Origin of the sequence: Alloacidobacterium dinghuense, assembly GCF_014274465.1 — a bacterium.
Lineage (GTDB): Bacteria > Acidobacteriota > Terriglobia > Terriglobales > Acidobacteriaceae > Alloacidobacterium > Alloacidobacterium dinghuense.
In genome coordinates this window covers 6,107,320-6,164,990 of record NZ_CP060394.1, presented here as the reverse complement: position 1 = coordinate 6,164,990, position 57,671 = coordinate 6,107,320, and the positions used below count along the sequence as shown (strand labels likewise).

Here is a 57,671-nt window from a genome sequence, read left to right as displayed (position 1 = left end):
TCGTTCGATATCGGCTGCACTTGGCTTTCGCCATGAAATAAACACTGAACGTGGATCGATCGTTTCGCCGTTCTTCGTGCTCCTCCAACCAAATGTGTCATGCGAGAGATTGCTGGCCTGCTTGGCTGTCATGGGCCGAAGTCTGTCTATCCAGGCATCCACTATGGCTACCTCTTCACCCGTAAAGCAACTTAGATCGGGATCGCGCAATGAAACGGGCCTATCTTGGGTATACGCATAAAGCGACCTCGGCTCAATTACGAGGATTCCCGCTTGCTGCATCCTCCTCTGAATAGGGACGATTGAGCGAGCAGCTGGGCCTTCGCCCAAATGCTGATAGTCTGCCCCGGTGATCGTATGCCCTAAACGCCCATAAGCCGTGAAATCGGAGAAGAAAATCACCTTATTTAGTTTTACTTGCCCAAAATATTTGTCATTTGACAATTTCTTACTGATGTAAATGACCAATTCGGTCATTTTTTTCTCTTTTCTCATATCAACCTCCTTAGCGACGTGGTGAGGGTCGCTACTGCTCGGGGGATGGAGGTCTTCCTCCTTGGCAAACCTATGGAAACCATTCCATAAGGATTTGACGAAACATTACCAGTAAGATGCAGCATTTTGTACAAAATTCTATGCAAGCGCAGCATCTAGGGGTATCAAGAGTTCCCCTTATGGTACTTATATTCGCCTATTATTCGCCTTGTTTCAAGAGTTTCCTCGCACGATATAATTCGCGGCACTAGCAAAATAACACGCCAAATTCAGGCAAGAATTAGAGCCTTCGTTTCAATAAGTTACGAAGGGATCAATATATTTGACGCATCAGATTAGGCTAAACTATTGCGTTTCAAGCAAATACCACTTACCGAATGAACGTGCTGTCAAAAGTATAAGTCGCTCAGATTCTATAACTTACTGTTCACTCAGTTCGATTTTGATGCGTCAGCTATATTGGGACCGTTACGAATTATTTTGCTGATCACCCCCTTGACAAAGGAAAAGCAAGCAGACAGTCCCGGGCTGAAGCCCTTTCTTTGTGGATCCTAACGCGGGGCTGAAGCCACGCTCTTCTACCGTCGTCCTGCTTTCGCAGGACCAAGGTCTACTCCGACCTCTGTCAAAGATATCTAGCTCATTATTTTGCCGTTCCAGGGCTGGACAAGGGTTTGCAGGCGGGCACGAACCAGGACGGGATGGGGGCTTTCTGAGCCAAATCGGCGGCGTTTTCTTTCATTTAAGAACGTATAATGAAGGCTGGTATTTGCAAGATGCGATTGAAGAATTTCCTTTGCGCCGGTGTTGTCGCCGGCCTGACACTTTTTGCCGGTTCCTCGATGCACGCCGCGAGCGGTGACGGTTCCGTCAATCCGGAACAATACCGCCTCCGTCTCTACCATCTGCACACCGGCGAGCGGATCGACGTGGTCTATCGGATCGGCAATCAATACCTGCCGGATGCAGTCGCGGAGCTCGATCGCTTTCTGCGCGACCATCGCACAGGCGACGAAAAAGACTACGACGTAAAGGAATTCGACCTTCTGCACGACCTGATGGCGCGGCTCGGTCATCCGAACGGTGAGATCGATATCGTCTGCGGCTACCGCACGCCTTGGAGCAACAACTATCTGCGCGAGCACGGCCACGGCGTCGCCCTGCACAGCCAGCACATGGAAGCCAAGGCCATTGACATCCGCATACCCGGTGTTCCCACCGCGCAGGTGCGCGACGCAGCCCTCTCGATGCAGCGCGGCGGCGTTGGGTATTATGCCTCGTCAGATTTTGTGCATGTCGATGTAGGGCGTGTGCGGCGCTGGTAAAAGGCCAATCCCAGAGTTAAAGCCCGTTGCAACCGCGATAATCACCGCATAAGGACTCGTGCTTCTACCCTAGCGTTTCCTGAACATGCGTTCGTCGTAGAAGAACGGTTCCTGCGATGTGATTGACACCTGCTTGAAATCTGGGTGGGACGGATTGAGCAGGACGTTCCAATCTCCTCGAATTGGGACAGAAGGAACTTTCAGGCCCACGGACCGTCGACTCTTCAGCCATGCGGTACCAATTTTCTGGCACTCGCGATTGTCGATTTCGAACCAGTTTCTTGGCAACAGACTGAGATCCAGTTGTTCCACCTCTGCGTCCGGCACATGGGCTTCGAGCATCGTCAGATCATTTGGGGCCTGATTCGGCTCCAGGTTCACGAAATACTCCATTGCCGCCAGCGCGCGAGAAGTCGCCGTGTAAACGATGAGATTGCCTTTCTCGTTCCACCTGCGGGAGGCATACATTCCGCCTATGCCGGAAAATGCACTTGAGAGATATTTCTGGCTGCAGAGTCTCCAGACCTGCATTAGCTGTACATACCGTACGCGATGGCGTAGAGCACCTCTTCGACAGATCTGTAACCGGGATCGGTTGCAATCTCATCGATCGGCTGCCTGCCTCCCAGGGCGCGATTTGGGGTGCGCAGCCATGAGGCTGCCTTCTCATTTGCTCCGAGGACTTCCGTCGCCAGGGCAATGATTCTTGCCATGCGGGCGGCGCGGTCCGACTCGTCGACGGTGAGGCGGGCGTGCCGGGACAATCTCCGCGTCAGCGTCCGCGGCGGAATCCCCAGATGCTTCGCCACGTCGAGCCGGTGCAACGTCAGCCTCTCAGCCAACACGGAGATGATGGTCGCTGGCAAACCAGCACGGATGGATGTGGCCAAGTCGTCAGAATTCCTGACTGCGTGCTTGAAGGTCTTGTTGCCGCCGAGGACTTCGGCAATTTCAGCTACGGACATGATGGCCACCTGGCTTTATTATTGCGCCATTTGGCCTCGGAGGCAATATAAATTATGCTCTCCCACCCTTTCCCAATTGCGCGAAAGGATGGGGCGCGCCATTTTCGTGCCCCTGTCTAGAAAAGCAGATCCTTCCCTTCACTGCGTTCAGGGTCAGGATGACAGCGCCTCGTCCATTGAGGGTGAGGCGCTTTTCATCCTTTAGCCGGGGTAGGGTTGGCCCTTCGCCAATACGGCTTCAAGCGTCTTGTCGTAGCCGTAGATGTCGTTGAAGAAGTGTACGGTACCGTCCTCTTCGACGACTGCCGTCACATACAGAATAAGCACTGGGACGGGCGTCGTCAGGTTGACCTGCTGATTGTCCGGGCCTGATTGCATGGCTTGTTGCACTTTTTCGAGCGTCCACGGCGGCTGGTTGCGCAGGACGTAGGCTGCGAGTTCCGCCGGTTTTTCGACACGCACGCATCCGTGGCTGAAATCGCGGCGCGACTGCGAGAAGAGTTGTTGGGCGGGCGTGCTGTGCAGATAAACGTTGTACTCATTCGGGAACATGAGCTTGATCAGCCCGAGCGAGTTCGTTGGCCCTGGTTTCTGGCGAACCGTCAGCTTCCCGGCGCGAAGCTGGGCGAGGACTTCGTCGCTGACGGGGCCATCGGTGATGACCTTACCGTTGAAATCGGTGACCTCGAAATTCTTCTTGCTGATGTAGCTGCGATCGCGGGTGATGCCAGGAATGATTTCCCCGCGCACGATACCTGTCGGGACATTCCAGTAGGGGCGGAAGACGATGTATTTCATCGTGTTGGCAAAGACTGGCGTCTGAGTACGGAGCGCTTTGCCCACAACCACGTTGCTGGCGAAGGCTACCTTCTGATTCGGACCGTAGGCGCGCACGATGAATTCGGGAATGTTCGCCACAATCGGAGGCTGCGGAAACTGCGGCGGCAGCCAGCGCCAGCGCTCCAGCGCATCCTGCAACTGGCTGACGCGGAAGGCGAGCGGCGTGTTGAGCTGGCGAATCGTGTCCTTATCGATCTTGCCGGTCACGGCGAGGCCATGGCGCGACTGGAAGGTCTTGACGCCGTCGACCATGGATCCGGAATAGGTGGGCGAATTGGCGTCGACCGGCGTATCGGCGCGAAGGTCGCCGAAGAGATGGAGACGCTGCACGAGTTGACTGACGCCGGGGTAAGCATCGCCCGGGGATATTGTCTTTGTGACATCAGGCACGGCAGGACCATCGCCCTGATCGGCCAGCTGCATGTAGTGATGCAAAGCATCTTCGGTGTGCCGGTAACCGTCGTAGGGAGGCTCGACTCCGTCGAGTACGCTCTGCACGTTTGCCGCGTTTATCACTTTGGTTGTTACAAATTGCGGAAGATCATACTTCTTCTGCTCAATATCGATGCCGAAATTGAAGTGCTTCGGATTTACGCGGCCGATGTGCAGGTCGGAGATGTAGCGCATTACGCCTACAGTAAGTGCGGCGTCGAAGCGCGCCAGCGTGTCGGGTGTGGGCGAGCCGTTGAGTGATTGCAGGCGATCGGTCCAGCGCGACGCGTCGTAATCATCCGGGTTCAACCCTTTTTGCTTGCTGGCCTGGAGCGCCTGGATGACGGCGAGGGCCTGCGGCGTCGGCTTGCCGCTATTGAGCCAGACGGGAGCGAAGTTTGACGCCTCGTAGATGTGCACAAAATGCAGGCGATAGTCGGTGAAATTGGGCCAGTGCAGGTCGGCGAGGTTGCCGCTGTCGGCGATCTGATGCAGGCGCGAAGAGACTGCCGGCAGATCGATGTTGCTATTGCTATTGCTGCTTTGGGGTTGCGGCGGGGCTGCTGTTTGGGAGTTGCATCCACTCGACGCAAGCCAGAGAGTGAGGACAAGGAAGCTCAGAAGGTTTCGACGTGCTGAAATGAGCATGGACTATTAGACCATCACTGAAAGAAAATCCGGATTTGTTGTACCAGCAAAGGGCATTCGTGACGACAACTGGTCAAAGAAAAAGCACGGCGGTATGATCTTCCGTTGTATAGAACTGGCGCGCCGCTGCGGCTCTTCCGTAGCGGCGCTTTTTTGCTGGAAATAAAAAGGGCATCCATTGCTGGATGCCCTTCGAGTTGTTGCCATCCGGCAGCTTACGGCAGGAAGTAACGGAACGAGGTGTAGAGCTCGTTTTCGTTGCCCTTCGGAGTGCCATTTGCACCGGACCAGCCATAGCGTCCGATGTAGCTGTACTGAATGCCCTGACGGAAGCGACCCTTCGGTCCACGGTAGAAGTCATACCAGTAGCCGAGAGTGTACTCCTGCTCGTTCTTGGTGGGGCTGCCGCAATTGGCAGGAGCTGACGGCTGATAGCCGACCTGCGGGGCAGTTCCGGGAGCGACCTCGATGCCGCAGCCTTTGTCCTGCGTGCCATAAAGGCCATAGCCAATGTAGCCGTTCTGATCCTGGAAGTAATTCCGGAAGCTGCCGTCGATGCCGCCGTTAAAGTAGACATCCAGGCGAGGCGAGGCGTGGAAGACCACCGTGCTGAGGGCAGAGTAGCCGTGCAGCAGAGCGAGTTGGCCCGAAGGACGGATGGTCGCGTCAGGCAGCTGACTGGCGCCGTAGCGGTTGGTGCCATCGCCGTACAGTCCGCTGAGACCAACATGGAAATACTTGGTCGCCGGGACATATGCGCTGCCGCCGATACCGCCGCCGACGGTCGCGTCATTGTAGGCGCCTGTTCCGGTGGGAACTGTCGTCGAGGTAGAGTTCGGATAAACGCGATCACGGAAGAACCGGGCAATGCCAAAGAGTTCATAGTGGCCGAACTTCGGATTCTCGTAGACGACTTTGGCGATCATATCGGGGGCCAGGTTGTAGGAGTAGGTTGTAACCGGAGACGAAGAAGACGCACCCGGCTGTCCCGCACCATTGTAGAGACCGCCATTGGTGCCGGTGGCTCCGATCAGGTAGTTGTTGGGGCAGGTCAGCGGCGTTGTACCATCAGATTTGGTTCCGGTCCCCGCGCAGCTTGGGGTGAGGGTCTGCGGATTTTCGACCGAGATACCAGCCCAGAGTCCGTCATGGAAATTCTTGACGATGCGAGCGCCGTACTGACGTTCCCATACGAAGCCGGCGTTATACGCTGCGTCGATGGTTTGCGGCAGGACTTCGGTCGTGTTGACAATTCCAACCCTGTCCTCAGTCGCGAGACTCCACTGCTGACCGGCAGTGAAGACCCAGCCACTCCTGGATTCTGCCTCAGCCCAGAGCTGGCGCTGACGCAACACATAGCTGTTGCTTTCGTTGTTGTTCGAGGTCACGCCGGTGCCGAGCCAGTCAGCTTCCCAGTAGCCACGCAGCGTCCAGTCGTCCAGCTTGCCTTCAGCCTGAAGGGCGATACGGGACTGGCGGCCAGTTCCGTAGAACTCGGAAATGTTGGCATTGTCAGCGCCTGCATACGGAATCGAACTGAACGGCGTGTTGATATCGGAGGCCAGAGCACGGTTGCGGTAAACGGTCGCAGCTTCAATAAAGCTGCCCGTTGGCGAAAGCGTAATTCCCTTGAAGTGAATCGCGTCGGGGTTCTCGATCTGCTTCTTGACCTGAGCCTGCTGGTCCTGCACCGTGGTCACGATGGACTGGGTGTTGGTCTTCAGATCGGTAACCGATCCCTGCAGACTGGCAACGGCCTGGGTGTTTTCACCGATTGCTGCCTGCTGGGCCTGAGCGGCCTGTTGCGCCTGGGCAGCTGCGGCCTGTGCTTGGGAGGCGGCATCTTGTGCCTGCCGTAGTTGCGAATCGCGGTCAGAAAGCTGCTGCTTCAACACCTGGATCTGCGAATTCTGTGAATTCATCTGGTCGCGAAGCGCTTCAATCTGCGATTCCACCGAAGGCTTGGCGGGAGCGGCCTTCTTTTTGGCCGCGTGCACCGTCGGGGTGGTGGCGGTTTGTGCGTATCCGGCGACCACGGCCGATGCCAGCACGAAACTCGCCAGCGCTTTCAAATTCGTTTTCATTTGACCTCTCTTTAACAACGGGTTCTTCTATCTCTTTGTATTTGCAAGACTTAATGCGAGGATTGTGCATACGAACCACCCCATGGCCGAGGACACACGTAGTGCAATGCCTGTAAGTGGCAAACTGCAATGTCTTCAGCGATGGGGCGTAGCCAGTCCTGCTCTAGATTCCCAGTGAATTGTTACAATTGGGCGAATTTCCCATGAATAAGCCGCAAAAACAAGGACTTAGCGAGACTAAAAGTGGCCAACAAATGTGCCATCTGCGGAGAGCCGTAAACAACATAGGCAGAGGAGCTTGCATCTGAACAAGATACTCACCTCGGACGGTTCGCATGATGGCGGATGCCTTGCGCGGATGGGGTGGTGTATCTGACCCATGAGCCAAAGCCAAAACGCAAGCCCGCAGAATGCATGGGGCGACCGCATTCGTGCGCTGAAAAACGTGCCGCCGGTCCTGAAGATTCTTTGGGAATCCGGGCCGCAAGTAGTGGCGTGGGGGCTGATTCTGCGCGTTTTTGTCGCCATGATGCCATGGGCGATTGCCAAGGTAGCGGCCTGGATCATCAACGGCGTCGAGCATGTTTTGCGGCATCAAGGTCTGCCGGATCACTTCTGGTGGATTGTCGCGCTGGAAGTCGGACTGGCTGTTCTGACAGGAATCCTGACGCGGACTATCGACTACTTCGATTCCCTGCTGGCTGACCGCTACAGCCACCACGTGAGCATCGAGGTCATGCGGCAGGCAGCGCAGCTTGATCTGACGACATACGAAGACCCGGTTTACTACGACAGGCTGGAACGCGCACGGGTCCAGGCAACGGACCGGCTGGTTCTGATTCAGCAGATGGGACGGCTCTTCCAGCAGATCATCACGACCCTGGTTTTCACCATAACGCTGCTCTACTACTCGCCCTGGCTGATGGTGCTGCTTGCCCTCGGCATCATCCCCTCATTTCTGGGCGAGACGCATTTTGCTTTTCTGGGATATGCGAAGAACTTTCATCAGACCCCGGCGAAACGGTTAATGGATTATCTGCGGCAGGTGGGTGGGAGCAAAGAAGCTGCGAAGGAACTGAAACTCTTTAATCTGAATGAGTATCTGACGAGCCGCTTTGCCGGTCTTTCGGAGCAGATCTACAAAGAGAACATAGCGCTCTCGCGCAAGAAGCTGATTGGCGGCGGACTGCTCGGCATTCTGGGGACCCTCGGCTATTATGGCTCCTATGCGTATGTGATCTGGCGCGCGGTGCATGGGTATTACAACATCGGAACGTTTTACTTCATCACCAATGCGATTGTGCAGGCCAGTTCGAACCTGCAGCAGGTCTTCTCGACCGCGTCCGGCATAGCGGATCAGGCTCTGTTCCTGACGGATCTGATTGCTTTCTTTGAGATGAAGCCGATGGTGCAGTCAAAGCCGCATGCGCTTCCGGCGCCGCGGCCCGTGCGGCTGGGATTTGAGTTCCACAATGTTTCCTTTGCCTATCCGGGCACGGAACGGAAGGTGCTAAAGAACTTCAATTTCACGCTGCGTCCGGGTGAGCGCATTGCCCTGATTGGCGAGAACGGGCAAGGCAAGACAACGGTCGTCAAGCTCATTACACGGCTTTATGATCCGACCGAAGGTGAGATTCTTCTCGATGGCATCGACCTGCGCGAATATTCGCTCGAAGATCTTCACCAGGAGATTGGCGTCATCTTTCAGGACTTTATGCGCTATGAGATGACGGCACGGGAAAATATTGCGATCGGCCGCGTCGAGCTTCCGCATACCGAGGCAGAGATTGAAAGCGCTGCGGAGAAGAGCCTTGCTGCGGGCGTCGTCGCCAAGCTGCAACACGGCTATGATCAAACGCTGGGGCGGCGCTTTGAAGGCGGAGTCGATCTCTCAGGCGGCGAGTGGCAGAAGATCGCACTGGCGCGCGCTTACCTGCGCGATGCGCAGCTGCTGATTCTGGACGAGCCCACAGCGGCGCTGGATGCGAAGAGCGAGCTTGAAGTTTTTGAGCGTTTTGCGGAACTGACGGAGGGCAAGATGGCGCTGTTGATTTCGCATCGTTTTTCAACTGTACGCATGGCAGACCGCATTGTAGTGCTCGAAGGCGGCAGGCTGGTGGAAGAAGGCAATCACCAGCAGCTTATTGCGCTGGATGGACGGTATGCGGAGATGTTCGAGATGCAAGCAGCCAGTTATCGGTAAAGTAAGGCAGGTTCATGACAGATCAAACCCCCATCGACGTTCAGCAAACGGCAAAAGAGCCGCAGATTCCTGCCGAGCGGCTGCGCGCAATCGCGCAGGCCGCTTCTTCAGGCTGGCAGGTAACGCATCTGCCGAAGGGGCCGAGCGGCTTTGAGCAGCGAGTGCAGGCCACGCGTGACGCGCTCGACATGCTTGCCACTGAGTTGGAAGGTGTCGATGCGAAGCAATTTGCGGACGCCGAGCCATTGCTGGAGATTCGTGAGAATCCGCGGCTGTTGCGTGCGGTTGTGCTGGAGGCGTATTCGATTCGCCGCAAGGTGGAACGCCTGCCGCGCATCGTGTTGCCGAATAGGGGCGAGGAGACGCGCGCGGCCGCGCTTGCAGCGGCCTACTTCGATGCTGCGAATTCGATCTGGTCGCCAGAAGCCTTTCATGCATTCCTTCATGCTGCGCAGGAATCGGACCCGCTGGAACTGCAGGAGCTGTGGGTGGTGCCCACGATGCTTAAATTCCAGTTGCTGGAGTGGATTCTGGCGCAGGCAAATGCGCGCTTGCATGCGCCGGGATCGACGGGCGCCGAGCCCGCCGAGTTGCTACGCACACGCATCAAGACGGTGCGCGATGTGGGATATGCTGCCTGGGCTTCGCTGATTGAAGAGCTGGTGGCGTTTGAGGCTACGTTGCAGAAGGATCCATCGGGCACCTATCCGCGCATGGATTTTGAGAGCCGCGAGCAGTATCGCAAGCGCGTTGCGGAGATTGCGCGCCACGCGGAGGGCTCGGAGTCACAAGTTGCAACAGCCGCTTTGGAGATGGCCCGACAGGCCGCTGGCGAGCAATTCGCCGACGAGCGGATGCGAGCACGCCGCATGCACATTGGCTATTACCTGGTGGATAAGGGGGCAGAGGACCTTAGCAGGCGTGTCGGGTATAGGCCTCGCCTGATCGATCGCCTGCGCATCACGATCCAACGCAACGCGGATGATTTCTACATCGGTTCGATTGAAATCCTCACCGTTTTGCTGATCGCGGTGATTCTTCTGCCGCTGATCCCCAACTACGCGATCTTCGGCGGTCTTACCATCGCGTTCCTTCTCATGCTGCTGCCGGTCACGCAATTTGCCTCAGACCTGGTGAGCAATATCGTCACCTCGCTCTTCAAGGCACGCGCGCTGCCCAAGCTCGATTTCAGCGACCACATTCCCGCTGGATACACGACCCTGGTGGTTGTGCCAACGCTGCTCATCAATGAGAAGCAGACGCAAGAGTTGGTGCAGGAGCTGGAGGTACGCTTTCTCGCCAACCCCGATCCGAATCTTCACTTTGCTTTGCTCACGGATCTGCCGGATTCGATCACGCGTCCGCGCGAGAACGATACGGACCCGGTTGTTGATCTTGCGGTTCAACTGGTCAACGATCTGAATCGGCGTTATGCGTCTCCGAAAAACGGGACGTTCTTCCTGCTGCATCGCCATCGTCTTTTTAATGCCCGCCAGGGCGTTTGGATGGGATGGGAGCGAAAGCGAGGAAAGCTGCTTGATTTGAATAAGCTGCTTGTCGGAGATTTCGATGCCTTCCCCGTCAAGGTCGGCAATCTTGATGTACTGAAGGACGTCTGCTACATCATTACTCTGGATTCAGATACGCAACTGCCCCGCGGCTCCGCCAATTCGATGATCGGCGCGATGGCTCATCCGCTGAATCGAGCGATTATCGATCCCGAAAAACGCATCGTTACCGAGGGCTATGGCATTTTGCAGCCGCGCGTCGGTGTAAGCGTGCATTCCGCAGCGCAATCGAGACTGGCTGCAATCTATTCCGGGCAAACCGGTTTCGATATCTACACGCGAGCGATTTCTGATACCTACCAGGACCTTTACGGCGAGGGCATTTTTACGGGTAAGGGAATTTATGAAGTGGCGACGCTGCATGCCGTGCTCGACCGTCGTTTTCCCCATAATTCCCTGCTGAGCCATGACCTGATTGAAGGAGCGTACGCGCGCGCCGGGCTGGCCACGGACATCGAGGTGATCGACGATTATCCATCACATTACTCGGCTTACACGCGCCGCAAACATCGCTGGGTGCGCGGTGACTGGCAGATTGTGCAGTGGCTCCTTGCGCGCGTTCCGGATGAGTCCGGCCGCTATGTGCGCAACCCCATCTCGATGATTTCGCGCTGGAAGATCTTCGATAACCTGCGCCGTTCGTTGGTAGAACCGCTGACGATGATCCTTCTCGTCGCCGGATGGTTGGGCCTTCCGGGCGGCGCACTTTACTGGACGATGGCTACGCTGGTGCTGATGTTTTTGCCGACGTTTGTGCAATTGGTTTTCAGCACAGGTCGCGCGCTTGCCAGCGAACAACAAGGCGCGATGCGGGAAGCCTTTGCCGGCTTTCTGCAATCTGCTTTTATCACCTTCCTGAACCTGACGTTTCTTCCCCACCAGACGATGCTGGCGATTGATGCGATTACTCGCTCGCTGGTGCGGCGATTTATCACCGGGCAGCGACTGCTGGAGTGGGAGACGGCGGCGGAGGCGGAAGACTCTACGCGGCGCATCACCCCGGTCGATCGCTACCTCGCCATCATTCCACTGTCGGCGATCATCCTCGCGGTCATTATCCTTGCGCTCGATCCCAAATCGCTTGCCGTGGCGGCGCCGGTGTTGCTACTCTGGGGATTTTCGGGGAGCATTACTCTCTGGCTTAACCATGCGCCACGCGAGCAGCGGCAGCATCTTTCGGCAGATGAAGACGCATTTCTACGACAGCATGCGGCTCGCATCTGGCGTTACTTTTATCAGTTCGGCGGCGAGTCTCACAATTACCTCATTCCCGATAATGTTGAGGAAGACGGATTATTCGAGGCGGCGCGCGTGTCTCCCACAAATCTGGGGCTTCTGTTGAACGCGCGGCAGGCCGCGTGCGAGTTCGGTTTCCTTACCGTTCCGGAATTTACCGAACTTACACATGCGAGCTTTGCCACGATCGCGCGCATGGACAAATTGCGCGGGCATCTCTTCAATTGGTACAACACGCAGACGCTCGAGCCAATGAGGCCGGGTTCGGTGTCATCGGTGGACAGCGGCAACCTGGCGGCTTCACTGTATACGCTGCGAATGGGCGCGCTGTTCTTGTTGCGCGATTCGCTTTTATCAGAGAGGCATTTCGCCGGGCTTACGACGTATTGGCAACTGTTGAAGTTACATATTCCGGAACTTGCCAAACGGGGTGCGGTCGCTCTACCTGATAAGAAGGCTGATTTCGACACGTGGATTGAATGGCTGCTGGAGCATGAAGACACTCTGCTGAGTGAAATTGAGGAGACGGAGGGCGAAGGCGCCTGGTGGGCTGATGAAGTCCGCAAGCGCGTGTCAGCTCTGACAACGATTGTGCGGGAGTTTATGCCGTGGCTGCTGCCGGAATTCAAGCCGCTCCGTGCGGTTCCGCAGATTGGCCTGCGCGAGGAGACGATGTTCCCGCCGCTTGATACGGCGGCGGAGTTTGCGAGTCAGCTCGATTCCCGGCTCTCGCGTGCCTGGGCTACCGGCGAGGATGATGCGAATGTCTTCCTGAGCGAACAGCTTCGCTCAATGCTGCCGCGCGCGAAGCAGCAACTTGCGGGTTTGGCAAAAAGCCTGCGTGTGCTTTCCGACGAGGTGTATCGCTTCGTCGACGAGATGGACTTTACGTTCCTGCTGCAAAAGGGACGCATGCTGCTCTCAATTGGCTACGATCTTGAACCGATGAAGCTGCACCCCGCCTGTTACGATCTTCTGGCTTCAGAAGCGCGTATTGCCGCGTTCGTAGCGGTTGCCAAGGGGGATGTTCCGCAACAGGTATGGTTCAAGATGGGGCGCACGCACACGATGGCCTTCGGGCGCAATCTGCTGATCTCGTGGACCGGCACGATGTTCGAGTATCTGATGCCGGCCGTGTGGATGCGGAGCTATCCCGACACGCTGGTTTCGCGCACACTGGCTGCGGCTGTTCAGGTGCAACGCGCTTATGCGCGCGAACACCGTATTCCGTGGGGCATTTCCGAGTGCGGATATGCGGCGAGGACCGACGATGGGCACTATCATTACCAGGCGTTCGGCATTCCGCAGATCGCGATGAAATGGGACGCGACGGCGGGGCCGGTGGTCTCGCCGTACTCGACGTTTCTCGCACTGAGTGTTGATTCCAAGGAAGCTCTGCGCAATCTGCGGCGGATGTCAGGGCATGGATGGGTTGGCGCGTTTGGATTCTATGAGGCGATCGACTACATGCAGTCGACACGCGAGCCGCAACCGGTGCGCGAGTGGATGGCGCATCATCAGGGCATGTCGTTGCTGGCGATTCTGAATCTGCTGGACGAAGACAAGACGAAGGAATGGTTCCACGCGAATGCCGAGTTGCAGGCTACGGAGTTGCTTCTCCACGAAAAGCCGGTGAGCGAAGCGGCGTTGCGTGCTGAATACAAGCAGTTCGCGCCGCGGCGAATGAAGGTCCCACAGCTGAAGAAAGCCAGCTAGTTGGGCAGCTAAGCCGTTTGACGCTGAAAGCCCATCTGCTGCAGCTGTGAAGCGCGGGTGATCATGTCCATGTCGAAAATATGGCCTTCGGAGAAACGCTTTTCAGCGCGGTCGAGCGTCTTTCGGGGGATATTGACCATTTCCAGCAACTGTCTGCGCAGGTCCACCCACTGCACAAACTTTGTGATCCAGCCCTGACCTGGTGTCATGTAGCCGCCCTCCCAGGCAATAGCCATGATGACGCCTGGCTCGGCAGTGCGTTGAATGCGAAGCTGCATCTCGACCGGCTCGTCAAACTGCTCAGCAAGTTGGCTCATACGCCGGAATAGTGCAGGAACTGGTGTAACCGTTACAAATCCATCAGCTTATCGAGGGACTATTTTCCCATGACCTTGGCGAGGGCCAATCGCCAGTCGGGCAAAGTAATTCCGAAAGTGGATTGCAGCTTTTCGTTGGAGAGCACAGAGTTCACGGGCCGCGTTGCCGGTGTTGGGTACTCGCTTGAGGGAATTGGCGTGAGCTGCGGGATTTTCTCTCCGGTTCGTTTCTGATGCTGGGTGAAGATCTCTTGCGCAAAGCCGTACCACGTTGTCTCACCGGCGCATGTAAGGTGATAGACACCATATTCAGGCGTGATGGTCAGCGTCTTGTCCCATGCTGCGCGGGTTGCATTCGCGATGACTAACGAAGAAGTCGGCGCGCCGAACTGATCATTGACAATCTTTAACTGGTCGCGTTCGCGGCCGAGGCGCAGCATGGTGCGCAGAAAGTTCTGACCGTGCGGTCCATAGACCCAGCTGGTGCGGAATATGAGGTATTTGCCACCCACTTCCTGAATGGCGCGTTCGCCGGCTAACTTGGTTCGTCCGTACACGTTCAGAGGATTTGGCTTGTCGTTCTCTACCCAGGGAGATTTTTTCGACCCGTCGAAGACGTAGTCGGTTGAATAGTGGACGAGAGTCGCGTCAAGCCTCGCAGCTTCTTCGGCGAGTACACGCGGAGCATCGGCATTGATTGTCATCGCCTGATCCACCTCTGACTCTGCACGATCTACGGCTGTGTATGCTGCGGCATTGAGAATAAGTGCGGGGCGAAGTTGGCGGATGAGCGACCGCAGAGTTTCGGGATGGAAAAGATCCGCAACGCTGCGTTCCCATGCCGTGACGTCACCGGCATCGGCGAAGCTGCGCTGCAGCTCCGTGCCAACCTGGCCGCTTGCGCCGACGATCAGGATGACTGGCTTCTGATTCACGTGAATAGCTCGGCCTGTTGCCATGCAAGACCCTGCTGATCCTTTTCGGAGACGATTGCCTCTTGCTGAGAAACCGGCCACGGGACCGCGATCTCTGGATCATTCCACAGCAATGTTCGCTCATCGGCAGGCGAGTAATATCCGGTGACCTTGTATGCGAACCCGGCAACTTCGGACAGGACGGCAAATCCATGACCGAATCCTTCCGGGATCCAGAGCATGCGGCAGTTTTCGCCGGAGAGTTCGACGCCCACGTGCTGGCCAAATGTCGCTGAGCTGCGGCGAAGATCAATGGCCATGTCCCAGACCGAACCGTGCGTGACACGGACGAGCTTTCCTTGTGTGTTGTTCACCTGATAGTGAATGCCACGGATGACATTCTTCCTCGACAGAGAAAAATTGTCCTGCACCCAGCGAGTCGGGAGTCCGGCTTGTTCCATCAGGCGCTCGTTGTATGTCTCGCAGAAGGCGCCGCGCGTGTCCTTATATATCTTCGGCTCTAAAATCAGAACCCCAGGTAATGCAGTCTTGATTACATTCATTCTTCACATGCCGTCGGATGGGAAATTGGGTTCATTCAGGAGAGACAGAAGATATTGTCCGTATCCGCTCTTGCGCACCGGTTGCGCGAGCGCTTCAAGTTGTTGAGAGGTGATGTAGCCGGAGCGAAATGCAATCTCTTCCGGGCAAGCGATTTTCAGGCCCTGCCGCCGCTCAATGGTCTGAATAAAGAGTCCTGCCTCGAAGAGCGAATCGTGGGTTCCGGTATCGAGCCACGCCATGCCACGGCTCATCAGCTCCACGTCTAGCATGCCGTGCTCAAGGTAGCAACGATTCAGGTCCGTAATTTCGAGTTCGCCGCGCGGAGAAGGCTTGAGCGCAGCCGCGAGACTCGCCACATCATTGTCATAGAAATAGAGACCGGTTACGGCATAACGCGATTTTGGAGCCTTTGGCTTTTCTTCGAGGCTGATAGCGCGTCCCTGCTTATCGAACTCGACGACGCCATAGCGTTCTGGGTCGTGGACAGGATAGGCGAAGACTGTTGCGCCTTTCGTCTTACTCGCAGCTTTAACCAGCTGCGCCGAGAGCGACTGGCCGTAAAAGATGTTGTCTCCGAGAACCAGCGCACATGGGTCGTTCCCAATAAAATCCTTGCCGATGATGAAGGCCTGCGCCAGTCCGTCGGGGCTTGCCTGGACGGCGTAGGAAAGCCGAAGTCCCCATTGTGTTCCATCCCCTAATAATTCTGCGAAGCGTGAGGTGTCCTGCGGCGTAGAGATGATCAGAATTTCCCGAATTCCGGCAAGCATGAGCGTCGTCAGCGGGTAATAGATCATTGGCTTGTCGTAGACAGGAAGCAGCTGCTTTGAAATCACATGCGTGACCGGATAGAGGCGCGTCCCAGAGCCTCCAGCAAGGACAATTCCCTTCATTGCGCGACACGCTCCGCGTAGTTCGTTTCAATCCAGCGGTGGTAAGCCCCGGAGCGCACATTTTCCACCCATTCCTGATGGGCAAGATACCACTCCACGGTTTTGCGAATCCCTGACTCGAAGCGTTCTGCCGGCTCCCATCCCAGTTCCTGTTTGATCTTGCGGGCATCGATGGCGTAGCGACGGTCGTGGCCGGGGCGATCCTTTACGTAGGAGATCAGGTTCCTTCGCGAGCCAATCGTTTTGCTGGGAGCGAGCTCGTCGAGCAGATCACAAATTGTGGTGACCACATCGATGTTTGTCCGCTCGCTCGATCCGCCGATGTTGTACGTCTCGCCCAGCCTGCCACGATCCAGCACCGCGCGAATGGCAGAGCAATGATCCTCCACAAAGAGCCAGTCGCGAACGTTCTTGCCATCGCCATAGACCGGCAGAGGTTTTCCTTCAAAACTGTTGAGGATCATGAGGGGAATGAGCTTTTCCGGGAACTGATACGGGCCGTAGTTGTTTGAGCAGTTGGTGGTGAGAACGGGCAAGCCGTAGGTGTGGAAGTATGCGCGAACGAGATGATCGGATGCGGCCTTGGAAGCGGCGTAGGGACTGTTCGGCGCATAGGCGGTCGCTTCTGAGAATGCCGGATCGTCGGGGCCGAGCGAGCCGTAGACCTCGTCCGTAGAAACATGCAGAAAGCGAAACGTCTCTTGCTCTTCCTCGCTGAGTTCTGCGTAAAAGGCCCGCGCGGTCTGCAGAAGAGAGAACGTTCCGAAGACATTGGTCTGGATAAAGGCATCGGGGCCAACGATGGACCGATCTACATGGCTTTCAGCGGCAAAATGAACGATGGCTTTCGGCCTGTGCTCGCGCAGAAGACCGCCCACCAAAGCGTTGTCGGCGATGTCTCCGTGAACAAAGATGTGGCGCGGATCGCGATCGAGCGACTTCAGATTATTGCGATTACCCGCGTAGGTAAGGCTGTCGAGATTGATGACGGGAGAACCGCTTTCCTTGAGCCACGTTAGAACGAAGTTGGAGCCGATAAAACCGGCTCCGCCTGTTACCAGGATCGAATCTTTTTTATTTGTCATTCTCAGGCGGTCTTCCTGGCCCAGATGAGTTTGCGTAAGATTCTAAGGCGCTCGCTTTGTTCGGGGTCCTGCTCCAGCCGCTCCATGCTTTCGCGGAAAAATGCCGCAAATATACCGATGATCAATCCGACAGCTGCTGCGACGATGGTGATGATGCCGCGCTTGGGAAACGACTTATAGTCGGGAACAATGGCGAGGTCTACGACTTGGATCAGTGCTCCCTCTTTCGCTTCATCCAGCTTGGCCAATTCGAACTGTCGAGCCAGTATCTCGAAGATCGTCTCGTAGTACTTAACATCGCGGTACCGGCGAACGTATTCGATGCCCCCTTGGGTCATCTGTCCCTTGGGAATGATCAGACCGGCACTGTCATCGACGTTGCCACCGAGCTTGGCCAGTTGAGTTCGCAGGCTATCCAACTCCTGCTGTGTCTGTATGACATCGGAATTCTCACTCGTAGCATAGGTCTTTATGCTCTGCAGTTGAACTTCCTTGGCCGCGATTTGTGCACGCAGCGTAACGGCAGACTCGATCAGCGCCCGAGCCTGGCTGTCCAACTGGATCATACCGGTCTTCTGCTCAGTTTCCTTCAGTGCTTCCTCGGCATCAGCGAGGTTATTCTTTGCCTGCTCCAGTTGTTGCTCGAAAAACAGACGGCGCTGCGCCGCTTCGCCAATCGCGAGGTGCTGAGAAAGTCTGCGGTATTCCTCCACGTAAGCATTCGCCATTTCTGCGGCGCGTTTGGCATTTCTGTCTTCGACTGAAATGTGAATTAAGTTATCCTTGGTGGTCGCTTCCACGGTGGCATGACTTTCAAAGGCCTTCCGGGTTGTCGACATATATTTCTCATGATATTCATCCATCAGCCCAAACCGCTGGATCATAGCGTCTTCTACCGTACGGCTCTTGAACATCGCGACATACATGTCGTTAGGATTTTTCAGGCCTATGCTGGAGCCGGCCAGCGCAGTCAGCGACCCGAGACTGCCTCCCACTTGGGACATCAGAGCAGAAGTAAGAGATGAATTTTGCTGGGGAGGCATCACGGTTGTGATGGCGGTGTACTTTTTCGGCAGCAGCAGCGAAACGACCAGAGCCAGCACGCCAAAGCCCACGGTGAATTTAAGAATCAGCCACTTTCGACGGGCTAGGACGATGAGGATCTCCAGGACGGATACTTCATCGTTCTCTTGTATGCCGGGTGCGCTTGATGGAAGCGTTTCCGATTCCAGGTGCCGGATCTCACTTGTCGTTGTATTCATTCCCTGCGCTTCTGCGATCAGAGCCTCAATGCCAGCTATATCGCCAGGATCATGGATGAGCCTTGGCTTGATTTTACCCGCAAGCACAGCTCAAGCCCAAGTATCTCTCTTTGAACAGGTTGGAGATTGCGCAACGATCTTTCAACGCCAGGTCGATCCGTCTAGAGTGAGATTCAGCTACGACATTTTTCCCGGATGGCCGGTTACGTCTCCCATTCCTTCGGCATCAGCGCAGTGACCGCGTGTTGCCCACAAGATTCCGCCGACAAACACAACTGCAAATAAAAGGAGCACGCCTATGGTGTTCGGCATAAGAACCCCCTGGTTCATAAGAACGCAGAAGGTGGATCAAGGTTGCGCGGACTCTTATTAGGCTTTCACCGGCTGGCGTTCGGCCACGGCCGGTTTTCGACTTTGGTCTTCAACCCGGATGCGAGACGAAGTCACCAGGGCGACAGCAATCACGATCGCAATCATTCCCGCGTATTCGGTGCTTACCATCCGCTCACCCAGGAATATCCCTCCGAGAATTACGGCGACCACCGGATTGACGTAAGCATAGGTTGCGACCTTGGGTACCGGAACGTGGTCGAGCAGCCAGACGAATGCGGTGTATCCCACAAGCGAGCCAAATGTCACCAGGTATCCGACTGCTCCGGCTGCGCTGCGGGTCCAGTGGGCTTGATGCCAGCCACTCACTACGAACGCGGCAACCGAGCTGGCAGTTCCCGCTGCCAGCATTTGCCATCCTGCGGCGACCATTGGGTTTACCGGCAATTTCAATTCGCGCGACAAGATTGAACCCACAGCCCACAGAAATGCGGCGCTCAGCACGATCACGCTTCCCAAGACCTGCCCATTTTGCCCTTGTCCCTGCTGATGTAACCCCGGCGCCAGGAGTGCGATCAATCCTACAAGTCCAAGGGCGAGACCAAGCCATCCGCGCGCCTGCAGTCTTTCTCCGCGGGGAAGCAACATGCTGAGAATAGCGACGTACAGCGGCATCACGGCCACCAGCAACGCCGCCAGACCGCTCGCAATGTAGCGTTCACTGAAGACAAGGCCGATATTTCCGCCGCCAAGCAGAAGCAAACCGACGACCGCGAGCCATCCCAGCTGACGCCATGGAAGCCAGATGTGTATTCCCCGAAGCCTGCAGAAGGCGAGCATCAGGGTTCCGGCAATCAGGAACCGCACTCCACCCAAAACCAGCGGATGCAGATACTGAACCCCGACCTTGATGGCGGTATAGGTCGATCCCCAGAAGAAATACACGCAGCCAAACGCGATGGGAATGGCCAGCGAAGCCGCACTCCGGCGGGTCATGTAAATAGCTACCTCTCCTTGTATCTCGCCATCCCGGGCGTGAACCTACTGGAATCCACGACCTTGAGTGACAGATGCTTTCTTTTTTCCATTCGCTCTACAGATTATCCAGATGGAGACAATCCTGGATGAAGATTATCTTGCATTCGGGCATATGCAAGTCGTTTTCAAATAGGGAATTGGGGGCAGCGCCCGCGAAACCGCTGAGGACATTCGGGATCGACACTGCTTTTCCTGCTTCCAGCCCCATACATCCGCGTGCTATCCTCTCCTCACGCAGGGACCGTATGCGCATTGACAGGCACATAGCCGTTGTAAGCTCCGCCTCCAGCCCCAGACGCTGGAGCGAGGCCTTTGCGCGCACCATTGCTCCCCGCAGACATCTCTGCGTTCTGCCCACGCGGACGCGACCTAGCCTCTTCGGCAGCGATTAGTCGCCGCTGCCCGTGACGCTCGACCGCGCACCCGGCAAGGACCAAACGACCCAGCCAGCCGCGTCAGTGTCATCGACGGAAGAAAGACTCCTCCGATTAGCAGCCGTATCGCCGCCAACAAATGCGGCGTTTCTGGAAACGAAACAAGGCTGAAGCCAAAACCAAGGCCCTACAAGGAGAACAACATGCAGTCGACTGAGATTCTGAGCAAATTTGGCCCGAAGCTCAACGGGACTCTGCCCGGCCCCAAGGCCAAGCACATCGTCGAGGAAGACGACCGCCTCATCTCGCCCAGCTATACGCGTTCCTACCCGATGGTAGCGAAGCGCGGACGCGGCATGCGCGTGGAAGACGTGGACGGCAATGAGTTCCTCGACTTTGCCGCGGGGATTGCTGTCACTTCAACCGGACACTGTCACCCGGAAGTGGTTGCAGCCATCCAGAGACAGGCTGCCGAGCTGATTCACATCTCCGGCACAGATTTTTATTATGAATCGCTGGTAACGCTGGCTGAGCGGCTATCTGCAGTCGCTCCCATGCCTGGACCACACCGTTTCTACTACGGCAACTCCGGCGCTGAAGCTGTCGAGTGCGCGCTGAAGATCGCCCGTTACCATACGCAGCGCCAGAACGTGATCGCATTCTTCGGCGCATTCCACGGACGCACGATGGGCGCGCTTTCCCTCACCGCGTCGAAGCCGCAACAGCGTCGCCGTTTCTCTCCGTTGATGCCCGGCGTTACGCACGTGCGCTATCCGTACGCCTATCGCGGCTGTAGCGGCGGTCCGCAGGAAGAAGAAAAGTTTGCCCTTGGTTGCGCGCGCTATATCGAAGAGAAACTCTTCAAGACGACACTTCCGCCCGAGGAAGTCGCAGCGATCTTCATCGAGCCGATTCAGGGCGAAGGCGGCTATGTTGTGGCGCCGGACATCTTCATGCAGGAACTGCGCCGCATTTGCGACAAGTACGGCATCCTCCTGGTCGCCGATGAGGTACAGTCCGGAGCGGGCCGCACCGGCAAATGGTGGGCCATCGAACACTCCGGTGTAGCGCCCGATATCGTCTGCATGGCCAAGGGCATCGCTTCCGGCATGCCTCTCGGCATCTGCATGACGCGCGCCGAGATTATGGACTGGAAGCCCGGCTCCCATGCCTCAACCTTCGGCGGTAATCCGATCTCCATCGCCGCAGCGCTCGCGACGATGGACGTGCTTGAACGCGAAGGCATCGCCAATGCCGCGGTGCTCGGCGAACAGATGATGAACCGCCTCCGCGCCTGGCCGGCAAGGCATTCAATAGTTGGCGATGTCCGCGGACGGGGCCTGATGATCGGCATTGAGATTGTCAAGGATCAGGCATCGCGTGAAGTGGCCGGGCCATGGCGCGACCGCATCGTAGAACTCGCTTTCGAGCGCGGTCTTCTGATTCTCGGCTGCGGCGAAACATCCATCCGTCTTGCACCACCGCTGATTGCAAATGAACATGAAGCTGCGATTGCGCTGGACATTCTGGAAGAGTGCATTTCGCTTGTAGAGACAGAGCAGCTGGCAACGAACAGTCTAGCCAGCTCAGCAGTTTAAGATGAAAGCCAGAGACCGAAAGGTCTCTGGCGCCCTCCCCTGAATTCGGGACCTGTCTGTATCATCCTTCTCGCCGGAGAAGTCTGTATGATCACCCGACTATGGCAGGGCTACACCTCGCCGGAAAATGCTGACGCGTACGAATCTTTCATTCGCACGGAAGTCTTTCCGAAACTGCGCGAAGTTCGCGGCTTTCTGGGCGGCAAACTTCTACGTCGCAACCTGTTTCAGGAAGTGGAATTCGTCGCGGTAACCCATTTTGACTCGCTCGAATCGGTGCGAGCGGCTGCCGGGGAGGAGTTTGGCTACATCATTATTCCCGAGGCTGGACGCAGTTTACTGACCCGTTATGATCAGCGGGTTGCCATCTACGAGGTTGTTGTTACCGAAGAGTCGTCCAGCTGAAATCTACTTGCGCAGAGCTTGTCTGCGAAAAACGATACCGGCCAAAAGAAAGAGCAGTGAGATCGCGACCGCCAACGCAGCATGTCTAAGTGACCCACCATAAAGGTGCAGCGCGGCATCGATCCACCAGACCACCGCGCCCACAAACCAGATCATGTAAGAATTGGACCGCACTTGAGTCTTATCTTTTGGATGCAGTTCACGAGCACGCTGCAACGATCGCTTTAGATCCGCACCAGTTCCTGCTGGATTCGCCCGGTTACCTCTGCCTTGTCGCGCGAGGTGATCATGTTGATCTCGCTGCGAATGCCGAACTCCGGCAGATAGACGCCCGGTTCTACGGAAAAGCAGGTGAATGGCAAAATGCGGCGCTCATCATGCGTCTCCAGATTGTCCAGATGCGCTCCGCCTCCGTGAATTTCCGTGCCGATATTGTGTCCGGTACGATGCGTGAAAAACGACTCAAGTCCGGCCTCGCGAATTACGCCCCGCGCCGCGTCGTCAGCCTGCCATCCGGCGATTGGTTTCTTCTGCGCAAAGGCATCCTGCACGATACGAATGGCGGCGTCCCGCGCATTTTTTACCGTTTGAAAGACATGGTTTTCACGCTCAGACGGTTCGCGTCCCACGAGACCGGTCCAGGTAATGTCGTACCAGCAGGTTCCGGGCCGGTTTTTGCGTGCCCATATATCGATCAAAAGAAAGTCTCCGCTCTGAATTTTGCGCGAGTGCGCAGCAGTCGGCTCATAGTGCGAATCGGAGGAGTTTTCGTTGACGGAAACATTTGGACCATTCTCCGTCACCATCTCTGCCCGCTCGATGGCCTGCTGGAACCAGGTCATCATTTCGTATTCGGTGATACCACTCTTCAACCTACGATCGATCGCGCGAAATCCTTCGGCCAGAATTTCATCGAGCGCTTGTTGCGCTTCGTAGTGGCTGGCGATTTGCTCCTCGGAAAGCACAGCCTCAAACTGGCTCACCAGATCGGCCGAACTGACGATGGTCTTACCCATTTCCCGGAGCAACTCTACCGTGCCGGCGTCGACCATGGCGACATACATAATGGCGTTCCGCGGAGAGTATTGCATGGCGATGCGGTGGTATGGGGCAAGCATTGTCTCCAACCCGCTTTGCAGTTCCTGCCAGGATGAGTACCGCGTTTTGCCGCCCGGCAATGAATCCAGGCGCGCCTGCTCGATGCGATGAACGAGTTTGTGCGGCTCGCCCTGTGCGGGAATTACGTAGTACCAACGACGCGTGATATGCGCATGCGGATCGAGCCCGAGAATATGCTCGCCGATGGGATCGCGGTGGTGGTGATCGTAAAAAAGCCATGCGTCCAGCTTCAGGTCACGAAGAGCGGATTGAATTTCTAAAAGGTTCATGGTCGAAAGCAAAGTCTATCGGAAATCAGAAAACCGCGTCAGGCGACAAGCCGCAGGTAGTCGGGACGATCGGCGATGGTGCGATGCCGGAATGATCGGACGATCTTGCGATCGCGCAGGAAGAAAACTCCGGGCATCTGCGATGCGTCCTCGCGTATCAGGCCAATGCCGTGCTTGATCATGGCGTTCTGCATCCAGCCTTTCCAGACTGCTGGTTGGAAGAGAATTCGCAGGAGCGACACGCGGCCTAATTCGAAGACTGGACTGTGATAAAACGATCCGTCGGGATTGCTGATGCGCTCGGTGTCGGCCAGATCGTAATAGTCGAAATAGGGTTTGGCTCGCTCCGGGGTTCCCATGTGCACAAAGACCGGTCGAATGCCTCGATCTGCCAGGACACTGCGTACTTTTGAGACATCATCAATAGCCTGCCTGCAGAACGAACATCCGAAGTGCCGCAGAAAAACCAGCAGCACCGGGCCCGCGTCCACCAGTTCGAGCAATGTGCGACCTGATTCGGCGCGAACGTTCGCGAATGCGGAAGCGACCTCTGCATTTTGCTCTCGGACCTGCTCTTCCAGATACATGATCCTGCCTGCGCAATATTCTATGCTTCGCTCAAAGCCTGTGTCTTTGAGAAACGGCGATGCCCAGCACTACAGCATTTCGCTGGTAAGGTGCTAAGTTGGTCGACAGAGATATTTGGAGGATGAAGGATGGATTTATCCCGGCGTGGACTGTGTCAGGCGCTACCTTTGATCATTGGTTCCCTTTCGGGCTCACTTTCGAGCACTTCCCTCGCTCAGGCAACGAGCGACCAGCCCATTCCATCATTTGCTCTGCCGTTCGATCAGATGACGGCACACACAAATGGCGGCAGCACCGGGCGGCCTATTCTCAACGGGGTCACCCACTCGGGGGCGCATCTTGAGGTTCACGAAACTGTTCTCGCACCCGGAGCGATGCCGCATCCGCCACACCATCACGTGCACGAAGAACTTTTCCTGCTTTCCAAGGGGACCATCGAAATTACCATCGCGGGCAAGAGCTCGACGATCGGTCCGGGCTCCGCTGCTTTTGTGCATTCCGGCGAAGAGCATGGCGTTCGCAATATTGGCCAGGAACCGGCACAGTATTTTGTGATTGCGATTGGAGCGGAAGCATAGTCCTTGCTGAGCGAAACCTATTTAGCAATACACGAAGAAGTTCCACTCAGCTTCTGTTCCAGCAATCTTGGCATAAAGAATTGAAAGAATTGGTCCGAGTCAGAGCTGAGGCAAACGTTCACATTCGCCGGTCCCGCGCCCTCACGCGTAAAACCCTTGTCATCGACATCAATATGCAGAGGCGTGGCAGGACACAATTCAGGCTTCAGCGCATACGCGGCGGCCACTGCGTCAAACATCGTCGGCGTCGTCTGATGCGTCCCCCGCTGCCATTCTGCGATGAGCACCTGCAGCGAATCTGTGAGCGGCGTGCTTACCGTTGTCAACATCGCACGCTTCACTTCATCGAATTTCAACTGTGTAGAATCGAGCGGCATCATGTAGATCGGAGCTCCTGACCACACCAGCTTCTGAGCGGCAGCAGGATCCATCGCAATGTTGTATTCCGCGTCTGGCGGACGCGGTATTAGACTGAGCGTCCCGAATTCGTCGTAGCCACGCCGAATCGATCCTCCCATAAGCACGACACGCTTCAGCTTCTTGAATGTCTCAGGATCGCGGTCGATCTCCGCGCCAATATTCGAGAGCGGGCCAATGGCGATCAGCGTAATCTCTCCAGGATTCTTCCTCACCTGATCGAGCAGAAAATCGACGGCGTCTCCATGCGCGTGCGTTACACCTGCCTTGGCCCATACGTCTTGCGTAAAGATTGACTTTCGCGGCGTCTTCACTCCAGTCGTAACCGGAATATCACTGCGTCCTGTCTCGCAAAGCAGGCGATCCAACATCTGGCTGCGCAATTCGGTATCGCCCCACGCCGAGCTCACACCCAGAATCTTCAGCTCCGGACTCGACAATGCCAAACCGACAGCAAAAACATCGTCGATGTCGTCACCAATATCGGTATCGATGATGACTTTTTGTTGCTGTGCGAATGCGCTCAGGCAACTCGCAACAAATAACCATGCTGCGAAACAGGCAATCCATGTCTTTGAGTGATTATTGATTGACATATTTATCCAGCCACTTCAACTCTTCACGCACTTTAATGTAGCCATGCCAGGGATTCTTATCCAATCCATGCCCTTCACCGGGAAACGCGAGAAACGTGTGCGGCACATTGATCTGCTGGAAGGCACGCTCCATCAGGATATCTTCAAGAAAGCTGACACGCACATCAGCATTTCCGCCAACGATGTGTGTTGGGGTCTTCACCTTGTCGAATTGAAAAAGTGCGGCCTCTGACTGATATAACTCCGGCTTCTCCCACGGAAGGCCGCCGAGATACCAGGCATCGTCGTAGGTCTCGTCGTCGTTGCCCCAGTTCGCCGCATGCTCAACGGCGCCCGCGCCTGTCACGGCAGCCTTGAAGCGCGTCGTCTGCGTGATCAGCCAGTTCGTCATGTAGCCGCCGTAGCTGTATCCGCCAATGGTCAGATGGTTCGGATCGGCGATGCCATCTTTCACCAGAGCATCCACGCCCGCAAGAATATCCTTGCCTGGCACCGAAACAAGATGCGGCTCGATCTGCAACATGAATTCATCGCCGTAGCCGCTCGATCCGCGATAATTTGGACGGAAGACGAGCCACCCGTTTGTCGCTGCCAGGGTCGCCCAATCGTACCAGTCGGCACCGAAGTGGTTGCCGTCTGCATCGGCAGGACCACCGTGGATCAGCGTGAACATGCGCAGATGTTTCGCGTCCTTCTTTCCCGGCGGATAGATCAACACTCCCTCAACTTCGGTGCCGTCATCCGATTTCCACTTATAGGTCGTCCACTCGGGCTGCGCTCGTTCCCGGAAGATGGGATTGAAATTCGTGACTGCTTTGGCTTGCTCCAACTGATCCGGACTATCGGAGACAAAGGCCTGCATTGGATCGTTGATCGTGGAATGCAGCACCACCAGCTTGTGCCCTTGCTTCGCAGCATCTATTCCTGAGTAGCTGCCTGCAACTCCGCTCAGAGCTTCCGCCTTGCTCTCCTCAATTTTGTAGAGCTGTTGCTGCGTCCCGGTCATGCCCTCTGCGATTACAGTTCCATCTGAGCCAAGCGTGTACTCTTCGAGCGATCCTTTGAAGTCCGCGCCTAACCGACCCACTTTTCCGCTCGCAGGATCGATCACGTACAAACGTCCCTGAACATCCTGATACTTGCCATCGAGCGAACCTGCTGCGGCGCGCACGTTGAAGTAGAGTTGCTTCCCATCCGGCCCCCATCGCAACCCGCTTTCTACGGCCTGGTTGTGGGTCAACTGCTTCGCGTCGCCTCCATTCGTGCTGACCAGGAATATTTCGCTCGCCGCAGGCCCTTCCATGCGATGCGAGACGGATTCAGTTTCGAATGCAATTTGCTGAGGAGCGGCAGCGATCTCAGAAATTTCGCGATCGTTCTTTGTCAACACCTTAGCCAGTTTCGGCAATGGAGACTCTTCGTCTTCCTTTTCTTTCTTCGCGGATGCCTTCGGTCCTGGAATCTTCTGCGCTTCGGCAATGGCGTCCTGCACCGGAATCGCCAGCAGCGTGTCGCCCCGCTCCTGCTCGCGCCACCGGATCACATCTTTCCATTCCTCTTTGCGAGCGTCCTCCTGCGCCTTGGTGAGCGGCTGCTGCACGGAGAAGAAAATCCTGGAACCGTCCGCTGACCAGGCGAGCGCATGCGCATCCAGCTTTTCCGTGTAGAGCGGAAATGCCTCGCCACCGGCCACGGCAATCAGCCACACCCTCTCCGTGCCTTCCTTGTCGTCGTCTTTCGCCTCGCTGTCCTCATCGGCAAGAGCGCGTGACGAGATAAACGCGATGTACTTGCCATCCGGAGACCATGCGGGAGCTGAATCGTAGCCTGACTGCGTCAGCTGCACAGTTGTTCCCGTCTTCTGCCGCCAGAGCCACAGATCATCGCGGAAGCGGTCGTGCTGCCAGTCAGGCGACGAAGTCCAGATCACTGCCGCCTGTCCGTCCGGAGCGATTCTCGCCATCCGGACTTCCGTCGAGTTCATGAACTCATCGAGCGTGATGGGTGGTTTTGATTTCTGCGCTTGGCCACACAGCGATCCGCAGAGAAAAAACAAGGCGACAGCAAATTTCTTCACTCTCATCTACCTTTTGCAGAAACTTATTTTCTGGTTGACGATAACATCCGCCTGCACGCGTCTCCAAACAATTCCCGCATGCGCTTTCTTTCGCAAACGAGCCATGCAATCTGTTACTTTTTGACTTTACTGGAAAGGGGAAATACATGCGCTGTTCCGCTGCGCTGAGCCTGCTTGCGCTCTGCGCTTTCACATCTGTCCTAAGTCCAAAATACTGCTCCGCCCAGGTCGACGAACAAACACGCCAGCTTGCCCACGATGTGTTTCAACAGCTGATCGAGATCAACACCACTGACTCGGTCGGCAACGTCACGACGGCATCGGAAGCCATGCAGCAGCGCTTCCTGGATGCCGGCTTCTCGAAGGTCGATATGTATCTCGGCGGCCCGAACGACCGCAAGAAGAACCTCGTCGTTTGCTTCAAGGGAACTGGCCAGAAAAAGCCTATCCTGTTTATCGGCCATCTCGATGTTGTAGAAGCGCGCCGCGAAGACTGGACCACTGATCCATTCAAGTTTGTCGAAAAGGATGGCTTCTACTACGGACGCGGCACACAGGACATGAAGGAGAGCGACGCGATCCTCGTCACCACCTTCATTCGCCTCAAGAAGGAAGGCTATAAGCCCGATCGCGATCTCATCCTCGCACTCACTGCGGATGAAGAAGGCGGCAAATCGAACGGCGTCGATTGGCTGATCAAGAATCAGCGCAATCTCATAGATGCCGAGTATGTCGTGAATCCCGACGGCGGCGGCGTCGATGTACAGAATGGTAAGCCCACCAACATGGACGTTGACGCCACGGAGAAGCTCTACGGCGATTACCAGCTCACCGCTACCAATCCTGGTGGACACAGCTCGCTCCCCGTGCCCGACAACGCTATCTATCACATCGCCGACGCATTGCAACGCCTGCAGAATTACACGTTTCCATTTGAGCTGAACGCCATCACGCGGGCTTACTTTGAAAAGATGAGCACCATCGAATCCGGGCAGACGGCGGAGGACATGAAGGCGATTCTCGGTGCCTCTCCAGACAAAGCTGCCATCCAACGACTGTCTGAAAATCCGGAATACAACTCCATCATGCACACAACGTGCGTGGCCACTCGTCTTTCTGGAGGTCACGCCAACAATGCCCTGCCGCAGACCGCGCAGGCCAACGTTAACTGCCGCATCCTGCCTGGACATTCGCTTGAAGAGACGCGCCAGGATCTGATCCAAATCTTCAACGACCCAAAGATCACGGTGCGCTACGTCGACAACTCCGGCGATGCCTTCGACACCGCCCCCGACCGCAAAGCATTACCGCCCGCAGCCCTGAAGCCTGAAGTCATGCAGCCGCTCGAAGCCATCGTGGCGAAGATGTGGCCGGGCATTCCCGTCATCCCAACCATGGCGACCGGAGCCTCCGATGGAGTCTTCACCAACGCCGCCGGGATGCCGACCTATGGCATTTCAGGAATCGCACTGGAGACAAACGATGTTCGCGCCCACGGAAAGGACGAGCGCGTGCCCATCGATTCGTACTACAAGGGTGTCGATTTTTACTACCAGTTGGTGAAAGGGCTTGGTTCCGAATAGACCCTGATCGCAATCTTCACAGGCAAAGGGAAAGGCCCTATTCCTCAACACAGATAGGGCCTTGTTGATGGCTTTCGGGTGCTTAGAAGCTGTATCGCAGCGAGAACTGCATCTTTCTCGGCCCCGACAACGTTGCGCTATAAACTCCCAGCGTGCCGCTTGTAATTGAGGAGTTTAGAAACGATGGGTTCGTATCAAAGCGCACTGAGTTCGTGACGTTGAATACCTCCCAGGCGAACTTTATGTTCTGCCCTTCCGTTATTTTCCATGTCTTTGACAAGCCGGAATCGATATTGAAGATGCCATCGCCGCGGAAGTTGTTGCGCTCGCCTGCTTCACCCGGATACGGCAGCCGGACGGGAGAGCCACCGCTCGACACACCACTATTAATTGCATCAGGGTCGTCAAAGACCTGCGGTTCTCCATTTGAATCGAGATGTTTGCGCAGCTTCACGTTGCCCGTGACCACGCCTGCGCTTTCAATCTGCCAGTTTGTAGCCCAGCCTGGAGCGAGAATGGTGAACGGCAGCCCTGTCGTCCAGCGGTTCAAACCGGACCACTGCCAGCCGCCAATGAATGCATTCACCACCCCGTTCACATTTCCCGCAAAATGCTGCCCTCTGCCAAACGGAAGGAGGTAGACCCAATCCACGGTAATTAGGTGCGTTGTATCAAAGTCAGAAACGCCGCGATTCAGGTAGGGTTTCCAGCTATTCAGAATGGTGCTGAACGCTGAGGTACCACTCCCTGCTCCGTTTCCACCAACATAGAGTTCGCTGGCACGTTCCGTGTCCGAACCCATATCGATGGAGCGGGAGTAGGTATAGCTGAAATCAAACTGGAGGCCATGGCTGAGAGGATGCCGCAGCACAATCTGGCCCGCGTTGTAATAACTCATGCCAATGGAAGACCACGCATACAGTGATGAGAACTGGTCCTGCCAGAAACGCGTCATCGGATTGCCAGCCGCATTTGTCGGGCAGTTATAGGGCTTTTGGAGCCTGGCGTTGTAGCAGAAGTAATCAATGTCAGCCAAAGCCGTGGTCTCGCCCGCTCCATAGCGGTTAGGCGCCCATTCATTGTTGTAGATGGCCTGCGTCGCGCTTTCACCTGTATAGTCAAAGCCGGCCATATAGGAAAAGACATCTTCGAAATAGGGAATAGCCGGAACGTTCACGTTGGTGTTGTTGCCGCTGTAAGGGCCGTTGCCGTCATTCTGATCGACGATTTTTGACAGCTGTGAGCCTGCTGTGAAGTAGTCGATCCCGCTTTTTGTATCCACAAGGTCGACCGGCTCTGCAAGATCGAGTTGCTGCAGCAAATGGCGACCCATCCGCCCAACGTATGCGAAGTCGACGGTAAAGCCACCCGGCAACTCACGCTGCACCGAAAAATCTATGGATTCGGAGTAGGGGGTCTTCAACTTATCGTCCACTCCCCACGTAATGAGGAATGAATTTGACGGGACGAGGTAAGGATAGGAGATGGGATTGGAAGCCGGCGGCAACGGAATTGACGGCAATGTACTCCTCCCTGTGAACCTGGGGGACGTGCTGGTGAACTGCGTTCCAGCGGGGTTTGTGAGGCTGGTCGTCAACCCGAACGAGCCTAACTGATCAAAAGAATTGACGATGGATTCGCCGTAGTGATCGTAGAAAATACCGAAGCCGCCACGAATCGAAGTCTTGCTATCGGGCGCCCACGCAAAAGCCAGGCGAGGAGCGATATTGTTCTTTGACTTCTGCCAATAGCCCGGCTGGTGATACACAGGTCCATTTGGCGCGAATGTCAGATCCTGTTCATATGCCTGTCCAGCCGCTGCTGCCACGCCACGCTGCATAAACCAATCGTGGGTATCGATGGTTGGGGCAATCTGTTGGCCGCTGGTTTCGTATGGAGTTTGGAGGATCGTGTGCCGCAGACCGAACGTCAGCGTGAAGTTAGGCCGGATACGCCATGCATCCTGTACGTAGTACTCGAACTCATTGGCCTTGAAATGACGGTTAATGAATGTGCCATCCGGAAAGAGATTGCCGGATGCACCGCCATTTGTTACCTGATAGTTGGATTGCTGGGTCAACGAAGGCACTGCGCCAATCAGATTGTCGTAGGCAATCTCATACGAATTACCGAAACCCCCATCCACTGCGGGTAGCCCGATGTTGTCAGGAGTCGGCGGAAAGTTACCCAGCCAGTACGGGTTCGTGCTTGCGTTGTTGTAAGAATTCTGATCCGATCCGCGGTTGTTATGGATCAGGCGCCAGTTACCGCCGAATTGAACACTATGGTTTCCCTTGGTCCAGCTCAAATTATCGACAATGTTGTTGACCGGCACGTCCACGACGGTGCTTCGAGTTTCTGCGGTTAGAGTCGACATGAAACGAAAATCGACATAGTCCCCCTGGCCCACCCCGCGATTGCTATAACCCTGCCGCGTGTAACCATACCGGATGTCGTTCACCAGGTTGGAACTGATCATCCATGTATCGCCAATTGCAAACCCCTTTGAGTTGTCGTCGGTAAAACTCTGGGCTGGCTGACCTGGAAACTGCTCAGTTCCCGTAGTCGTATCTTTTTGCAAATTTCCCCGGAAAAAGACACGCTGCTTTTCGTTTGGCACCCAGTCGATCTTTGCAATCGACGTATTCAATGTCGCCGGTGCCGGGGACGAGAACGTATAGGATCCGTAGTTGTAGCCATCACCTTGAGAAAACCCGTTATTCAGCGGGAATTGCTGAAAATACTGCTCTGCATAGGGATCAGGACCGGCACCCCAAGGGCAAACATTTGGCCCCGAGCAATCATCAAGCTGTCCAAGTTGTGCCGGAGTCAGTGTTACCGGATTGGAATTAGCAACATAGGTAAGATTTCCTGCCCGATAACTGGCCGTCGGAACGGTCTGAGTAACCTGGATATTCTCTGCCGTTCGCTGGCCTTCATAATTTCCGAAAAAGAAGAGCTTGTCTTTGATAATCGGGCCGCCCACTGCGGCGCCGAAGGTATTGCGAATCAGCTTGCCCGGGATATTCGGTTCGCCACTGGCCAATTGAGCCTGCTTGTTGAACCAATCGTTCGCGACGGTAAACGTGGGCCGGTGATACTCATAGGCGCTTCCATGAAACTTGTTCGTGCCGGTTTTTGTAACGAGGCTCACCTGCGCCCCGGAAGAGCGTCCTGCATCGGCGTTCGAATTGCTTGTAGTCACGCGGAACTCCTCCACCGAATCCAGCGTCTCGCGCAGAACGCCGGTAAACGCGAAGCCGTTTACCTGATCGTTGTCGTCCAGTCCATCGAGCGTAACGTTACCCTGGTCGGATCGACCTCCGTTCACCGCGCCGCTTCGGCTATCCGTCGTCTGATCATTGTCATGCCCAAGAAACAGAACACCGGGCTGCAGGGCGAGCAGCTCCGGCACGTTGCGGCCTTCGCTCGGCAGCGCCTGGATCGTCGCATTCGTCACCGAGTTACCGAGCGTCGCATCCGTTGTGTTCAACGTCTGCGCCTCGGCGGTAACGTTTATCACTTCTGCGCTTGCCTGCACGGATAGAGCAAAGTCAACTGTCGCTGGCTGATTCACCAACAATTCCGCAACCTTTGACTGGTCGCCAAATCCTGTCACCGATACCTTGATGGTGTATGTAGCGGGTGGAATCTGATTGAACTGGTAGTCACCACCGCTCGTGGATGTGGTTTGAAGAAGCTTGCCCGTTGAATTGTCCGTCAACGTGATCCTCGCGCCAGGCACGACAGCACCGCTTGGATCCTTGATGGTTCCGCGCAGAGATGTTGTCGCAGTCTGGGCAAATGTGAGTGAAGTCAGGGAAAGCACAAGTAGGAGAACGCAGAATGCGTGTCGCTTGGTCACAGATTCCTCCAGGAAGTGCAGCAGGACCGCTCCTAACGCAGCGGTCTTTTAGTTCGTAGTTCTTGCTATCTGTATTGCGGTAAGGTTCCCATTGTGTGCCAGCGACCCATAAGATTTCAATCAATTTCGCTTCGAGTTTTGCAGCACACAAAAATGAACTGGGTTATGAATGAAAAATTGGATTCCACCTAAATTAAACACCCATATGAACTTCTCCCATGTCCCATCAAAAATAATTATCTTCCGCATAAGCGCTGAAAATCCACGTCCGCCACGCCCATGCAGAATTTGCGGTTCACCCGGTTCGGGCACAATTCGTCGCAGCCGCGATGACAAATGTTCAGCTCGGTGTAATTTCTCTAACTCTTCACGCCTCCGTCTGCTATGTTTCTCCTTTGTCCTTAGCCACGCAACCAAGGATCGAACTGTGTCGAGCCGCTGTATTTTCCGCACCTGTGTTATCGCTGCTCTAATCCTGCTTCCGCTGACGCAAGCTCCCTTCTCGGCCCATGGGGCTTCGGCTTCGCAGGCGAAAGCAGATGCAGCCACTCCGAAAGCAGATGCAGCCACTCTAGGCAAATATGCCGGCCAATACCGCTTCGACGATGAGCCCGATATCACACTCTCTTTCTTCACCGATGGCGGCCAACTCGCGGTCGAATCGACCCGAATCCCGCATACCCCCCTGCACGCAACCGGAACAGATAGTTTCTCCCCCGCCAGCAACAACCCTCGCTATGTCTTTCTGAGCGACGCCGCCGGCAAAGTCATCGGCGTAAAGCGCATTGCTGGCAAAGACGAAATGAAGGCCACCCGCGTCGGCGATCAGCCCCAGCACAACCACTTTCGCTCTTATGATCGCCATGAAGCGATGATCCCGATGCGCGATGGCGTTCGTCTTCACGCCGTCATGCTGCGTCCGACCGACACGAATCAACCACTGCCGATCCTGATGCAGCGCACGCCGTATGGAGTGGATGAGTTCAATTCCAATTCCATCAATGCCCGCTACACGGAGCTTGCGCAGGGCGGCTACATCTTTGTGATGGAAGACATTCGCGGCCGCTATGGGTCAGAGGGCAAGTTTGTGATGAACCGCCCCGTCGTTGACCATCATGATCCAAACTCATCTGATCTGAACGGCATTGACGAGACGACGGACGCCTACGACACGGTCGCCTGGCTCATGAAGAATGTCGCCAATAACAATGGCCGCGTCGGCGTGATGGGTATCTCTTATCCCGGCTTTCTTGCCATCGAATCCGGCATCGACGCGAACCCCGCGGTGAAGGCCATTTCGCCGCAAGCCCCCATGACCGATCTTTGGATCGGCGACGACTTTTTCCATAACGGAGCCTGGCGCCAGAGCTATGGATACGACTACGCCATCGGCCTTGAAACCAGCAAGGAAAATGCCTTCAGCAAGATCAACGGAGACGCTTACGACTTCTTCCTCGATGCCGGCTCGCTCTCCGGAGATATAAAAAAATCAGGATTCGGCGTATTGCCTACCTGGCAGGGCTTCATTGACCACCCCGGCTACGATCACTACTGGCAGATCCGCGCGGTTGAAAGCCACCTCACCAAAGTGACGGTGCCCACGCTCGAAGTTGGCGGCTGGTGGGATCAGGAAGACATGTGGGGACCGCAGGCTGAATACGCAGCGCTTGAACCGCATGACAAGAATGGAGAAGTTTTCATTGTGCTCGGCCCCTGGAATCATGGCCAATGGGCACGCACCACACGCTCTCTTGGCGAGGTAAACTTCGGTGCGTCTACCGGAGATCAGTTCCGCGCGCAGATCGAGGCGCCATTCTTCGCCCACTACTTAAAGGATGAAGGCGGGTTCGACCTCAAAGACACCGCATCCTTCCAGACCGGAACCAACCGCTGGATGCACTACAACCAGTGGCCTCCAAAAGAAGGCGTAACGACCAGAGACCTCTATCTCGACGCCGACGGTTCTCTCAGCTTCACCAAACCGGCAGGCAACGACGCGACAGCCTTCACTACCTACACCTCTGATCCGGCAAACCCGGTTCCCTACCGCAAGCGCCCCATTGAAGCCACCTACGCACCGACCGGCTCAGGCTGGTACACCTGGCTCGTGCAGGATCAAAAGTTCTTGGGCAAGCGCAACGACGTTGCCATCTGGACTTCTAGTGTCCTTGACCAGCCGGTCACGATCACCGGAGACATCGTGGCAGATCTCTTTGCTTCCACCTCCGGCACAGACTCCGACTGGATCGTGAAGGTCATCGATGTCTACCCCGACGATCCTTCGCTCGGGAAGATGTCCGGAGCGCAGCTGATGATCGTCGATGAGATCTTCCGCGGTCGCTACCGCAAAAGCTATGAACGCCCGGAACCGATCCCGGCGAATCATCCTGAAGAATTCAAGTTCAGCCTCCACGGTGCGGACCATGCCTTCCTCAAAGACCATCGCATCATGGTGCAGGTGCAGAGTACATGGTTTCCGCTTTATGACCGCAACCCGCAGACATTCGTGCCCAACATTATGACCGCTGCGCCGTCCGACTACAAATCCGCCACCCAACATATCTATGGATCGGCTGAGCACCCCTCGCACATCATTCTTCCCGTCGCTGCCGAGAACTAACCCCGCCGTAACCCGATCAAAATCTGCTCTCAAGGTGGACGCCAAAGGTGCGCGCGTCATCTGTTGGCAAAATGTGTAACGCCGAATGGGCTGCCGCTACTCCGCATCCCCTGAAAACGCTTTCATTGCGTTGAAAATATTCGGGTTTCCCAGCACAAATCCATGTCACCTGTTTGACGATCAGTTACTCAAATAACTAACCTTTAGCCAGATAAAACCCACGAGGCCAACTTGTTTCACCAAAGGCAACACAACGAAAGGACACATTTCAAATGTGCGACCCAGTACCCTCCCCTCTACGCAGGCGGCTTTGTTGTAGCCTCCTGCTCCTCATCGCATTCTTCGTTACAAGAAATACGCCTGCTCAGACCGTAACCGGGAACATCACGGGAACGGTGACCGACCCGAGCGGCGCGATTGTTTCCGGAGCCAACGTTACCGCTACCGACACCGCCACTGGAATCCAAACCCAGGCCACGACCAACGAATCGGGCGTCTATACCATCCGCTTTCTCCCCATCGGCCAATATCAGGTTTCCATCTCGGCCTCGGGATTTGTCACAGCGCAATATCCGCCGTTTCAACTTGAAATCAATCAGAGCGTCAAGATCGACGGCAAACTGCAAGTCGGCGCAACCACGCAAACCGTGAGCGTCCAAGCCGATGTCGCTCCCATTCTCAACACCACGGATGGCTCGCGCGGTCTGGTTCTCTCTACCAATGAAATTCAGAATGTCCCGCTCAACGGACGTAACTTCTCAAGCATCACCTTGTACGTCCCTGGAGCCATCAACACCGATCCCACCGGCATGACCGGCAGCAACGGCATCGAGCGTAACACCTACAACAACGGCATCGCGTCCATCAACGGCAACCGCAATCAGGCGAACAACTACACCCTCGACGGCATTGACATGAACGAGGGCCAGAACAACCTCATCGCCTACAACCCTGCGCCGGACGCCATTCAGCAGATCAACGTCATTTCTGCCAACGCGCCTGCCGAGTACGGCAACGTCAACGGTGGAGACGTGATCAGCGTTCTCCGGAGTGGAAGCGATCACTTCCACGGATCGGCCTACGCATTTCTTGAGAACTACAACCTGGACGCCAACAGTTGGGGCAACAAGCATCAGGTGCCCATTATTCCCACGAACCCCTACACGCAGACCATCTTCGGCGGAACGATCGGTGGCCCCATCCTGCACCACAGGCTCTTCTTCTTTGCCGATTATGAAGGCGTGCGCAAACATACCGGCGGCACCGGCATGGCCAGCGTCCTTACCGGCGCCATGCGCGCGGGTGATTTCTCTTCTCTGCTCCCGGCTGGAATCCAGCTCTACAATACGCAGAACAACTTTGCCCCTTACAACAACAACCAGATTCCGGTTGTGAACCCGGTCATTCAGTACCTCGCCGCGCATCCCCAGTACTACCCTCTGCCCAATGCATCGCCAACCGACAACCTACTCCAGAACAACTATCAGGGAGCGCAGAGCAGCTTCATCGTCAACAATCAGGGTGACTTCAAAGTGGAATGGGACCCGCGCGATGCGGACAAGATCACCGGCTACTACGCACAGTCTGACGCCTTTGACGGCCAGGTTGCGGTGCTTCCCATCAGCTTCCCGCCACAGAACGTTTATCCCAGTAAGCTCTTCGGCGCGAACTGGGTGCACATCTTCTCACCCAACATCGTCAACTCCGCCCGCATCGGATTTACCCGCGTCCGCTGGGACAACAGCATTCCCACCGACCCAACAGGAGCCTTCGGCCTGACTGGAAATAACGTCGTCGGCATTCCCTTTGGGACACAGATTTATCCCGGCTTCTCCGGACAGAGCCTCAACAACAACGCAAGTTATCTCGGCTCGCCGGCAAACATTCAGGTGATCCGTGACAACACCTTCAGCTATGGCGACAACCTCACCTGGCAGCACGGTCTGCACTTCTTCAGCATGGGCGTTGAGGCCATCCGCTATCAGCAGAACTACTTCAACGCCGACAACTTCGGCTTCCTTGGAACCTTCAACTACAACGGTAATTTCACCTCAAATCCCGATCCCAGCGTCACCAACGGCGCCGGTTACGGACCAGCCGACTTCGTGCTCGATCGCGTAAGCCAGGCGGAAATCGCGGGTCCTAATGGTCTCGTCGGCAACCGCCAGTGGCGCACCGCCGTCTTCTTCCAGGACGACTGGAAGATCATGCCCAATCTCACCCTCAACCTCGGCATCCGCTACGAGTTCGATCAGCCCTGGTATGAGGTCAACAACAAGACAGCCAACGTTCTGCTCGCTACCGGTCAGGTCATCTACGCGCACAGCATTCCCGCCGGCGCTGCACCAGGTTCGGGCCTTTGCAATAACCGCGCTTGCTATCAACCGAACTACACGCAGATCATGCCGCGCATCGGATTCGCCTGGCAGGCAACACCCCGTTTCGTCCTCCGCGGCGGATACGGCGCTTCCAGCTTCTTTGAAGGCAACGCCGGCAACCAGCGGCTCACCTCCAGCCCGCCGTTTGTTCTGGCAAACAACAAGCTGGCGCTTGCGCCGACGGTAGGCAATGGTGGCACGCCCTATACCGTCGAGGAAGGCTTCAGTTCCAACCCCGGCGACATCAACTATGCCGGACAGGGTTACGGCGCATGGCCGCAGAACATTCAGCCGGCCTATATCCAGGAATTCAGCCTGACCACCGAGTACGCATTGAACCCGAGCACTTCGCTGTCCGTTGGCTATGTTGGCGAAACCGGCCAGCACCTCATCGACTACCGCAACGCTAACCAGCTTCCGTATGCCGGCGCCACGGCTCCCTATCTCAACCTCGTCGGTCAGGGCGGCCCTCTGCTGCTCACCGAATCAAACGCCATGATGAACTACAACGCCGGACAGGCGACGCTGCGTCATCGCGCCACCCGCGGCTTTGAGTACACCGTGAACTACACTTATGCCCGCGCTATGACGAACAGCGCTGGAAACTATGGCGTGCCGAACGTCAACGGCCAGAATGGAGCCTTCCAGAATGGCTATAACGGCCACGCCGACTACGGCCCTGCCGGACAGGACGTGCGCAATGCCTTGTCGGCAATTGGCGTCTATGCACTTCCCTTCGGCCGCGGACAGCAATTCGGATCTCACGTAAACCGTGTGGTCGATACCTTCGTCGGCGGCTGGTCGCTCTCCGGATCGGTCATTGCCTACTCCGGCTTCCCCGTCACCATAAACTCGCCTGTTTCCAGCAACACCAATAGCTACGGCCAGGAACGCGCGAACCAGTACCGCAAATTCAAGATTCAAAACCGCAGCATCAACAACTGGTGGGGAACCGATCCATCTGTCCCGACCGCAACAAATTGTGTTACGCAGGGAGTTGATAACGGCGTTTGTGCCTACGGAAATCCCGCAAATAACGAGTTCGGGACCGCCAGTGTAGGCAGTGAGCGTGCTCCCGGGTACGAGCAGATCGATAGCTCCGCCTTCAAGGACTTCCACATCACTGAAAGCCAGACAGTCGGCTTCCGCGCCGATTTCTTCAATCTCTTCAACATTGCCAGCTATGGCAATCCCGACAATACAGTAGGACACTCCAGCTTCGGCCAGATCACCAGCGTCCGCTCGCCGGCGCGTCAGATCCAACTGTCGCTCCACTACAGCTTCTGAGCCATACTTCCCACAATCACAAGCAAGCACCGCAGATTCCGCGGTGCTTGCTATTGTTCGCGACAATTAAGTATTCCGGGGAAAGCGCACACGCAGGACGCCTCTGAGAGTGCTGGATACATCCCATCTGTTATTCATCCCCAATTAACCACTTCGCCGTTAACTTGCCCATACTGGTTGTGCGGGTGAATCCGCCTGACACCATGTGATCGGTACGTCGCCAAGGAGTAATCCCCCATGAGCATCAACCGCAGAGACTTCCTGCGCAACGCCGCCACCGCATCCGCCGCTGCCGGGCTTACGCCTGCCGTAGCTCGGATGCCCCGCGTCTCCGCCTCGTCGACACCGCTCCCTGCTCCAGGAAGCTCTGGAATCGAACACATCGTTGTCGTTATGATGGAGAACCGCAGCTTCGACCACCTGCTCGGCTGGCTTCCCGGCGCCAACGGCGCCCAGGCCGGCCTCGCGTACACCGACGGTCAGGGCATCAGCCATCCCACCTATCAGCTCACTGATTTCGTCGGCTGCTCTCATCCCGATCCGGACCACTCCTACACGGGCGGCCGCTCCGAAGTCGACGGCGGCAAAATGGACGGCTGGCTCCGCACCACCACCAACGACAATTTCTGCATCGGTTACTATACCGAGGACCAGCTCCCCTTCCTCAGCGGCTTCGCCCGCAATTTCACCACTCTCGACAACTACTTCGCCTCAATCCTCGGGCCAACTTTTCCGAATCGGATCTTCTCCTACGCGGCGCAGACCGATCGCATCTCTAACACCGTAGATCTTTCGAGCCTGCCTACCATCTTCGACAGCCTGCAAAACGCTGGAGTCAGTTGCCGCTACTATTTTTCTAACGTTCCCTTCCTCGCGCTGTGGGGGCTCAAGTATATCGACATCCCCCGCGTCTATGACGACTTCCTGCTCGACGCCTTCTTCGGCAATTTACCCTCGGTTTCGTTCCTGGATCCCCGCTACACCCTTCTCGACGATGGCCTCGGCAACGACGACCACCCGCATGCCGACATCCGCTCCGGCGAAGCCTTTCTCAGCCGCGTCTACAAAGCGCTGAAGGACAGCCCAAACTGGAAGAGCACCGTGCTGATCGTGAATCGCGACGAGTGGGGAGGCTTCTACGACACCGTCCCTCCACCGCGCGCCGCCGCGCCCAACGACGTCGACTCTGACATCGTGGACGGCAAGACCCTGCTCGGCTGTCGGGTTCCGGTAGTGGTCGCCTCTCCCTTCAGCAGCGGCAATCCCACCACTCCAAGGGTGAATTCGCTCGTCTACGACCACACTTCCGTCCTCAAGCTCATCGAATGGCGCTTCGGTCTCGCGCCGCTCACCCGCCGTGATGCTTCCAATGACGTCGCCAACCTCGCCTATGCCCTCGACTTCGAAAATCCCAACTTCCACCCACCATCGTTGGCCAAAGTAAACGCCCCGCCGCCAACCCCATGCGGCCCGGAGAGCATCCTGCCACTTGACGAGGGGAGTCAGAGCCTCGCGCTCTCAGCCGCCAATCGCCATTTAGCCGGCAAGGAAAACGAAAGCTACGACTTTTACGATCTCCTCATGAGCGAACGGACCGCAGGATGGCCCATTCCGGCTAGGTGAAGCCCAGGCGATAACTCAAAGTGGGAGACTTACATGTTCGATTTGTCGAAGATTCTTTTTAGATCGCGCTGACCACGTCCTGAAGCCATCAGCGAAGACAGGGAACTTCCGAGGGTCACGTGCGTATCCGAATGCTTAGGAGGCTGACACCCTCATGCTCCGACGCCATTTCCTGCTCGCTGGCACTGCTTTGCTGATTTCTTTCATAACGCCTCTTCATTCGCAAAACGGCACCACGTGGAAAGATCCTTCACCGCATGCAGTCCGGTTCGTGACGGTTAGCGACGGTGTTCGGCTGGAAGTGCTGGACTGGGGCGGTTCCGGCGCACCAGTGGTGCTGCTGGCAGGAGGCGGAGACACTGCGCATATGTTTGACGACTTCGCGCCCAAGCTCACGACTCACAATCATGTTTACGGGATTACCCGGCGCGGGTTCGGTGCTTCTGGTTTTGCAGACGCGACCGACGCAGGTGAACGGCTGGGCAAGGACGTTCTCGCCGTAATCGATGCCCTTAAACTCGATAAGCCGATCCTGGTAGGACACTCTATCGCCGGCGCAGAACTAAGTTGGATGGCAAACCTGTATCCAGATCGGATTGCAGGCGTTGTCTACCTCGATGCTGGCTATTCCTACGCATTCGACGACGGAAAGGGAGCCGCAATTGCCGACATGATGAAGCTGAAGCCACCTCAACCCCCACCCCCCAGCGCAGCCGACCTGGCCAGCTTCAGGGCATTGCAAAGCTACGATGACCGCATGAATGGGTTCGAATTTCCAGAAGGAGAGCTTCACGAGGTGAGGCAAACCAATCCGGACGGAAGCGTCGGGGATTTTCGCAATCCTCCCGGTGGCGCGATGCTTATGAAGTTGATTTCAGGGGGACAAAAGTACACCAGGATTCCCGTTCCCTCTCTTTTCATTTTCGCCAATCCGCATAGCCTGGGAACCTGGGTTGATGCAAGTGCCGATGTGTCGGTGCGGTCCGATGCAAAGGCTTATTCCACCGCATTAGCAGCCATGACAGAGAGGCAGGAGAAATCAGTTGAAAGTGGTGTGCCCGTAGCCTATGTCATCACCATCCCCAATGGAAATCATTTCGTCTTCCTGTCGAATGAAATGGAGTGCTTGCACGCCGTGGAAGCTTTCCTCTCGAAGCTGAGTCAGCCCCATATTGTTCGAAGTGCGCTTCCACTCAGGCGCGAGTGACCGCGGAAAGCGGTGTTTGTTTGGGTTTAAGTTCGATAACCCGCTGGCGAATCTGGATGTTCAGTCGCAGGTTATTGGTTCCGGAGACGAGCGTTTTCGAAGGAATGAAAGCCCTCTCGTGGAGGTGCCGTAAATAGCAGGCGCAAGCACAACCACGATGAGGTTTGAGGTCGCCAACTCCCGACGTTTACTTTACTTCGGCGCTTGGGCAGGCGGATTTTCGCTGGTCGGCGGCACAATTCCCTTGATTCGCAAATAGGTCACCATGTTTCCATAGTGCTCGTCCGTATGCGCGGTATTGAGCGAAAGCAACGTGATCTTCGCTATGTCGAAGTTCATGAATTTCGTCATCTGAGCGCCCTTGGCATCGGTCATGCCTTCAAACGCTGTATTGCAATACGCAACGGCGTCCTTGAGCGCGGCTACCAGATCGGCCTTTGAGGTCTTCGTTTTTTCTATGCCCTTCCCAGGATTCTCTGCACCCGTGGCCAGCGAGCAGAAGAAGTAATTTTCCTCGGCCTCATGACCGACCAGTTGGCCAAAACTCCGAACTTCCGGCACTGGTTTGAACGAGTAGTTCTCTTCCGGCATTTTCTGAGCCGCGCCAATGACCGCGTTGCTCACATACCCATAGAGGCCTTTTTCGCTGGCGGTAATCGGATTCGCTGGTGGAGCAGTCGGCGTTTGTCCGTGTAGAACAACAGGAACGGCCATTACTGCGGCAAATAAAAACCAAAGTCTCTTGCTCAAATGACACCTCCGGCCAAAATCATGCCATACCCCGAACGGGTCCCGGAAGAGGATTGAGTCGAATCGAATCCCTTGTAAGACAGGCCGTTACCGAAATCAAATGAAGCAGTTACATGCCGTGCTGCCGGGCCTTCTCACGGCTTTTTCTCGGGCGCGGCAAGAATTAGATTTCGTAGCGCCGATTCCACCGATACGCGTCCTTCCATTCTCCCAGCCAGCGCTGTGACGAGTTCGCGAGCGTTCTTTTTTCTTGTCAAGAGGGTCGACTCGATCGGCAACGTCTAACTTACTTATCCTCTATGAGATAGAGGACAGCTGGCTCTGCAGGGAATTTCCCCTTAAATTGCTACAATAGAAATAGAGCGCAGTTCCCAAAGATTCATCCGCAGGCATCTCGTTAAGAATCAATAATTTGCAAATAAATTCCTTAGAATGAATGGGTTACGAGACAAGCTATTTTCGTAAAGCCAGCATTTTCAAGAATTTAGCAAAAAACGGGGGAGGGGTAGCAAACCCGACAACCGCCACCCATTACACATGGACGACCACACCCCGACCCGACGAAAAATCCTCTATGTAGCCAATCTCGAGTTCGCGGGAACATCGGTCCATCGCGTGGAAGCGATGAAGCGGCTCGGCCAGGAAGTCGTAACATTTACCCCCGCTGCTTCCCTTCCTCAGTCGCGCATTCTGGCCAAGCTTCGCTACTACTACCCGGTCGGGCCGCTGGTTTCCGGGGTAAACCGCGACCTGCTCAAAATGGTGCATAGAGAAAGGCCCGATGTCGTCTGGTTCGACAAGCCGTTGTTTTTCACACCGGAGACGATTCAAGAGATCAAGTCCACCGGCGCAACAACCGTTTGCTACAACCAGGACAATCCCTTCGGGCCGCGAAATGATGGCTGCTGGATGCAGTTCCTCCGTGCGTATCGGTACTTTGACCTGAATTGTCTTTTTCGCAAAGCCGATGTCATCCGCTACCAGGGTTGGAATCTGCCGTACATTGAACTCCAGTTCAGCCACGATCCGCAGCAGAACTTTCCGCCGCCAGCTGAATGGACAGATGCTCAGCGACACCGCGAAGTATCCTTTACCGGCAGCCCCTTCGACGACCGGGCAGAGTTCCTGATGACACTGGCCGAAAAACATCGGCTCCCGGTTCTGATCACCGGCCCACGTTGGGAACGCGGCCTGAACCAGCAACAGATTGAGAAGTACGTGACCGGCGGACTCCTGACTTCGGACGCCTATCGGGAAAACATCTGGCGGTCAAAGATCAACCTGGCCTTCGTAACCCATTCGAATGAAGACGATGTGGCGCACAAGGCCTTCGAGATCACGGCCTGCGGATCGTTTCTTCTCGCAGAGCGGACAGCTGCGCATCTCGCTGCATTCAAAGAAGACGAGGAAGCCGTCTTCTTCTCGACTGTGGAAGAATGTGCTGACAAAGCCCGCTACTATCTCGATCATGCATCGGAACGCGCATCAATCGCCAGTCGCGGACGAGAACGCGCCATAACCTCAGGCTATGACAACGACACGCAGTTGAAGCGTGTGCTGCTCAAACTCGACGGGATCGAGACGCGATCGGCTATTTAGAGGCCGCCTCGTCGACGGTCACGTACTGATCACCTTTCACGTCCTTGAGCGTTTGAACAATGCCGCTCGGCCAGCGGATTTCAACGCTCTGGGCCGATACGTCCTTGCCCAACCCGAAGTGCGCACGCGGGTCGCTCGATGAAAGATAGCCAACGCTCGTCGTCACCGTCTGCCACTGAGGCCCGGCAGAGGTCGTAATCTTGATCACCGCGCCGATGCCGTCGCGATTGCTCTTGTGGCCGATGAGCTTGATGCCAAGCCAGTGATTGCTGGTCTTTGTCTTGTTAAGCAGGACGTGCGCCGGACCGCCATTCTCGGTCACAACTGCATCGAGCAACCCGTCATTATTGATGTCGCCGATCGCCATCCCGCGCCCAACCCAGCGCTTTGTGAAGACATCACCCGACATCGCCGAGACATCGACAAACTTGGCGCCGTTGACATTCCATGCCAAAAGCAGGGGCTCGCGATAGTGAAGCTGCGGAAAGGTCTTCTCGATTGTGTCGAGATCGTGCCCCTGAGCAATCAGCATGTCTTTACGCCCGTCATTGTCGTAGTCGAGAAAACGAATGCCCCAGCCGGAATGCAGCAACGTCATGCCGCCGATGCCCGATGTGTAACTTGAATAGGTGAATGCACCGTCGCCGCTGTTCTGATACAGCGCATACTTCTGGTTCGCCAGGTTCGTTACAACAATGTCGGGCAGGCCGTCATTGTTGTAGTCGGAGAAGTCGACGCCCATGCCTGCGTATGTGCGGCCTTCGCCATCCACCGCGACCTCTGAATCGAGACCAACCTCTTCAAAAGTGCCATCTCCGTTGTTATGGAAGAGGAACTCGACCATCGAGTCGTTGGCAACGAAGATGTCCGGATGGCCATCGTGATCGTAATCAGCGATGGCGATGCCCAAAGCCTTGGCGGGCTTGTCGAGTCCGAGTTTGTGCGCCTCCTCTGTAAACGTTCCGTCGCCGTTGTTGTGATAGACCAGCATCGAGATGGGCTGGAAGACATCGGGATGACAGTATCCGCGATACCCTTCGCGATGCTCACCGCACCACAGGTCGTCCCAATCCCACTGGATATAGCGAAGGACCACCAGGTCCAGCCGCCCATCGTTGTCGAGGTCGACCCATGCTGCACTCGTTGACCAACCGCTGCCCGCGACACCGGCCTTGGCAGTCACATCCGCAAAAGTGCCATCTCCGTTGTTGTGGTAAAGCTTGTTTCCACCGTATGCCGTGACATACAGGTCTTCACGGCCATCGTTATCGTAGTCGCCGACGGCGACACCCATGCCATAACCGACACCCTGAAGACCAGCCTTCTCAGTAACATCTTCAAACGTTCCGTCGGCCTTCTGGTGATAGAGCCGATTCCAATACTCGGGTCCTGTCTTCTGAGGAATTGTTCCCTTTGGCGTGGGGTCGCTGAAAGGCGCACCGTTTACGAGGAACAGATCGAGACGGCCGTCATTGTCATAATCGAAAAGTGCGACGCCCGATCCCATCGTCTCGATCAGATATTTCTTTGAAGTATGCGGAGCTTGATGCTGGAAGTGAACTCCGACCGCGTCTGTCACTTCGACAAAGTTACCAGGAACCGGCTTTGGTTCCGCAGACGTCTGACTATGACTGACTGGGCACAGCAAAAACGACACGATGAGACTGGCAATGGTGCTGACCCTGCGTTGATTCCGGCGAAACCACATCATTTCGTCTTTGACTCTTTGCCGGACTTATCACATGCGACGCACAACTCATCCACGATTCCTTTGCCTTCCTGAACGGTGTAAATGCGGTCGATGTTTGGCAGGCTTAACTTCTCGACAAATCCGCTTGGCCAGTGAATCTCAACCTGATCGACCTTGGCCGTATCGCCCAGGCCAAAGTGGACGCGCTGATCGTTCGATGACAAATAGCTTCCGCCGCTCAGCACGTCGTCGCGTCGCTTGATTCCACCTGCGGTTAGATAGACGGCTGTGCCCACCGCATCGCGGGGACTCTTGGGGCCACCGATCAGCTTCAGTTCCACCCAGTGGTGCGTATCAGCATTCACATTGCGAAGTAGGACGGGCGTGCTATCCAGCACATTGATGACGACATCAATCTTGCCATCGTTAAAGAGGTCGCCGAATGCCGCCCCACGACCAGGGATCACGTCTGCCAAGCCTGTACCTTTTACCGGTGGAACATACTCGAATTTCTGGTTCTTAAGGTTGTGATAGAGCAGCGGACGCTCGGCGAAGCTGGTGCCCCAATCGTACTTGTCGACTTGCGGATAGACATGTCCATTGACCATGAGGATGTCTTTCCATCCGTCGTTGTCGTAATCAAGGAAGCCCACACCCCATCCGAGGAAGGGAATGCCTTCTTGAGCGATTCCGGCGTGATAGCTCACGTCGGTGAAATTGGCATCACCGTCGTTGTGATAGAGAACCTTGTAGTCATCCGAAAAGTCAGTGGCGACAATGTCGAGCAGCCCATTGTTCTGATAGTCGCCGACCGCGATACCCATGCCCGCGATCTCGCGGCCATCCTGATTCAGAGCGAATCCTGAGGCATAGCTGGCGTCTTCGAAGGTGCCATTGCCCTTGTTGATGTAGAGATAGTTGGGCGTGGAATCGTCAGCGACGATGAGATCGACTTTGCCGTCGTTGTTCAGATCGACAAAGATGGACGAAAAGCCGTAGTAGGCATTTGGATCAGTGACGCCGGCCTTCTCGCTCACATCAGCGAACGTTCCATCTCCATTGTTGTGGAAGAGATGATCATGCTCGCCTTGAAGGCCTCGTGGGCCGCACATGGTGGACACGCCGCGGAACTGGCATCCCGAAAAGGAAACGGACTTGGTGCCTGGGACCGGAGGATTATTGAAGTCGTAATGGATGTATCCGGGAACAAACAGGTCAAGTTTCCCATCTCCATCGTAGTCACCGAATGTGGCGCCTGTGGACCAATTGCCAAGCGTGACGCCGGCCTTCTCCGCAACGTCAGTGAATGTTCCGTCGTGATTGTTGCGGTAGAGGCGATTCTTGCCGAAGTTTCCCACAAAAATATCGGGCCATCCGTCGTTGTCAAAATCCCCGATGGCTACCCCAAAACCCCAGCGGTCATTTGTAACGCCCGCCTTCTCAGCCACATTCGTAAATGTGCCGTCGTGATTGTTGTGGAAGAGCGCGGCATGAGGTGCAGTCGCTTTGCCCTGTTCGGCTTCGTAGGTCGAACCGTTCACAAGATAGATGTCGAGCCATCCGTCATTGTCATAGTCGATCAGACCTACTCCAGAGCCATTCGTCTCAATGATGAATTGCTTCTCCGGAATCCCCATCTGGTGATGCCAGGTTGTCAGACCCGCCTGCTTGCTGATGTCCTGAAAGATGACGGGGCCGCTGTCTACAAATCCTCCAGCGGTAATCGGGCGATTTTCGGCATCATGGACCGGCGCATGAACGCCTCCGGTACTGTTGCCTCCCATTGGAGCCTGCGGAGGCGGAGGGGTTTGTCCATTAGTGGACGAGATTGCGAAAGAGAAGAGGAACAAAAGGGCCGCAAAGCTGCCTTTGCACAAGGAGCACTTTTCTTTACAACGGGACACGGGCTGAATATAGCAGATTCGCAGAGTTATTCGTCTCCGCCTGAAGTTGGAGCCGGTGAGCTCATGAGTTGCCGGATCAGATCCACTTCACGCTCGCGGTAGGGCTTGCCATCGGCGTGGAAAATATCGTGGAACCAGACGGTCGGCTGCTGGAGAACGTATGGTCGTTGCCAGGAATCCCACGGCAGATAGGTTTGTGTTTTGCCGGCGACAAATCCCCAGTTAATGGCAGCTACGCGATACCTCTTCGCAATGGGCAGGATGGTGTCGAAGGTGCTGCCCGCACCGCGCGCCATATATTCGGTGCAAATGAGAGGGCGATGGAACTGCGTGAGCCACTGAATGCGCTGTTCGAACTCTTCGGGCCAGCCGTAGTTGTGGAACGAGACAACATCCGATTGTTCAATCTGGACGCGGGAAATCGCGTCCATCTTGTCGAGAGACGACCAGTCGCCGGTCCAGACACCGCTGGTGAGTGGCTGCGATGGATGCTCTTCCCGCGCCCAGGAAAATACCTGAGGCAACAAAGCCAATACCAGCTGGCTCTTGTTCCGCGGATCATCTTTGCCGTAGGAACTGTCGTTGCCGTTGCTCGGCTCGTTCCACAGGTCCCATGCAAGGATTCGGTTGTCGTTGGCGAAGGCTCCGACTACCCCCTGAACGTAAGCTTTGAGGCGAGGATATTGTGACGCGTCGCGCAGCGCCTTTTCACCGGGGCTCTGCACCCATCCGGAGTTGTGGACTCCGGGAATTGGCGGGTGCTGTGGACCGAGTTTGGGATTCGGATCCCAACAGGAATCGAACAGAACAAAGATCGGCTTGATGTGGTGTTTACCAGCGATGGTGAGAAAAGTATCGATTCGCTGCCGGAAACCTGTTGAGTCCTGCTGCCAGAGCAAGTCATGGAGGAAGACGCGCATCGTATTCATGCCGATGCCCTGCGCCCATCCCAGTTCTTTGTCGATTTCCTGTGGGTCGAAGGTATCGGCCTGCCACATCTCCAGCTGATTGATCGCATCAGCAGGAATGAAATTACTACCGACAGGCCAAGCTTGCCGCGCATACCATTCGTTCGCTTTTGGCTCCGGCCATCGCTGGGCCGGAGCGCAGCCTGCGAACGCAAGGCCGAGGCAAAGTGCCAATAGTCCGACAAGTCTCAAACGATACCGCAACGTCTACTCCTGACTGGAATCATAAACGGAAGCGCTTACACTCTTTCCCGCTTTAGGGTACTATCCATATCGTCACAGAGTTTATTGCTTTTTCGGAAGTGGTGGCGCCTGCTAAATTGCAATTGAGCTTTCATGATTTTCCTTCTTTTTGCTTTCAGACTTCCGGGATCGTATGAACATTAAAGAGGTTGCCAAGCTCGCCAAGGTCTCAACCGCTACCGTATCCCGCACTATCAACGGCTCCGATAAGGTCACTCCGGAGACAGCCGAACGCGTACGCCGGGCCATCGAAACGCTCAAGTTTTATCCCAACACTTACGCGCGCGCTCTGGGATCAGGTCGCAGCAGCCTGTACGGGCTGATTATTTCCGATCTCACCAACCCCTTCTTCCCGGAGCTGGTGAAGAGCTTTGAAGAGATCGCAGTACAGCACGGGCAGGAAGTGTTGATTGCAAACACTAACTATGATCCGCACCGCATGGAAGTCTGCGTGAGCCGCATGCTGCAGCGCAAGGTAGACGGCGTGGCGATCATGACATCCGAAATGACAGAGCACTTGGTCGAGGAGCTGGCAGTTCGCCGTATACCTCTGGCCTTCCTCGATACTGCTATACCGCAGAAGGGCGTGAGCAACATTCTGGTTGATTACGCCGTGGGCATTGATGCCGCTGTCGAACACTTGACCAGCCTGGGACACAGAGCTATCAGCTTTATCGCTGGTCCTGTCTCACTTACCTCGGCGCGCATCCGTAAGCGGGCATTCATCCATTGTTTGGAGCGAAATCGCATCAAGCTCGATCCTCACTTTATGGAGGAAGGCAATCATCGCACCGACGGCGGATACGAAGCAATGTGTCGCCTGCTTGATCTCAAGGTGCGTCCGACTGCGGTGCTTACCTCCAACGACATGACAGCGATCGGGGCAATGGTAGCGATTTCCGAGCGCGGCCTGGAAATCCCTAAAGATATCTCGATCATCGGGTTCGATGACATTGAGCTTAGCTCTTTCACTAAGCCCCCGCTTACTACGGTGCGCCTGTCAAGACAGGAAATAGCCAAGATGGCCTTCCGAGCGCTTTACAACACCTATCAATCCGGCGCAGCCAAAGGAGCTCAATATCCGATTGAGACAAGTTTGATTGTGCGCCAGTCAACTGGGCCAAAACCGGCGACCAAACGGTAGACGTCGCTCTCCCTACTCAATCCTCTCGTGGCGATAGCCGGCAGCGGTCAGCACATCCGCTATTTCGCGGATGTGCTCATATCCGCGTGTTTCGAGCGTAAAGTCGATGACGGTATCACCCAGGTTCACGCCGTAGTACGCGCGGTCATGCGACGTCTGCACAATATTTGCTCGCACATCGGCAAGAATTTTTGTGAGCTGATGCAGCGCGCCAGGCCTGTCAGTTAAATGAATGCGCAGGCGGGTACGCCGTCCATCCTTCACCAGACCACGCTCGATGATTTTTGCCAGCAGGCTGACATCAATATTGCCGCCGCCCACCAGAACCGCTGTGCGCCGGCCATTGAGCGATGTTTTTCGCTGCAAAAGCGCAGCCAGCCCGACAGCGCCCGCACCTTCCGCCAGCGTCTTCTCGCGCTCCAGCAAAATCAGAATGGCCTTAGCGATTTCTTCTTCGTCTACCGTAACAATTTCGTCGACATATCGCTGCACGAGGCCTAAGGTCTGCTCTCCCGCGCGTCGTACGGCGATACCATCGGCAATCGTTGCTTCAGCAGGCACTGTAACCGGCTTGCCTGCCTCAGCCGCGCGAAGCATGGAAGGCAGCCGCTCGGTCTGTACACCAACGACACGAATCTTCGGATTGCTTTCTTTGATGGCACAGGCTACGCCGCTGATTAGTCCGCCACCACCGATGGGTACAACGACAGCCTCAAGGGCATCCACCTGTTCCAGCAACTCCAGTCCGATCGTTCCCTGCCCTGCGATGACCTCGGCGTCGTCGAATGGATGTAGAAAGGTCATCTCTTCGACATCCCCTTGCCGCAGAGCTTCCGTACAAGCCTCATCATAATTGGTTCCGTGGAGCACGACTTCAGCGCCGAATGCCGCGGTGGAAGAGACCTTGACCAGAGGCGTCATCAACGGCATCACAATGCGTGCCTTAATGCCGTGCTGCATTGCATGAAATGCAACAGCCTGCGCGTGATTGCCCGCGCTGGCCGCGATGACGCCCCGCGATTTTTCGGAGTCTGACAGCGTAAGAATTTTGTTCAGCGCTCCGCGTTCCTTGAAGGCTCCGGTTCGCTGCAGGTTGTCGAGTTTGAGAAATACCTGCTGTCCAGTCATCTCCGACAGCGCTGCGGAGCGCTGAGCGGGTGAACGATAAATGAAATCGCGAATCCGCGCTCGGGCTGCCCGTACATCCTGTAGTGACACACTCATTGATCTGACATCCTTCTGGCCGAAACAAAAAAGCCACCAACCCGTTGCGGGTGGTGGCTTTGTGTTTCTCTTAAACTCTCGTCGCCTTACGCACCCGCATGTTGTTCGAAAATAATTCGAATCATGCTAATGCAAATGGAAATCGCAACCGTGCGTGCCTGCTGAACAGGAACAAAAATTCCGCGATGCACGTTGTTGAATTCCATGGCGATTGACTTATCAGTATCAGAGCGAGAGACGTGACGTCAAACTCTGACACCCGCCGCAAAGACGGCATGCGGTCGATGATTCCCAAAAAAGTACGCTAATTCCCGATAGTCTTCTGCATCGTGGATCACAAAATCAGCGATCCTGCCCGGTTCGAGGCTACCGATCTCGTGTGCACGATTGAGACTCCATGCGGCATTGATCGTCGACGCCGTGACAGCTTCCGCAGGAGTCATTTTCATTTGCGTGCAGGCGAGCGACAGAATCATTGTCATCGAAGTCGTGGGTGACGAACCCGGATTGAAATCTGTTGCGATCACGACCGGCAATCCGGCTTCGATCATGGCTCGCGCGGGAGCATATTTCTGCGAGCCGATGGCGTAGACCGAACCCGGCAGCAGTACCGGCTGAACATCCAACTTCTTCATAACGGCGATGGAATCCCGTGTGGTCTGCTCCAGATGATCAACCGTTTTCGCTCCGAGCGTTGCAGCAAGATCGATGGCACCGCTTGAGGTGAATTGGTCAGCATGTACGCGCAAGCCCAGTCCAAGACGCTTCGCCGCAGAGAGCACCCGATCTGCCTGCGTTACGCTGAAAACCTTCGACTCGCAGAAGACGTCGCAGAACTCAGCGAGATTTTCTTTGGCGACGACTGGGAGCATCTCGTCCACAATCAGGTCGACATACTTGTCTGCTTGCGTTTTGTATTCATCCGGAATCTCGTGAGCGCCGAGAAATGTCGGTACGCAACGCAGCGAAGTCGTTTCTGAAACGCGGCGGATTGCACGCAGCAGCTTCAACTCATCGTGGACCGTCAGGCCGTATCCGGACTTTGCTTCAACCGTCGTGGTTCCACCTTGCAGAAACCAGCGGGCGTGTTTCTGCCCTGCAGTCACCAGCTCTCCTTCCGTCGCTTCGCGTGTGCTTCGAACGGTGGAGCGGATCCCACCGCCGCGCTCTGCGATCTGCTGGTAGGTCATGCCTGCGCATCGCATCTCGAATTCTTCGGCTCGGTTGCCCGCAAAGACCAGATGCGTGTGCGCGTCGACGAAGCCCGGCATGACCACGCGGCCACCTACGTCAATCACCTCAGTATCGTCAGTGGCTGCAGGTTCGATCTCATTTCGCGCGCCGACAGCGGCGATGCGTCTATCCCGTACGAGCATGGCGCCGTCGTCCACGATTCCAAGATCTCTCATCTCGAGGCCGAGGCGCGGCCGGGATGGTCCTGCAAGCGTTACAAGCTGTGAGCAATTCGTGATGAGAAGCGACGAGAATTGGCTCACGCGCGATCTTCGCGCATTGGTACGCGAACTCCTTTATTTTTTGCAAACTGGATTGCCTGTTCGTAACCAGCGTCGACGTGACGCAGCACGCCTGTCCCAGGGTCGGTCGTGAGGACGCGTTCCAGGCGCTGCGCAGCGAGGTCAGATCCGTCGGCGACGACAACCATTCCGGCGTGATGCGAATAGCCGATGCCCACGCCACCGCCGTTGTGGATGCTTACCCAAGATGCGCCGGCCGCGGTGTTAACGAGGGCGTTCAGCAGTGGCCAGTCGGCGACGGCGTCGGAACCGTCTAGCATGCCTTCGGTTTCACGGTAGGGAGATGCTACCGAACCTGCGTCAAGGTGATCGCGCCCGATGACGATGGGAGCGCTGATCTCACCTTTGCGCACCAACTCGTTCATGGCGACGCCGAACTTGGCGCGTTGTCCATAACCGAGCCAGCAAATACGGGCCGGCAGTCCCTGGAAGTGAATGCGCTTTTGGGCCAGTTCGATCCAGCGATGGAGGCTTGCGTCTTCGGGAAAGAGTTCGAGGACTAGCTCGTCAGTGCGGTAGATGTCCCTCGGGTCGCCGGAGAGCGCGACCCAGCGGAATGGGCCTTTGCCTTCGCAGAAGAGCGGGCGGATGTACTCAGGCACAAAGCCGGGAATCTCGTAGGCGTCTTCGACTCCGACGAGCTTCGCCTGCGTGCGAATGTTGTTGCCGTAGTCGAAGGTGACTGCGCCCATGTGCTTCAACTCCAGCATGGCTTTCACGTGCTCGCCCATCGTTCGCATCGACTGGCGTGTGTATTCTTCGGGGTTGTGCTGGCGCAGGCCGAGGGCTTCTTTCAAGGTCATGCAGTTGGGGACGTAGCCGTTCAGCGGGTCATGCGCGCTGGTCTGGTCGGTGAGTACATCGGGGACGATATTACGGCGGATCAATTCGGGCAGCACGTCGGCTGCATTGGCGACGAGGCCGACGGAGATGGCTTTGCCGTCGCGCCTGGCTGCGTGGAGGATGGCCAAGGCTTCGTCGAGCGTCCTGGCAATGTGGTCGCAGTAGCCGCTTGCCAGGCGCTTTTCGATGCGCGCTGCGTCTACGTCGATGCCGAGGAAGCGGGCGCCGTTCATCGTTGCGGCCAGAGGCTGGGCCCCACCCATGCCGCCCATTCCGGCCGAGACGACGAACTTGCCGTCGAGCGAGCCGAAGTGGCGGCGTCCAGCTTCGGCGAAAGTCTCGTAGGTTCCCTGCACGATGCCCTGGCTGCCGATGTAGATCCAGGAGCCGGCAGTCATCTGGCCGTACATCATCAGGCCCTTACGTTCGAGTTCGTGGAAGTGCTCCCAGTTCGACCATTTGCCGACAAGGTTGGAATTGGCGAGCAGCACGCGCGGCGCGGCTTCGTGCGTGCGCAGGATGCCAACCGGCTTGCCGGATTGGATGAGCAGCGTCTCGTCATTCTCGAGGCTCTTGAGGGCGCGGACGATGGCGTGGAAGCATTCCCAGTTGCGCGCGGCTTTGCCGGTTCCACCGTAGACGACGAGGTCATCGGGGCGCTCAGCGACGTCGGGGTCGAGGTTGTTCATCAGCATGCGCAGCGCGGCTTCCTGCTGCCAGCCTTTGGTGTTGAGGCTTGTGCCGCGTGGGGCGCGGATGACTTCGGTGGTTGCTTCCAGCATGTTGCTCTCCTTCAAATCCCACATCTCTTCGAGATGTGGGGCACCCAATGTCAGTTCTTCCAGGCGTCGAAAGCGCCGACTCGGATCTCGGTGGCGAGTCGCTCGATATCGGTTGACAATACACGGTCTTCGGCGAGGCGAGGTAGGAAGGTACGGACGACTCGCCGGGCCCGTTCCACTTCGCGGGCGGGCTTGAGCGGCTGGCGGTAGTCGAGGCCTTGCGCAGCGCTCATCATCTCGATGGCGAGGACGTGTTCGGCGTTCTCGACGATCTGGCGCAGCTTGAGGGCCGACGTCATGCCCATGGAGACATGGTCTTCCTTGCCTCCCGAGGTCGGTACAGAGTCAACGCTGGCGGGATGCGAGAGGACCTTGGCTTCATTGAGCAACGCGGCGGCGGCGACGTGGGCGATCATCAGGCCGGAGGAGATTCCGGGCGTGTCGGAGAGGAATGGGGGAAGGCCTTCATTGATGTCTGGATTGATGAGGCGGTCGATGCGGCGTTCGCTGATGCTCATCAGGTCGGTGAGAGCGATGGCGGCGTAGTCGAGGGCGAGGGCGAGCGGCGCGCCGTGGAAGTTGCCTCCCGAGAGGATGTCGTTTTCGTCGGCGAAGATGAGCGGGTTGTCGGTGGCCGAGCCGGCTTCGGTTTCGATGACTTCGCGGACATGGGCGAGGGCGCCGCGAGCGGCTCCGTGGACTTGTGGCATGCAGCGGAGGCAGTAGGCGTCCTGCACGCGGGGGTCGTTGTGGCGGTGCGATTCGCGGATTTCGCTGTCTTCGAGCAGGCGGCGCAGGTGCGCGGCGGCGGCGATCTGGCCGCGATGCGGGCGGGCGGCGTGGATGCGCTCATCGAAGGCGGTGGGCGTGCCGCGCAGGGCTTCGAGTGACATGGCTCCGGCGAGGTCGAGGAGCTGGGTGACGCGCAGGGCGCGGTCGAGCGCGAGCGCTCCGGTTGCGGCCATGGCCTGGGTGCCGTTGAGGAGCGCGAGTCCTTCCTTGGCTTCGAGCGTGAGCGGCGCGATTCCGGCTTCGCGCAGAGCGCAGCAGGCTCCGACGCGCTTGTCTTGGTAGATCACTTCGCCTTCGCCGATGAGGGCGAGCGCGAGGTGGGCCAGAGGCGCGAGGTCGCCGCTGGCTCCGACCGATCCGCGCGAGGGGATGACGGGGTGAATGCGCTCGTTCAGCAGCGCGACCAGCGTTTCGAGGACGATGGGGCGAACACCGCTGTGTCCTTTGGCGAGGACGTTGGCGCGGAGCAGCAGCATGGCGCGCGTTTCGGGCTCAGGCAGTGGCTCGCCGATCCCGCTGGCATGGCTCAGGACCAGGTTGCGCTGCAGGGCTTTGAGGTCGCCGTTCGAGATGCGGACATCGGCTAGCTTGCCGAAGCCGGTGTTGATTCCGTAGGCGGTTTCGCCGCTGGTTACGACTCTTTCGACCACTTCGCGGCTGGCATTGATCTTTGGCCAGGCTTCGGCGGCTACGGTAACCTTGCGGCCGTTCGTGGCGACGGCTGCGATTTCTTCGATGGTGAGCGCTTGTCCGGCAAGCGCGATTGCTCCAACTTCCATGATCTTGCGATGGTAACGAGGCGGATGCGGCCGCGTACATGGCATTTCCACGGAAATTGAGGCCGATTACAATGATTTAGTTCTGTTTTGGAGCTAACATCGATGGATTCAGCGGAAATTCTTGATGATTACAGCAGAAAATTGCTTGCCGAGTTGCAGCGGGATGCTCGGGCGTCATTTGCTGACCTGGGGCGGCGGATCGGGCTGTCGGCCTCAGCTACGGCGGAGCGGCTGCGGCGCATGGAGGATGCCGGGATCATCCGGGGCTATTCCGTTGATGTGGATCGCGAGGCGCTGGGGTTGCCGATTCTGGCCATGGTGCGCATGACCTGCGATGGGCCGCGGTATCACCCATTTCTCAAGTTTGTGAAAGAGCTGCCCGAGGTCCAGGAATGCCATCACGTGACCGGGGGCGACGCCTTCTTTCTGCAGGTCACGGCTGCGTCGATTGCGGAGTTGGAGCGGGTGATCGAGCGGCTGCTGCCCTATGGGATTCCGACAACCAGTATTGTGCTTTCGTCTCCGGTGGCTCGGCGGGCGTTTGAGCTTTCGCGGAGCCGAGGTTGAGTTACCTTCGGCGACGGCGTAGAGATCGGAGAGCGTGTAGCTGACGGGTTCTATTTCTTCGCCTCGCGCTCTTCTGGCATCGCGTTCGGCTTTCATGGCTTCGGCTTGGCGCAGCAGGATTTCGCCGAGGCTGGGCGGGCGCTTTCTGGCTGCGGCTTCTTCCGGGTCGGGGGTCTGCTGGGGCGGGCCGATGAGGGTTCCGTCTTCGTGCTCGTGGGTCTCTCGGACTGTTAGGGTTGGGGCCTGTTCTTTCACGGCCATGCCTTCGCGGTGACGGATGTTTTGCGAGGCTACCTGCAGGCCGTAGATGAGGATGCGGGCGCGGCGGGAATCGAGGCGATTGGCGGCGAGG

At 56.4% G+C, this 57,671-nt stretch carries 42 protein-coding genes (2 of these 42 only partly in view); 15 read left to right on the top strand and 27 right to left on the bottom strand.

Annotation, left to right across the window (positions count from 1 at the left end; translation table 11 throughout):
* Nucleotides 1-495, bottom strand: the 5' portion of a protein-coding gene (locus H7849_RS25915; protein WP_186743328.1) for a Panacea domain-containing protein. 39 nt of this gene lie to the left of the window's left edge; only the first 495 of its 534 coding nucleotides appear in the window; it begins with the start codon at nucleotides 493-495; its stop codon lies off the left edge, out of view.
* Nucleotides 496-1,271: 776 nt separating this feature from the next.
* Here H7849_RS25915 and H7849_RS25910 point away from each other — a divergent pair.
* A complete protein-coding gene (locus H7849_RS25910; RefSeq protein ID WP_186743327.1) occupies nucleotides 1,272-1,820 on the top strand; it encodes a YcbK family protein in 549 nt (182 codons plus the stop codon).
* A 69-nt stretch (nucleotides 1,821-1,889) separates the two neighbouring features.
* Here H7849_RS25910 and H7849_RS25905 read toward each other — a convergent pair whose 3' ends face one another.
* The 4 genes from H7849_RS25905 to H7849_RS25890 all read right to left on the bottom strand — a co-directional run bounded on the left by H7849_RS25905 (nucleotide 1,890) and on the right by H7849_RS25890 (nucleotide 6,789).
* The gene (locus tag H7849_RS25905) at nucleotides 1,890-2,351 is read right to left on the bottom strand and encodes an RES family NAD+ phosphorylase (protein WP_186743326.1); all 462 of its coding nucleotides are present in this window, start codon (nucleotides 2,349-2,351) and stop codon (nucleotides 1,890-1,892) included.
* The gene (locus tag H7849_RS25900) at nucleotides 2,351-2,785 is read right to left on the bottom strand and encodes an Xre family toxin-antitoxin system antitoxin (RefSeq protein WP_186743325.1); all 435 of its coding nucleotides are present in this window, start codon (nucleotides 2,783-2,785) and stop codon (nucleotides 2,351-2,353) included. The genes H7849_RS25905 and H7849_RS25900 overlap by 1 nt, the downstream gene beginning before the upstream one ends.
* A gap of 201 nt (nucleotides 2,786-2,986) precedes the next feature.
* A complete protein-coding gene (locus H7849_RS25895; protein WP_186743324.1) occupies nucleotides 2,987-4,705 on the bottom strand; it encodes a L,D-transpeptidase family protein in 1,719 nt (572 codons plus the stop codon).
* A gap of 215 nt (nucleotides 4,706-4,920) precedes the next feature.
* Complete coding sequence (locus H7849_RS25890) at nucleotides 4,921-6,789, bottom strand: hypothetical protein (protein ID WP_186743323.1); 1,869 nt, start codon at nucleotides 6,787-6,789, stop codon at nucleotides 4,921-4,923.
* Between the two features lie 379 nt (nucleotides 6,790-7,168).
* On the opposite strand from H7849_RS25890, the gene H7849_RS25885 reads away from it, so the two are divergent.
* Nucleotides 7,169-8,992, top strand: coding sequence for an ABC transporter ATP-binding protein (locus tag H7849_RS25885; RefSeq protein WP_186743322.1), 1,824 nt, complete (start codon nucleotides 7,169-7,171; stop codon nucleotides 8,990-8,992).
* 14 nt (nucleotides 8,993-9,006) lie between these two features.
* Entirely contained in the window at nucleotides 9,007-13,512 is a 4,506-nt protein-coding gene (locus H7849_RS25880) for a glucoamylase family protein (protein WP_186743321.1), read from the top strand.
* An 8-nt stretch (nucleotides 13,513-13,520) separates the two neighbouring features.
* Here the strand turns inward: H7849_RS25880 and H7849_RS25875 are convergent, their stop codons facing one another.
* The 8 genes from H7849_RS25875 to H7849_RS25845 form a co-directional block, all read right to left on the bottom strand.
* Nucleotides 13,521-13,829 (bottom strand): hypothetical protein, encoded by a 309-nt coding sequence (locus H7849_RS25875; RefSeq protein WP_186743320.1) that lies wholly within the window; start codon nucleotides 13,827-13,829, stop codon nucleotides 13,521-13,523.
* A 59-nt stretch (nucleotides 13,830-13,888) separates the two neighbouring features.
* The gene (gene rfbD, locus H7849_RS25870) at nucleotides 13,889-14,788 is read right to left on the bottom strand and encodes a dTDP-4-dehydrorhamnose reductase (RefSeq protein ID WP_186743319.1); all 900 of its coding nucleotides are present in this window, start codon (nucleotides 14,786-14,788) and stop codon (nucleotides 13,889-13,891) included.
* The gene (rfbC, locus tag H7849_RS25865; RefSeq protein WP_186743318.1) at nucleotides 14,761-15,306 is read right to left on the bottom strand and encodes a dTDP-4-dehydrorhamnose 3,5-epimerase; all 546 of its coding nucleotides are present in this window, start codon (nucleotides 15,304-15,306) and stop codon (nucleotides 14,761-14,763) included. The genes rfbD and rfbC overlap by 28 nt, the downstream gene beginning before the upstream one ends.
* Before the next feature lie 3 nt (nucleotides 15,307-15,309).
* Complete coding sequence (gene rfbA, locus H7849_RS25860) at nucleotides 15,310-16,200, bottom strand: glucose-1-phosphate thymidylyltransferase RfbA (protein ID WP_186743317.1); 891 nt, start codon at nucleotides 16,198-16,200, stop codon at nucleotides 15,310-15,312.
* Complete coding sequence (rfbB, locus tag H7849_RS25855) at nucleotides 16,197-17,285, bottom strand: dTDP-glucose 4,6-dehydratase (protein ID WP_186743316.1); 1,089 nt, start codon at nucleotides 17,283-17,285, stop codon at nucleotides 16,197-16,199. The genes rfbA and rfbB overlap by 4 nt, the downstream gene beginning before the upstream one ends.
* Nucleotides 17,286-17,287: 2 nt before the next feature.
* Nucleotides 17,288-18,547, bottom strand: a complete 1,260-nt coding sequence (locus tag H7849_RS25850; RefSeq protein WP_186743315.1) for a GumC family protein — start codon at nucleotides 18,545-18,547, stop codon at nucleotides 17,288-17,290.
* A gap of 177 nt (nucleotides 18,548-18,724) precedes the next feature.
* Complete coding sequence (locus tag H7849_RS27175; RefSeq protein WP_285288919.1) at nucleotides 18,725-18,859, bottom strand: hypothetical protein; 135 nt, start codon at nucleotides 18,857-18,859, stop codon at nucleotides 18,725-18,727.
* 57 nt (nucleotides 18,860-18,916) lie between these two features.
* Complete coding sequence (locus tag H7849_RS25845) at nucleotides 18,917-19,873, bottom strand: EamA family transporter (RefSeq protein ID WP_186743314.1); 957 nt, start codon at nucleotides 19,871-19,873, stop codon at nucleotides 18,917-18,919.
* Nucleotides 19,874-20,492: 619 nt separating this feature from the next.
* On the opposite strand from H7849_RS25845, the gene H7849_RS25840 reads away from it, so the two are divergent.
* Together H7849_RS25840 and H7849_RS25835 are read left to right on the top strand one after the other, a co-directional pair.
* Entirely contained in the window at nucleotides 20,493-21,887 is a 1,395-nt protein-coding gene (locus tag H7849_RS25840) for an acetyl ornithine aminotransferase family protein (RefSeq protein ID WP_186743313.1), read from the top strand.
* 87 nt (nucleotides 21,888-21,974) lie between these two features.
* Nucleotides 21,975-22,292 carry an antibiotic biosynthesis monooxygenase family protein gene (locus H7849_RS25835; RefSeq protein WP_186743312.1) on the top strand — a complete coding sequence of 106 codons (318 nt, stop codon included), beginning with the start codon at nucleotides 21,975-21,977 and terminating at the stop codon, nucleotides 22,290-22,292.
* A 3-nt stretch (nucleotides 22,293-22,295) separates the two neighbouring features.
* Here H7849_RS25835 and H7849_RS25830 read toward each other — a convergent pair whose 3' ends face one another.
* From H7849_RS25830 to H7849_RS25820, 3 genes are read right to left on the bottom strand one after another with little or no spacing between them, the layout of a single operon-like run.
* On the bottom strand, nucleotides 22,296-22,466 hold the full coding sequence (locus tag H7849_RS25830; RefSeq protein WP_186743311.1) for a hypothetical protein: 171 nt from the start codon (nucleotides 22,464-22,466) through the stop codon (nucleotides 22,296-22,298).
* A gap of 50 nt (nucleotides 22,467-22,516) precedes the next feature.
* Nucleotides 22,517-23,680 carry a M24 family metallopeptidase gene (locus H7849_RS25825; RefSeq protein ID WP_186743310.1) on the bottom strand — a complete coding sequence of 388 codons (1,164 nt, stop codon included), beginning with the start codon at nucleotides 23,678-23,680 and terminating at the stop codon, nucleotides 22,517-22,519.
* A 38-nt stretch (nucleotides 23,681-23,718) separates the two neighbouring features.
* Nucleotides 23,719-24,267, bottom strand: a complete 549-nt coding sequence (locus H7849_RS25820; RefSeq protein WP_186743309.1) for a SelL-related redox protein — start codon at nucleotides 24,265-24,267, stop codon at nucleotides 23,719-23,721.
* Between the two features lie 168 nt (nucleotides 24,268-24,435).
* Here H7849_RS25820 and H7849_RS25815 point away from each other — a divergent pair, with 168 nt between their 5' ends.
* Nucleotides 24,436-24,846, top strand: coding sequence for a cupin domain-containing protein (locus H7849_RS25815; RefSeq protein WP_186743308.1), 411 nt, complete (start codon nucleotides 24,436-24,438; stop codon nucleotides 24,844-24,846).
* Nucleotides 24,847-24,863: 17 nt separating this feature from the next.
* On the opposite strand, the gene H7849_RS25810 is transcribed toward H7849_RS25815, so the two are convergent.
* A complete protein-coding gene (locus tag H7849_RS25810) occupies nucleotides 24,864-25,859 on the bottom strand; it encodes a nucleoside hydrolase (RefSeq protein WP_186743307.1) in 996 nt (331 codons plus the stop codon).
* Nucleotides 25,846-27,942, bottom strand: coding sequence for a S9 family peptidase (locus H7849_RS25805; RefSeq protein ID WP_186743306.1), 2,097 nt, complete (start codon nucleotides 27,940-27,942; stop codon nucleotides 25,846-25,848). Before H7849_RS25805 ends, H7849_RS25810 begins: the two co-directional genes overlap by 14 nt.
* Nucleotides 27,943-28,082: 140 nt before the next feature.
* Here H7849_RS25805 and H7849_RS25800 point away from each other — a divergent pair, with 140 nt between their 5' ends.
* A complete protein-coding gene (locus tag H7849_RS25800; protein ID WP_186743305.1) occupies nucleotides 28,083-29,519 on the top strand; it encodes a M20/M25/M40 family metallo-hydrolase in 1,437 nt (478 codons plus the stop codon).
* Nucleotides 29,520-29,601: 82 nt separating this feature from the next.
* Here H7849_RS25800 and H7849_RS25795 read toward each other — a convergent pair whose 3' ends face one another.
* The gene (locus H7849_RS25795) at nucleotides 29,602-33,384 is read right to left on the bottom strand and encodes a TonB-dependent receptor (RefSeq protein ID WP_186743304.1); all 3,783 of its coding nucleotides are present in this window, start codon (nucleotides 33,382-33,384) and stop codon (nucleotides 29,602-29,604) included.
* A gap of 427 nt (nucleotides 33,385-33,811) precedes the next feature.
* Here H7849_RS25795 and H7849_RS25790 point away from each other — a divergent pair, with 427 nt between their 5' ends.
* The 4 genes from H7849_RS25790 to H7849_RS25775 all read left to right on the top strand — a co-directional run bounded on the left by H7849_RS25790 (nucleotide 33,812) and on the right by H7849_RS25775 (nucleotide 42,499).
* Nucleotides 33,812-36,004, top strand: a complete 2,193-nt coding sequence (locus H7849_RS25790; protein WP_251106495.1) for a CocE/NonD family hydrolase — start codon at nucleotides 33,812-33,814, stop codon at nucleotides 36,002-36,004.
* 272 nt (nucleotides 36,005-36,276) lie between these two features.
* Nucleotides 36,277-39,669 carry a TonB-dependent receptor gene (locus H7849_RS25785; protein WP_186743303.1) on the top strand — a complete coding sequence of 1,131 codons (3,393 nt, stop codon included), beginning with the start codon at nucleotides 36,277-36,279 and terminating at the stop codon, nucleotides 39,667-39,669.
* A 237-nt stretch (nucleotides 39,670-39,906) separates the two neighbouring features.
* Complete coding sequence (locus H7849_RS25780) at nucleotides 39,907-41,292, top strand: alkaline phosphatase family protein (protein WP_186743302.1); 1,386 nt, start codon at nucleotides 39,907-39,909, stop codon at nucleotides 41,290-41,292.
* A 154-nt stretch (nucleotides 41,293-41,446) separates the two neighbouring features.
* Nucleotides 41,447-42,499, top strand: a complete 1,053-nt coding sequence (locus H7849_RS25775) for an alpha/beta fold hydrolase (RefSeq protein ID WP_186743301.1) — start codon at nucleotides 41,447-41,449, stop codon at nucleotides 42,497-42,499.
* A gap of 192 nt (nucleotides 42,500-42,691) precedes the next feature.
* Here the strand turns inward: H7849_RS25775 and H7849_RS25770 are convergent, their stop codons facing one another.
* Nucleotides 42,692-43,249, bottom strand: coding sequence for a DinB family protein (locus tag H7849_RS25770; protein WP_186743300.1), 558 nt, complete (start codon nucleotides 43,247-43,249; stop codon nucleotides 42,692-42,694).
* 537 nt (nucleotides 43,250-43,786) lie between these two features.
* On the opposite strand from H7849_RS25770, the gene H7849_RS25765 reads away from it, so the two are divergent.
* Nucleotides 43,787-44,848 (top strand): CgeB family protein, encoded by a 1,062-nt coding sequence (locus tag H7849_RS25765; protein ID WP_186743299.1) that lies wholly within the window; start codon nucleotides 43,787-43,789, stop codon nucleotides 44,846-44,848.
* Here H7849_RS25765 and H7849_RS25760 read toward each other — a convergent pair.
* The 3 genes from H7849_RS25760 to H7849_RS25750 all read right to left on the bottom strand — a co-directional run bounded on the left by H7849_RS25760 (nucleotide 44,841) and on the right by H7849_RS25750 (nucleotide 49,614).
* Nucleotides 44,841-46,559 (bottom strand): CRTAC1 family protein, encoded by a 1,719-nt coding sequence (locus H7849_RS25760; protein ID WP_251106494.1) that lies wholly within the window; start codon nucleotides 46,557-46,559, stop codon nucleotides 44,841-44,843. The genes H7849_RS25765 and H7849_RS25760 overlap by 8 nt on opposite strands.
* On the bottom strand, nucleotides 46,556-48,322 hold the full coding sequence (locus H7849_RS25755) for a CRTAC1 family protein (RefSeq protein ID WP_186743298.1): 1,767 nt from the start codon (nucleotides 48,320-48,322) through the stop codon (nucleotides 46,556-46,558). Before H7849_RS25755 ends, H7849_RS25760 begins: the two co-directional genes overlap by 4 nt.
* A gap of 146 nt (nucleotides 48,323-48,468) precedes the next feature.
* A complete protein-coding gene (locus H7849_RS25750) occupies nucleotides 48,469-49,614 on the bottom strand; it encodes a cellulase family glycosylhydrolase (RefSeq protein WP_186743297.1) in 1,146 nt (381 codons plus the stop codon).
* A 172-nt stretch (nucleotides 49,615-49,786) separates the two neighbouring features.
* On the opposite strand from H7849_RS25750, the gene H7849_RS25745 reads away from it, so the two are divergent.
* Nucleotides 49,787-50,797, top strand: coding sequence for a LacI family DNA-binding transcriptional regulator (locus H7849_RS25745; RefSeq protein WP_186743296.1), 1,011 nt, complete (start codon nucleotides 49,787-49,789; stop codon nucleotides 50,795-50,797).
* 12 nt (nucleotides 50,798-50,809) lie between these two features.
* Here H7849_RS25745 and ilvA read toward each other — a convergent pair whose 3' ends face one another.
* The 4 genes from ilvA to hutH form a co-directional block, all read right to left on the bottom strand.
* Nucleotides 50,810-52,021: a threonine ammonia-lyase gene (gene ilvA, locus H7849_RS25740; RefSeq protein WP_186743295.1), complete on the bottom strand. Its 1,212-nt coding sequence runs from the start codon at nucleotides 52,019-52,021 to the stop codon at nucleotides 50,810-50,812.
* Between the two features lie 245 nt (nucleotides 52,022-52,266).
* On the bottom strand, nucleotides 52,267-53,517 hold the full coding sequence (hutI, locus tag H7849_RS25735) for an imidazolonepropionase (RefSeq protein WP_186743294.1): 1,251 nt from the start codon (nucleotides 53,515-53,517) through the stop codon (nucleotides 52,267-52,269).
* Nucleotides 53,514-55,181, bottom strand: a complete 1,668-nt coding sequence (gene hutU, locus H7849_RS25730) for a urocanate hydratase (protein WP_186743293.1) — start codon at nucleotides 55,179-55,181, stop codon at nucleotides 53,514-53,516. Before hutU ends, hutI begins: the two co-directional genes overlap by 4 nt.
* A 50-nt stretch (nucleotides 55,182-55,231) precedes the next feature.
* Nucleotides 55,232-56,752: a histidine ammonia-lyase gene (gene hutH, locus H7849_RS25725; protein ID WP_186743292.1), complete on the bottom strand. Its 1,521-nt coding sequence runs from the start codon at nucleotides 56,750-56,752 to the stop codon at nucleotides 55,232-55,234.
* Between the two features lie 102 nt (nucleotides 56,753-56,854).
* Between hutH and H7849_RS25720 the strand changes: the two genes are divergently transcribed.
* Both H7849_RS25720 and H7849_RS25715 read left to right on the top strand, forming a co-directional pair.
* Nucleotides 56,855-57,319 (top strand): Lrp/AsnC family transcriptional regulator, encoded by a 465-nt coding sequence (locus H7849_RS25720; RefSeq protein ID WP_186743291.1) that lies wholly within the window; start codon nucleotides 56,855-56,857, stop codon nucleotides 57,317-57,319.
* Between the two features lie 282 nt (nucleotides 57,320-57,601).
* Nucleotides 57,602-57,671: the start of a hypothetical protein gene (locus tag H7849_RS25715; protein WP_186743290.1), read on the top strand. The gene runs 188 nt beyond the window's last position; the window shows 70 of its 258 coding nt (coding positions 1-70); the start codon lies at nucleotides 57,602-57,604; the stop codon falls past the right edge of the window.

Bases quoted from the DNA above. Each gene is read 5' to 3' on its own strand.
- H7849_RS25745 (WP_186743296.1), top strand. From the start codon at position 49,787: ATGAACATTAAAGAGGTTGCCAAGCTCGCCAAGGTCTCAACCGCTACC.
- H7849_RS25890 (WP_186743323.1), bottom strand. From the start codon at position 6,789: ATGAAAACGAATTTGAAAGCGCTGGCGAGTTTCGTGCTGGCATCGGCC.
- H7849_RS25755 (WP_186743298.1), bottom strand. From the start codon at position 48,322: ATGGGAGGCAACAGTACCGGAGGCGTTCATGCGCCGGTCCATGATGCC.
- H7849_RS25835 (WP_186743312.1), top strand. From the start codon at position 21,975: ATGATCACCCGACTATGGCAGGGCTACACCTCGCCGGAAAATGCTGAC.
- H7849_RS25810 (WP_186743307.1), bottom strand. From the start codon at position 25,859: ATGTCAATCAATAATCACTCAAAGACATGGATTGCCTGTTTCGCAGCA.
- H7849_RS25765 (WP_186743299.1), top strand. From the start codon at position 43,787: ATGGACGACCACACCCCGACCCGACGAAAAATCCTCTATGTAGCCAAT.
- ilvA (WP_186743295.1), bottom strand. From the start codon at position 52,021: ATGAGTGTGTCACTACAGGATGTACGGGCAGCCCGAGCGCGGATTCGC.
- H7849_RS25900 (WP_186743325.1), bottom strand. From the start codon at position 2,785: ATGTCCGTAGCTGAAATTGCCGAAGTCCTCGGCGGCAACAAGACCTTC.
- H7849_RS25850 (WP_186743315.1), bottom strand. From the start codon at position 18,547: ATGAATACAACGACAAGTGAGATCCGGCACCTGGAATCGGAAACGCTT.
- H7849_RS25825 (WP_186743310.1), bottom strand. From the start codon at position 23,680: ATGAACCTTTTAGAAATTCAATCCGCTCTTCGTGACCTGAAGCTGGAC.
- H7849_RS25800 (WP_186743305.1), top strand. From the start codon at position 28,083: ATGCGCTGTTCCGCTGCGCTGAGCCTGCTTGCGCTCTGCGCTTTCACA.
- H7849_RS25780 (WP_186743302.1), top strand. From the start codon at position 39,907: ATGAGCATCAACCGCAGAGACTTCCTGCGCAACGCCGCCACCGCATCC.
- H7849_RS25885 (WP_186743322.1), top strand. From the start codon at position 7,169: ATGAGCCAAAGCCAAAACGCAAGCCCGCAGAATGCATGGGGCGACCGC.
- H7849_RS25775 (WP_186743301.1), top strand. From the start codon at position 41,447: ATGCTCCGACGCCATTTCCTGCTCGCTGGCACTGCTTTGCTGATTTCT.
- H7849_RS25875 (WP_186743320.1), bottom strand. From the start codon at position 13,829: ATGAGCCAACTTGCTGAGCAGTTTGACGAGCCGGTCGAGATGCAGCTT.
- H7849_RS25905 (WP_186743326.1), bottom strand. From the start codon at position 2,351: ATGCAGGTCTGGAGACTCTGCAGCCAGAAATATCTCTCAAGTGCATTT.
- H7849_RS25820 (WP_186743309.1), bottom strand. From the start codon at position 24,267: ATGTATCTGGAAGAGCAGGTCCGAGAGCAAAATGCAGAGGTCGCTTCC.
- H7849_RS25720 (WP_186743291.1), top strand. From the start codon at position 56,855: ATGGATTCAGCGGAAATTCTTGATGATTACAGCAGAAAATTGCTTGCC.
- hutU (WP_186743293.1), bottom strand. From the start codon at position 55,181: ATGCTGGAAGCAACCACCGAAGTCATCCGCGCCCCACGCGGCACAAGC.
- H7849_RS25910 (WP_186743327.1), top strand. From the start codon at position 1,272: ATGCGATTGAAGAATTTCCTTTGCGCCGGTGTTGTCGCCGGCCTGACA.
- H7849_RS25805 (WP_186743306.1), bottom strand. From the start codon at position 27,942: ATGAGAGTGAAGAAATTTGCTGTCGCCTTGTTTTTTCTCTGCGGATCG.
- H7849_RS25895 (WP_186743324.1), bottom strand. From the start codon at position 4,705: ATGCTCATTTCAGCACGTCGAAACCTTCTGAGCTTCCTTGTCCTCACT.
- rfbB (WP_186743316.1), bottom strand. From the start codon at position 17,285: ATGACAAATAAAAAAGATTCGATCCTGGTAACAGGCGGAGCCGGTTTT.
- H7849_RS25785 (WP_186743303.1), top strand. From the start codon at position 36,277: ATGTGCGACCCAGTACCCTCCCCTCTACGCAGGCGGCTTTGTTGTAGC.
- rfbC (WP_186743318.1), bottom strand. From the start codon at position 15,306: ATGAATGTAATCAAGACTGCATTACCTGGGGTTCTGATTTTAGAGCCG.
- H7849_RS25845 (WP_186743314.1), bottom strand. From the start codon at position 19,873: ATGACCCGCCGGAGTGCGGCTTCGCTGGCCATTCCCATCGCGTTTGGC.
- H7849_RS27175 (WP_285288919.1), bottom strand. From the start codon at position 18,859: ATGCCGAACACCATAGGCGTGCTCCTTTTATTTGCAGTTGTGTTTGTC.
- hutH (WP_186743292.1), bottom strand. From the start codon at position 56,752: ATGGAAGTTGGAGCAATCGCGCTTGCCGGACAAGCGCTCACCATCGAA.
- H7849_RS25880 (WP_186743321.1), top strand. From the start codon at position 9,007: ATGACAGATCAAACCCCCATCGACGTTCAGCAAACGGCAAAAGAGCCG.
- H7849_RS25760 (WP_251106494.1), bottom strand. From the start codon at position 46,559: ATGATGTGGTTTCGCCGGAATCAACGCAGGGTCAGCACCATTGCCAGT.
- rfbD (WP_186743319.1), bottom strand. From the start codon at position 14,788: ATGGCAACAGGCCGAGCTATTCACGTGAATCAGAAGCCAGTCATCCTG.
- H7849_RS25840 (WP_186743313.1), top strand. From the start codon at position 20,493: ATGCAGTCGACTGAGATTCTGAGCAAATTTGGCCCGAAGCTCAACGGG.
- rfbA (WP_186743317.1), bottom strand. From the start codon at position 16,200: ATGAAGGGAATTGTCCTTGCTGGAGGCTCTGGGACGCGCCTCTATCCG.